63 protein-coding genes and 1 pseudogene are annotated in these 57,671 nt (G+C 35.0%); 31 read left to right on the top strand and 33 right to left on the bottom strand.

Going from position 1 to position 57,671, the window contains the following annotated elements:
• Window positions 1-353 precede the first annotated feature (353 nt).
• Both SB717_RS28310 and SB717_RS28305 read left to right on the top strand, forming a co-directional pair.
• On the top strand, window positions 354-479 hold the full coding sequence (locus SB717_RS28310) for a hypothetical protein (RefSeq protein WP_410905958.1): 126 nt from the start codon (window positions 354-356) through the stop codon (window positions 477-479).
• Window positions 463-846, top strand: a complete 384-nt coding sequence (locus tag SB717_RS28305; protein ID WP_410905956.1) for a CBO0543 family protein — start codon at window positions 463-465, stop codon at window positions 844-846. Before SB717_RS28310 ends, SB717_RS28305 begins: the two co-directional genes overlap by 17 nt.
• A gap of 350 nt (window positions 847-1,196) precedes the next feature.
• Here SB717_RS28305 and SB717_RS28300 read toward each other — a convergent pair whose 3' ends face one another.
• From SB717_RS28300 to SB717_RS28280, 5 genes are all read right to left on the bottom strand, one after another.
• Window positions 1,197-1,469: an AbrB/MazE/SpoVT family DNA-binding domain-containing protein gene (locus SB717_RS28300; RefSeq protein ID WP_074682805.1), complete on the bottom strand. Its 273-nt coding sequence runs from the start codon at window positions 1,467-1,469 to the stop codon at window positions 1,197-1,199.
• 587 nt (window positions 1,470-2,056) lie between these two features.
• Window positions 2,057-2,497, bottom strand: coding sequence for a hypothetical protein (locus SB717_RS28295; protein ID WP_410905954.1), 441 nt, complete (start codon window positions 2,495-2,497; stop codon window positions 2,057-2,059).
• 65 nt (window positions 2,498-2,562) lie between these two features.
• Window positions 2,563-2,850, bottom strand: coding sequence for a hypothetical protein (locus SB717_RS28290; RefSeq protein ID WP_074682807.1), 288 nt, complete (start codon window positions 2,848-2,850; stop codon window positions 2,563-2,565).
• A 297-nt stretch (window positions 2,851-3,147) separates the two neighbouring features.
• Entirely contained in the window at window positions 3,148-3,474 is a 327-nt protein-coding gene (locus SB717_RS28285) for a L,D-transpeptidase (protein ID WP_410905952.1), read from the bottom strand.
• Between the two features lie 3 nt (window positions 3,475-3,477).
• A complete protein-coding gene (locus tag SB717_RS28280; RefSeq protein ID WP_312036205.1) occupies window positions 3,478-3,723 on the bottom strand; it encodes a L,D-transpeptidase in 246 nt (81 codons plus the stop codon).
• A 54-nt stretch (window positions 3,724-3,777) separates the two neighbouring features.
• Here SB717_RS28280 and SB717_RS28275 point away from each other — a divergent pair, with 54 nt between their 5' ends.
• Window positions 3,778-4,218, top strand: coding sequence for a YaiI/YqxD family protein (locus SB717_RS28275; RefSeq protein ID WP_074682808.1), 441 nt, complete (start codon window positions 3,778-3,780; stop codon window positions 4,216-4,218).
• Window positions 4,219-5,147: 929 nt separating this feature from the next.
• On the opposite strand, the gene SB717_RS28270 is transcribed toward SB717_RS28275, so the two are convergent.
• The 17 genes from SB717_RS28270 to SB717_RS28190 all read right to left on the bottom strand — a co-directional run bounded on the left by SB717_RS28270 (window position 5,148) and on the right by SB717_RS28190 (window position 16,901).
• Window positions 5,148-5,483 carry a hypothetical protein gene (locus tag SB717_RS28270; RefSeq protein ID WP_074682809.1) on the bottom strand — a complete coding sequence of 112 codons (336 nt, stop codon included), beginning with the start codon at window positions 5,481-5,483 and terminating at the stop codon, window positions 5,148-5,150.
• A gap of 58 nt (window positions 5,484-5,541) precedes the next feature.
• A complete protein-coding gene (locus SB717_RS28265; protein WP_144647306.1) occupies window positions 5,542-5,757 on the bottom strand; it encodes a hypothetical protein in 216 nt (71 codons plus the stop codon).
• Between the two features lie 109 nt (window positions 5,758-5,866).
• The gene (locus SB717_RS28260) at window positions 5,867-6,427 is read right to left on the bottom strand and encodes a L,D-transpeptidase (RefSeq protein WP_410905950.1); all 561 of its coding nucleotides are present in this window, start codon (window positions 6,425-6,427) and stop codon (window positions 5,867-5,869) included.
• Window positions 6,428-6,878: 451 nt separating this feature from the next.
• Window positions 6,879-7,544 (bottom strand): restriction endonuclease, encoded by a 666-nt coding sequence (locus SB717_RS28255; protein WP_410905948.1) that lies wholly within the window; start codon window positions 7,542-7,544, stop codon window positions 6,879-6,881.
• The gene (locus SB717_RS28250; RefSeq protein ID WP_410905970.1) at window positions 7,537-8,490 is read right to left on the bottom strand and encodes a toprim domain-containing protein; all 954 of its coding nucleotides are present in this window, start codon (window positions 8,488-8,490) and stop codon (window positions 7,537-7,539) included. Before SB717_RS28250 ends, SB717_RS28255 begins: the two co-directional genes overlap by 8 nt.
• A gap of 141 nt (window positions 8,491-8,631) precedes the next feature.
• A complete protein-coding gene (locus SB717_RS28245) occupies window positions 8,632-9,636 on the bottom strand; it encodes a guided entry of tail-anchored proteins factor 1 (protein ID WP_074682812.1) in 1,005 nt (334 codons plus the stop codon).
• 169 nt (window positions 9,637-9,805) lie between these two features.
• The gene (locus tag SB717_RS28240; protein ID WP_410905946.1) at window positions 9,806-10,327 is read right to left on the bottom strand and encodes a DinB family protein; all 522 of its coding nucleotides are present in this window, start codon (window positions 10,325-10,327) and stop codon (window positions 9,806-9,808) included.
• A gap of 243 nt (window positions 10,328-10,570) precedes the next feature.
• Window positions 10,571-10,936, bottom strand: coding sequence for a cupin domain-containing protein (locus SB717_RS28235; protein ID WP_216885176.1), 366 nt, complete (start codon window positions 10,934-10,936; stop codon window positions 10,571-10,573).
• 138 nt (window positions 10,937-11,074) lie between these two features.
• Complete coding sequence (locus SB717_RS28230) at window positions 11,075-11,347, bottom strand: hypothetical protein (protein WP_074682815.1); 273 nt, start codon at window positions 11,345-11,347, stop codon at window positions 11,075-11,077.
• Window positions 11,348-11,397: 50 nt separating this feature from the next.
• Window positions 11,398-11,832 (bottom strand): hypothetical protein, encoded by a 435-nt coding sequence (locus SB717_RS28225; RefSeq protein WP_074682816.1) that lies wholly within the window; start codon window positions 11,830-11,832, stop codon window positions 11,398-11,400.
• The gene (gene mobP2, locus SB717_RS28220; protein ID WP_410905944.1) at window positions 11,832-13,022 is read right to left on the bottom strand and encodes a MobP2 family relaxase; all 1,191 of its coding nucleotides are present in this window, start codon (window positions 13,020-13,022) and stop codon (window positions 11,832-11,834) included. The genes SB717_RS28225 and mobP2 overlap by 1 nt, the downstream gene beginning before the upstream one ends.
• The gene (locus tag SB717_RS28215; RefSeq protein WP_410905942.1) at window positions 13,019-13,276 is read right to left on the bottom strand and encodes a hypothetical protein; all 258 of its coding nucleotides are present in this window, start codon (window positions 13,274-13,276) and stop codon (window positions 13,019-13,021) included. Before SB717_RS28215 ends, mobP2 begins: the two co-directional genes overlap by 4 nt.
• Window positions 13,277-13,534: 258 nt before the next feature.
• Complete coding sequence (locus SB717_RS28210) at window positions 13,535-13,969, bottom strand: hypothetical protein (protein WP_074682819.1); 435 nt, start codon at window positions 13,967-13,969, stop codon at window positions 13,535-13,537.
• Window positions 13,970-14,038: 69 nt separating this feature from the next.
• Window positions 14,039-14,557: a hypothetical protein gene (locus SB717_RS28205; RefSeq protein WP_312036208.1), complete on the bottom strand. Its 519-nt coding sequence runs from the start codon at window positions 14,555-14,557 to the stop codon at window positions 14,039-14,041.
• A gap of 403 nt (window positions 14,558-14,960) precedes the next feature.
• Entirely contained in the window at window positions 14,961-15,983 is a 1,023-nt protein-coding gene (locus tag SB717_RS28200) for a DUF3231 family protein (protein ID WP_410905940.1), read from the bottom strand.
• Window positions 15,984-16,124: 141 nt separating this feature from the next.
• Window positions 16,125-16,415 (bottom strand): DUF5592 family protein, encoded by a 291-nt coding sequence (locus SB717_RS28195; protein ID WP_074682822.1) that lies wholly within the window; start codon window positions 16,413-16,415, stop codon window positions 16,125-16,127.
• A gap of 69 nt (window positions 16,416-16,484) precedes the next feature.
• Window positions 16,485-16,901: a hypothetical protein gene (locus tag SB717_RS28190; RefSeq protein WP_410905938.1), complete on the bottom strand. Its 417-nt coding sequence runs from the start codon at window positions 16,899-16,901 to the stop codon at window positions 16,485-16,487.
• A 765-nt stretch (window positions 16,902-17,666) separates the two neighbouring features.
• On the opposite strand from SB717_RS28190, the gene SB717_RS28185 reads away from it, so the two are divergent.
• The 5 genes from SB717_RS28185 (at window position 17,667) to SB717_RS28165 (ending at window position 22,846) form a co-directional block, all read left to right on the top strand.
• Entirely contained in the window at window positions 17,667-18,233 is a 567-nt protein-coding gene (locus SB717_RS28185) for a hypothetical protein (RefSeq protein ID WP_410905936.1), read from the top strand.
• A gap of 524 nt (window positions 18,234-18,757) precedes the next feature.
• Window positions 18,758-20,059 (top strand): replication protein, encoded by a 1,302-nt coding sequence (locus tag SB717_RS28180; RefSeq protein WP_410905934.1) that lies wholly within the window; start codon window positions 18,758-18,760, stop codon window positions 20,057-20,059.
• 109 nt (window positions 20,060-20,168) lie between these two features.
• Window positions 20,169-20,957 (top strand): ParB N-terminal domain-containing protein, encoded by a 789-nt coding sequence (locus SB717_RS28175; protein WP_410905932.1) that lies wholly within the window; start codon window positions 20,169-20,171, stop codon window positions 20,955-20,957.
• Between the two features lie 206 nt (window positions 20,958-21,163).
• Complete coding sequence (locus tag SB717_RS28170) at window positions 21,164-22,057, top strand: sigma-70 RNA polymerase sigma factor region 4 domain-containing protein (RefSeq protein ID WP_074682826.1); 894 nt, start codon at window positions 21,164-21,166, stop codon at window positions 22,055-22,057.
• Between the two features lie 561 nt (window positions 22,058-22,618).
• Complete coding sequence (locus tag SB717_RS28165) at window positions 22,619-22,846, top strand: helix-turn-helix domain-containing protein (protein WP_043978001.1); 228 nt, start codon at window positions 22,619-22,621, stop codon at window positions 22,844-22,846.
• Between the two features lie 29 nt (window positions 22,847-22,875).
• Here SB717_RS28165 and SB717_RS28160 read toward each other — a convergent pair whose 3' ends face one another.
• A complete protein-coding gene (locus SB717_RS28160; protein WP_410905930.1) occupies window positions 22,876-23,349 on the bottom strand; it encodes a hypothetical protein in 474 nt (157 codons plus the stop codon).
• 423 nt (window positions 23,350-23,772) lie between these two features.
• Here SB717_RS28160 and SB717_RS28155 point away from each other — a divergent pair, with 423 nt between their 5' ends.
• Both SB717_RS28155 and SB717_RS28150 read left to right on the top strand, forming a co-directional pair.
• Window positions 23,773-24,231, top strand: coding sequence for an HTH domain-containing protein (locus tag SB717_RS28155; RefSeq protein WP_074682828.1), 459 nt, complete (start codon window positions 23,773-23,775; stop codon window positions 24,229-24,231).
• A 180-nt stretch (window positions 24,232-24,411) separates the two neighbouring features.
• On the top strand, window positions 24,412-24,885 hold the full coding sequence (locus SB717_RS28150) for a helix-turn-helix transcriptional regulator (protein ID WP_410905928.1): 474 nt from the start codon (window positions 24,412-24,414) through the stop codon (window positions 24,883-24,885).
• 930 nt (window positions 24,886-25,815) lie between these two features.
• Here SB717_RS28150 and SB717_RS28145 read toward each other — a convergent pair.
• The 3 genes from SB717_RS28145 to SB717_RS28135 are packed head-to-tail and all read right to left on the bottom strand — an operon-like array spanning window position 25,816 to window position 27,953.
• Window positions 25,816-26,511 carry a hypothetical protein gene (locus SB717_RS28145; protein ID WP_410905926.1) on the bottom strand — a complete coding sequence of 232 codons (696 nt, stop codon included), beginning with the start codon at window positions 26,509-26,511 and terminating at the stop codon, window positions 25,816-25,818.
• Window positions 26,508-27,641 carry an FtsK/SpoIIIE domain-containing protein gene (locus tag SB717_RS28140; protein WP_074682830.1) on the bottom strand — a complete coding sequence of 378 codons (1,134 nt, stop codon included), beginning with the start codon at window positions 27,639-27,641 and terminating at the stop codon, window positions 26,508-26,510. The genes SB717_RS28145 and SB717_RS28140 overlap by 4 nt, the downstream gene beginning before the upstream one ends.
• Window positions 27,642-27,653: 12 nt before the next feature.
• A complete protein-coding gene (locus tag SB717_RS28135; RefSeq protein ID WP_074682831.1) occupies window positions 27,654-27,953 on the bottom strand; it encodes a hypothetical protein in 300 nt (99 codons plus the stop codon).
• A 695-nt stretch (window positions 27,954-28,648) separates the two neighbouring features.
• Between SB717_RS28135 and SB717_RS28130 the strand changes: the two genes are divergently transcribed.
• From SB717_RS28130 to SB717_RS28095, 8 genes are all read left to right on the top strand, one after another.
• Complete coding sequence (locus SB717_RS28130; RefSeq protein WP_410905924.1) at window positions 28,649-30,463, top strand: sigma-54-dependent Fis family transcriptional regulator; 1,815 nt, start codon at window positions 28,649-28,651, stop codon at window positions 30,461-30,463.
• 149 nt (window positions 30,464-30,612) lie between these two features.
• Window positions 30,613-31,815, top strand: a complete 1,203-nt coding sequence (locus SB717_RS28125) for an iron-containing alcohol dehydrogenase (protein ID WP_410905922.1) — start codon at window positions 30,613-30,615, stop codon at window positions 31,813-31,815.
• A 35-nt stretch (window positions 31,816-31,850) separates the two neighbouring features.
• Window positions 31,851-33,311 carry a CoA-acylating methylmalonate-semialdehyde dehydrogenase gene (locus SB717_RS28120; protein WP_074682834.1) on the top strand — a complete coding sequence of 487 codons (1,461 nt, stop codon included), beginning with the start codon at window positions 31,851-31,853 and terminating at the stop codon, window positions 33,309-33,311.
• Window positions 33,312-33,686: 375 nt separating this feature from the next.
• On the top strand, window positions 33,687-34,694 hold the full coding sequence (locus SB717_RS28115) for a LacI family DNA-binding transcriptional regulator (protein WP_074682835.1): 1,008 nt from the start codon (window positions 33,687-33,689) through the stop codon (window positions 34,692-34,694).
• Between the two features lie 284 nt (window positions 34,695-34,978).
• Complete coding sequence (gene hisD, locus SB717_RS28110) at window positions 34,979-36,265, top strand: histidinol dehydrogenase (protein WP_074682836.1); 1,287 nt, start codon at window positions 34,979-34,981, stop codon at window positions 36,263-36,265.
• Between the two features lie 221 nt (window positions 36,266-36,486).
• A complete protein-coding gene (locus SB717_RS28105) occupies window positions 36,487-37,923 on the top strand; it encodes a GntP family permease (protein WP_410905920.1) in 1,437 nt (478 codons plus the stop codon).
• Between the two features lie 38 nt (window positions 37,924-37,961).
• A complete protein-coding gene (locus tag SB717_RS28100; protein ID WP_410905918.1) occupies window positions 37,962-38,723 on the top strand; it encodes an SDR family NAD(P)-dependent oxidoreductase in 762 nt (253 codons plus the stop codon).
• Window positions 38,720-39,673: a 3-hydroxyacyl-CoA dehydrogenase family protein gene (locus SB717_RS28095; RefSeq protein WP_410905916.1), complete on the top strand. Its 954-nt coding sequence runs from the start codon at window positions 38,720-38,722 to the stop codon at window positions 39,671-39,673. Before SB717_RS28100 ends, SB717_RS28095 begins: the two co-directional genes overlap by 4 nt.
• A gap of 89 nt (window positions 39,674-39,762) precedes the next feature.
• Here the strand turns inward: SB717_RS28095 and SB717_RS28090 are convergent, their stop codons facing one another.
• On the bottom strand, window positions 39,763-40,662 hold the full coding sequence (locus tag SB717_RS28090) for a DMT family transporter (RefSeq protein ID WP_074682840.1): 900 nt from the start codon (window positions 40,660-40,662) through the stop codon (window positions 39,763-39,765).
• A gap of 100 nt (window positions 40,663-40,762) precedes the next feature.
• Here SB717_RS28090 and SB717_RS28085 point away from each other — a divergent pair, with 100 nt between their 5' ends.
• Together SB717_RS28085 and SB717_RS28080 are read left to right on the top strand one after the other, a co-directional pair.
• Complete coding sequence (locus tag SB717_RS28085) at window positions 40,763-41,638, top strand: LysR family transcriptional regulator (protein ID WP_410905968.1); 876 nt, start codon at window positions 40,763-40,765, stop codon at window positions 41,636-41,638.
• 294 nt (window positions 41,639-41,932) lie between these two features.
• Window positions 41,933-42,607 carry an SOS response-associated peptidase gene (locus SB717_RS28080; RefSeq protein ID WP_410905914.1) on the top strand — a complete coding sequence of 225 codons (675 nt, stop codon included), beginning with the start codon at window positions 41,933-41,935 and terminating at the stop codon, window positions 42,605-42,607.
• 101 nt (window positions 42,608-42,708) lie between these two features.
• Here the strand turns inward: SB717_RS28080 and SB717_RS40290 are convergent, their stop codons facing one another.
• On the bottom strand, window positions 42,709-42,783 hold the full coding sequence (locus SB717_RS40290; RefSeq protein WP_479522632.1) for a DUF8096 family protein: 75 nt from the start codon (window positions 42,781-42,783) through the stop codon (window positions 42,709-42,711).
• A gap of 398 nt (window positions 42,784-43,181) precedes the next feature.
• Here SB717_RS40290 and SB717_RS28075 point away from each other — a divergent pair, with 398 nt between their 5' ends.
• Complete coding sequence (locus tag SB717_RS28075) at window positions 43,182-44,372, top strand: styrene monooxygenase/indole monooxygenase family protein (protein ID WP_410905912.1); 1,191 nt, start codon at window positions 43,182-43,184, stop codon at window positions 44,370-44,372.
• Between the two features lie 52 nt (window positions 44,373-44,424).
• On the opposite strand, the gene SB717_RS28070 is transcribed toward SB717_RS28075, so the two are convergent.
• Window positions 44,425-45,291 carry an Rpn family recombination-promoting nuclease/putative transposase gene (locus tag SB717_RS28070; RefSeq protein ID WP_279621024.1) on the bottom strand — a complete coding sequence of 289 codons (867 nt, stop codon included), beginning with the start codon at window positions 45,289-45,291 and terminating at the stop codon, window positions 44,425-44,427.
• Between the two features lie 535 nt (window positions 45,292-45,826).
• A complete protein-coding gene (locus SB717_RS28065; RefSeq protein ID WP_074682844.1) occupies window positions 45,827-46,138 on the bottom strand; it encodes a hypothetical protein in 312 nt (103 codons plus the stop codon).
• A gap of 861 nt (window positions 46,139-46,999) precedes the next feature.
• Here SB717_RS28065 and SB717_RS28060 point away from each other — a divergent pair.
• On the top strand, window positions 47,000-48,001 hold the full coding sequence (locus SB717_RS28060; protein WP_410905910.1) for an inorganic phosphate transporter: 1,002 nt from the start codon (window positions 47,000-47,002) through the stop codon (window positions 47,999-48,001).
• Window positions 48,002-48,143: 142 nt separating this feature from the next.
• On the opposite strand, the gene SB717_RS28055 is transcribed toward SB717_RS28060, so the two are convergent.
• Window positions 48,144-48,782, bottom strand: coding sequence for an inositol monophosphatase family protein (locus tag SB717_RS28055; RefSeq protein WP_410905966.1), 639 nt, complete (start codon window positions 48,780-48,782; stop codon window positions 48,144-48,146).
• 106 nt (window positions 48,783-48,888) lie between these two features.
• Between SB717_RS28055 and SB717_RS28050 the strand changes: the two genes are divergently transcribed.
• Window positions 48,889-49,017, top strand: a complete 129-nt coding sequence (locus SB717_RS28050; protein WP_312036211.1) for a hypothetical protein — start codon at window positions 48,889-48,891, stop codon at window positions 49,015-49,017.
• A 390-nt stretch (window positions 49,018-49,407) separates the two neighbouring features.
• The gene (locus SB717_RS28045; RefSeq protein ID WP_171779054.1) at window positions 49,408-49,578 is read left to right on the top strand and encodes a hypothetical protein; all 171 of its coding nucleotides are present in this window, start codon (window positions 49,408-49,410) and stop codon (window positions 49,576-49,578) included.
• A 162-nt stretch (window positions 49,579-49,740) separates the two neighbouring features.
• Here SB717_RS28045 and ltrA read toward each other — a convergent pair whose 3' ends face one another.
• Window positions 49,741-51,393, bottom strand: coding sequence for a group II intron reverse transcriptase/maturase (gene ltrA, locus SB717_RS28040; protein WP_410905908.1), 1,653 nt, complete (start codon window positions 51,391-51,393; stop codon window positions 49,741-49,743).
• 1,109 nt (window positions 51,394-52,502) lie between these two features.
• On the opposite strand from ltrA, the gene SB717_RS28035 reads away from it, so the two are divergent.
• Window positions 52,503-53,537, top strand: a complete 1,035-nt coding sequence (locus SB717_RS28035) for an STAS domain-containing protein (RefSeq protein ID WP_410905906.1) — start codon at window positions 52,503-52,505, stop codon at window positions 53,535-53,537.
• Window positions 53,538-53,807: 270 nt separating this feature from the next.
• Here the strand turns inward: SB717_RS28035 and SB717_RS28030 are convergent, their stop codons facing one another.
• Window positions 53,808-54,314, bottom strand: coding sequence for an Rrf2 family transcriptional regulator (locus tag SB717_RS28030; protein WP_410905904.1), 507 nt, complete (start codon window positions 54,312-54,314; stop codon window positions 53,808-53,810).
• 208 nt (window positions 54,315-54,522) lie between these two features.
• Here SB717_RS28030 and SB717_RS28025 point away from each other — a divergent pair, with 208 nt between their 5' ends.
• From SB717_RS28025 to SB717_RS28000, 6 genes and pseudogenes are all read left to right on the top strand, one after another.
• A complete protein-coding gene (locus SB717_RS28025; protein ID WP_074682849.1) occupies window positions 54,523-55,164 on the top strand; it encodes an FMN-dependent NADH-azoreductase in 642 nt (213 codons plus the stop codon).
• Between the two features lie 81 nt (window positions 55,165-55,245).
• Window positions 55,246-55,884, top strand: a complete 639-nt coding sequence (locus tag SB717_RS28020; RefSeq protein WP_410905902.1) for an FMN-dependent NADH-azoreductase — start codon at window positions 55,246-55,248, stop codon at window positions 55,882-55,884.
• 71 nt (window positions 55,885-55,955) lie between these two features.
• Window positions 55,956-56,138 carry a hypothetical protein gene (locus SB717_RS28015; RefSeq protein ID WP_410905900.1) on the top strand — a complete coding sequence of 61 codons (183 nt, stop codon included), beginning with the start codon at window positions 55,956-55,958 and terminating at the stop codon, window positions 56,136-56,138.
• Window positions 56,129-56,428, top strand: a pseudogene (locus SB717_RS28010) (GNAT family N-acetyltransferase); the annotation flags it as partial. The gene SB717_RS28015 and the pseudogene SB717_RS28010, both read left to right, overlap by 10 nt.
• Before the next feature lie 197 nt (window positions 56,429-56,625).
• Entirely contained in the window at window positions 56,626-57,306 is a 681-nt protein-coding gene (locus tag SB717_RS28005; protein ID WP_410905898.1) for a helix-turn-helix domain-containing protein, read from the top strand.
• Window positions 57,307-57,338: 32 nt separating this feature from the next.
• Window positions 57,339-57,671, top strand: a 333-nt coding sequence (locus tag SB717_RS28000) for an IS3 family transposase (RefSeq protein ID WP_410905964.1), incomplete at its 3' end; no start/stop codon positions are given.

The following is a 57,671-nucleotide window of genomic DNA, read 5'->3' as shown; positions in this document are numbered from 1 at the left end:
CCAAAAAACAACCTACCCCTAAGCCGGTTCGAAAGGTGGCGAAGTAGTTTGTTAGGTGTAATGGAGTAGAAAGTGTAACGAAGGAACGCTACTCACCTTGAGTAGTTTGCTCAAAAAAATTTTTTTATTCCTAATAGGCAAGTTACCTCAGAGAGAATGGAGACTATAGTGTAGGTAGAATGATTTCACTTCTAGATCGGTATCCTTTATAGTCTTCTTGATTTACATAGGTAGAAGGCCCTTAGAATAAACTATTCTAAGGGCCTTTATGATAATAACTATTATATTCATTGGATTAAAAGTTAATATTATGTCCTTTCATGAAGCATTCTAGTAATGAAAGGAGCTGCTTTATGAAAGGGCATAAATTTGAAAAACAATTCTTGCGTATTTTATTTATTCTAAACGTAGGGCTTTTAGTCCCAATATTATTTAGAAAACCTCCAATAAAAGATTTGGTTATTGGTTTATTTATTTAATGCTTTTACTAACAGTATTATAGATCATTTTCTTACTTCACATAATATAGTAACATATCCAGTTCGTTTTTTAAGAAAAACCACGAAAATTCATGTTCTATTTGATCTCCTATTGTATCCGACCTTTACAGTCCTTTACAATCAAATGACGGAAAAAGATAAACCACTTTCTACCTTTTATAAGCTCGTTTCTCTTGTAATCCCCTTATTTTTTATTGAATTTTGGACAGTGAGAAGAACAGATTTAATTAAATGGAAGAAAGGATGGAATTGGTATCATACGTTAGGTAGTATTATACTTAAATCTTTAGTAACTAGATCGCTGATTGAAATTGTACGAAAAATATCAAAACACCAAGTGCAATGATTAATTAATAATTAGTTCAGAAAATAAGAATTTAGCAGTAAAAAAGCTCTTGCATTAAATAACAAGAGCTTTTTTAACATATCTAGTTCCTGTAACACGTTTTATGGTAACTAAAAAAAAGAAAAATAACATTAGATTATTTGTGTCAGACATCCTAACAAAGTTATAGCTTGCTTATATCAGTTTCCGGTAATATAAAGTTAGTTGATTGAAGATTCAGAAATCCTTTTTTGCATAAAGACAGCACCTAATTATTTAGGTGCTGTCTTTATGCAGATTGGACAGACATTTTAATTAAAAGACAAGGTATAAAAGTCGAAAAGAGTCTGCTCTCATTCTTCATATTTGAGTTATAAATTTACTTCTAACTCTCTAAGCAGTTGCTTTACTCCCTCACGGCTTAGAATTATTTTTCCTTTTGCCAAGATTAGATTATCTTCGGAAACTTCACCTGTTAATTTACAGGCTAAATTAGGTGAATATTTTTTCAACACAATGTTCTCATTATCTACAAAAATTTCAACAGGTTCGTTCTTTTTAATATTTAATGTTCTTCTTAGTTCGATGGGTAAGACTACTCTTCCCAGGTTGTCTAGTTTCCTAACGATGCCAGTAGCTTTCAATTTAAAACCTCCATAAAATAGTACTTACATACCCATTAAGTGTACAATATGCTTTTTATTGTTTTCATTAGTAATATATTACATTTCAGTGAGAGAGGATATTTCAATATGATAAGGTTAGAAATAAAGGTTGCATGGAAGAATTATAATTGTTTTTTCTACAAACTATTCAAATATTAAAGTATTAATAATAAAAGTATTTTATCTTTCACTTCAATTTATAGGTCCTTGATCAACTTTTCTTTTTATCTTTTATATAATTGATTAACCTTCTCCTTGATAAATCTATTCTAATCCCCATGATTTAGCGTTCTGTATTTCTACAATCTGAGAACAAGTTGAAATGTTAGATAAAAAGCAGATTTAGCATGTTATAATCAACTTTCTAAAATGAATCTATAGAAAATACTAGCATTGCCAAAAAACTTTATAGAAAAATGTTAATTCATAAAAAAAACTCTCCAATAAAAATATAGAGAGTTTTTAACATGTATTCTTTTATTGTTAACAAGGTGGCTGGATTTCAACTTACTTGCATGTAAATACACAGCATTTAGTTTCTGTGGTTTTACTTAAGAATAAACGCTCTATTTATCCGTATTCTGCTCCAATGTTTTAATTAAATGGTCAATAGATTTAAGTAAATGATTGTTAGCTGTTATTAATGCTTGTTTGGCTTGCAATACCTGTTCCTTAGCTTTTAACTGTCTTTCAGCGTTCATGATTTCAGCTGTGGTTTCTGTACAAATAAGATGGCCAATTTCATCTTGCCATTTAACCGTACATGCAAACAAATCATATAGATCATGACCAATAGCTAACTTTAGATTGACCTTTATGGGAAGAGGTGAAGTAGTCTGTACAAGTAGCTGTCTAGCTAGGAGCCGATCATCTAGATGAACAAGGTCTAAAAAGTCATTGACCAGTGTGAAAAAATTCATGGCTTCATCCGAATGCCCAATGATCGCTCCACTGGAATTTAGTTTTAAATATGGAACCGGAATCAATTTCATTTCATTTGTTTCCATATATATTCTCTCCTAAATCAAGATATGATAGATCATTTGTCTTGGATGGCATAAAAAAAGCCAGTTTATTGAGCTAACTGTAGCTTATTGTTCTTTATTGGATTAAAACTGTTGAGATAGATCTTTTCTTGAACATACTTGAAATAATACCCAAGTTCATCTTGGTAGATTTTACGAGTAAAGAATCTTTCAAGTGTAGTGTTCTTAGCACAGCCAAAGAGGTATTCTCCTGTATCAGAATAAAAGATGTCAATAGCGTAAATAGAAAATTCATAAACATATGGAAAGTTGTACACAGCAAACTTACTAGTAATACCTTGCTCATATCTCTTGATGTGCTCTGTTTTTTTCACAATATTTCAACTCCCTTGACTAAAGATAATAGTACTCTGGGGAGTACTTCATTGTTTTTATATAAAATAAAAAGAAGGACAACAAATAATGAAATCGTCCCTCCAAAGCAGAAAATGAACAAAACATGCTGCATATACAATGTTTTGTCATTAATCGATAGTATACCATGAGAACGATGTCCTAAAACTTTTGATACCCGTATATATAGAAGCTGAAACATCTTGTAGTACTACCGACACATTATTGATAAAAAAAAGCATCATTCCGTCATAAAAACACGGAATGATGCTTTTTTATTAACTATTTTTCAACTTATAACCTTTAAATTTATAACCATAAACGCTTGTCAAATCTACAAAACTCTTATAGGAATACGTTATCGCAACAGGTGTGCCTACTTGAACTTTATCATAAAGCTTTTCAATATCTACATTATGCATTCTCACACATCCTTGACTCACGTACTTTCCAATGCTGCTTTCATTGTTGTTGCCATGAATGCCGTATGTATCGCCATACGTACCGTTTGCATTTAATCCTAACCAACGTTTTCCTAACGGATTGCGAGGATCACCCCCAGGAATATGTCCTGTATAATAAAGACCGTTTTTAATCTTGTTCACGACTTAAAAAAAGCCAACAGGTGTTTTATCCCATTTTTTCCCCGTTGCTACTGAATCAACGATTCCAATATAACCATTGTGAAAATAAGCTAGTTTATTATAATACTTATTGATAATAATTAAATCTTGATTCTCTAGTTTGCTTGCTGCCTCTGTTTTTCTACAAAAGGAGTAATGGTTAAAATACTTTCCAATATAGAACAACTGTTTTTTAATGATTTTAGGTAAACCACCTTTATCGTTTGACAAAGGCTAAATTTGCCATTATCATCAACTCAAACTTATTTACAGGGAGAGGTTAAGATGAAAATTTATGTTGATGCCGATGCTTGTCCGGTAAAAGATATCATTATCTCTGAAGGTACGAATGCTGAAATTCCTGTTATCCTTGTTACTAGCTTTTCTCATTTTTCTAATGTGGAACAACCATCAGGAGTGGAAACCATTTATGTTGATTCTGGAGCAGATGCTGCGGATTATCGTATTATGAGGTTAGCAGAAAAAGGAGATATAATCGTTACGCAAGATTATGGTCTTGCTTCGCTAGGTTTAGCAAAAGGTTGTGCGGTACTTCACCATAATGGGTCTAGTTATACAAATGAAAACATTGACCAATTATTACAAACACGTTATTTGAGTGCAATGGCTCGAAAAAGCGGAAAGCGTACAAAGGGGCCAAAACCATTTACATCAGAAGATAAGGAGAAGTTTAAGGAACTTTTTAAAAGAGCGATTACACGTTAAAAAAGAATCATCTGTTGTTAAGAAAAACCTAGAAAAATAATTGTCCAAATATTAAACTAACCTGCTCCGTTAGCTTAAGTACATTTCTTAACAATCTTCTCTATTTACTTCAACAAAATATACCTAATTCGCTCATTAAGTGTTATTCCACAAAAGGGCCCTTATCAAAAAGAAAGAGGACAATTCCTGTTAACATAATATCTCCTTCCAGAGATAAGAAAGCAAAAGAACCCTTGGAGCGGTAGGCTTCCACCAAGGATTCTTTACCCGGATCGTGCAACTTTTTATGCATCGTTGATATGACTACGTTCTTTGGATAGTTGAAAGAAACGAGAACGTATAAAAAGTACACCTTTTATACATATACTTATACGGAAAAATATAGTATCTCCAACAAAAATGTGCTATTGTTTATTTGCAGTTATTTCTTTCATATTCACCTATGTGTGAACCCTATTAAAAGCAACCTCGCTTGCCAATGCCTAGGTTGCTTTTTATTTTGTTAACGATAATAATGACTTTCACATCGTATAATAGATTTAAATATTTTGTACGTGAAAGTATATTTTTCATTTAAATAGACGTTTTTCGAATCATTTTTTCATTGCCTAAAAAGGTGTACCTTTTTGAACTATTTATATTAGATAGCTTTAACTTTTGCATATTTTTATAAATGTCAGAAAATTCATAGTGACATGTCTGACAAAAGACCTTATAATAGCAATAAGACATATTTTTTTAAGAACACCTAAACCATCAAAAGAAACCGAAAAAGGCTATCTCATCTTTGAGATAGCCTTTTTCGAGAACTTTTCTTTATGAAATTTGTATCTATATGCCCTATATTAATATAAAACAAGGCTGTGATTTGTCGTACAAATATTAAATAAAAAAGTTACCTAAATATTATCATAGAAATGAGGCAGTATTTACTCCGATTCTTCCTGTGATGTATCATCTGTTTTGTTTTCTTCTTGTTGCATCATTTTCTTATTCTTACGAATAAACGAAGGGATTTTGCTAAAATAGTGTCTCTTCACTTCACCATAAAGTATCCAGATTTCTTTTTCCTCAATAAGGTCATACACTTCATCTGAAATTTGATCTCGTTTCCTGGGGTGTAATTTGATATGAGGGTAGTTGATTGTACTAATATAGCGTTGTCTTAATTCGTTCGTTATCCATTCTTTCTGCTTTTGCTTTAATGCTGAAAATTTTTTATTCGTTTGAATTAACCGTCCATTTTGATAAACATGATTTTTCATATGGCTTCACCCCTTTTCTCTATATTCCCATATAAGGTTGCTGGGCTTCCTTTACCTTTTAGGCTTTTTTCTTAAATTGTTCTTTCACATAGATGCAATTTCGTTTATGCTCACTGGAAAAGAAATGATCTTGCTTATAATACACTTTTACTTCACAAGAAGGACATAGAAAGAAACCTCTTTTTATTTTCTCATTACTCACCTCATGAGCATAAAACTCTCCTGTTGCTTCAAACATCCATACATGTTTAGCCTTTTCAATTTTCGCTCGCATAATCATATCCTCCTTCACCATATTTTTCATCTCTTTCTATGATAAGGGCTATATGGAAAGAAGACAAAGAAAAAACAGCATCCCGTGATGAAGGAATGCTGCTTAATCATTAATTATTTTTTAATTTGTAGCCTTTGAACTTGTAACCATATACTTTCGTAAGATCAACAAAGCTCTTATAGGAATACGTAATGGCAACCGGTGTGCCTACTTGTACTTTATCATAAAGCTTTTCGATTTCTGCATTATGCATTCTCACGCAACCTTGACTCACGTATTTTCCAATGCTGCTTTCATTATTATTGCCGTGAATGCCGTACGTATCGCCATACGTACCGTTTGCATTTAATCCTAACCAACGTTTTCCTAATGGGTTGCGAGGATCGCCCCCTGGAATATGTCCTGTATAATAAGGACGGTTTTTAATTTTGTTTACCACTTTAAAAAAGCCAACAGGTGTTTTATCCCACGTTTTTCCCGTTGCTACTGGATCAACAATTTCAATATATCCATTGTGAAAATAGGCAAGCTTGTTGTAGTACTTGTTAATAATAATCAAATCTTCATTCGCTGGCTTACTTGCTGCTTCTGTTTTTCCCTGATTTACTCCACATAATGTGACCATTAGTAATGTAAGAACGGTCATTGATTTCATAAAAATGTTCTTCATAAAAACTCTCCTCTTTTTTATATGTTTATAAGAAACAAAAAAGCACCTTCCAAATGAAAAGATGCTTATCACAACAATTATTTAAGAAATAAAGAGACCAACTTTTCTTTACAACAAATTGACCTCTTTTTATTTTTATTTTCTTTCCCTTAACAAACGGTTATTCTGAGAAATTATAACACTGCTGAAAACAATGGTTGCAACCATACCCAAAATAGAAAAGAATAGCAGCACCACAAAATTATTATTTGAACGCATAGTAAACCTCCGGTTATTTGTGAATTATCAATATTATTTGAAATCCACCTATTTTTATTCTCTATTAGGCACTATTTCAGCTCTATTCGTTACAGAGAAACGCTCTCTAACGAAATTAACTTGTGTTTTGCGTACAACTGCTCATTAGATGCAAATTTCAGCACCTATTTAGAACAAGAAAAAACAGACCTTACTACACTGAAGGTCTGCTCTTACTTACTTCCTTATTAATTTTCTCTGTATGACGACAAGAAGGGAAAGAGGAACAGCAAAAAAAAAGAGTACCATTCCCATCTCGTACGACTAGATCTTGCCCACACATTGGACATTTACGAGGTTCTGGTGTGATATTTTCAAAGATTTCCCGTGCCTTAAAAACGGGATTTACTTCATTAATAAACTTTTGAAGATCCGCCCGATCCAATAAAGTCACATCACATGCAGCTGCAAGCTCTTTCGCCTGTTTCGTAAAATAACTATTGGTCACAACCCACGCTTGATTCGCTTTATAATACGCTTTTGCCCCATAAACTTCTTGTACAGCCGAAAGACTCACCCGATTTTTAACTCCATACCTTTTGGCTTGAATGACAATCTTATCTTTGCCTTTCATCACCAAGTCAGCTCCAAAATCACCAGACTTTTGCGTGACTTGAGGTTTATAACCTAATTGCTGAAAAAGTGCTTTCAGATAGATTTCGAACTGATAACCATCCATTTTATCAATATAGGGCATGCCTGATTGGGCTAGCTCTTTCATATACTTCCGTTCACGAAAGACACGGTAAGCAAATTGAGAAAGCTTAAATAAAATGATGACAAGAAAAAGATAAAATACACTTTGAAACACGTTATCCATTCATTGAAAGCTCCTGTTCAGTTTGTTTATTCGGGAGACGTGATGCCACAGGTTGAATGCTTTTTCCATTCTTCTTTAATTCTTCGTTCCAGTCTTTCGCTCCCTTTGGAATATCTGCTCTTATTAAATCAGCATTAACGATTTGGTTCATTTTGTCAATAAATTCTTTTCCTCCTTGGTCATTATCGACAGCTAACACCATTTCTTTAATACCTAAGCCTTCTTTTCGAGCTTCGATATAAGACTGTGCAACGGTTTTAGGCTTTAATCCATTCATACTAATGAGTCGTGTGTTTTGTAGGCTATTCTCCTGAATACTCCAATAAGAAAGCAAATCAATTGGACTTTCAAAAAAATGAATCTTATTTGGGCGACCAACATCAATTGAAAAGCCTGTATGTCGGTTATCGTTCGGTAAGACTTGTTTAAAGGAACCACGCTTATTACTTATAGAAGCTGTGCCTTGCCGATCCGCCCCAATTACCTTTCCTTTACCTCCATGTTCACGCCATTTAAACACGACATTGTTTCGTTTGTCCTGGGCGATTAAATCTTTTTGAAGAAGCCAGTCAACTAACCGAGAATCTATTTTACGTTCTTTTATGAGATAACCTTTTATTTTGTTTTGATCCTTTACTTCTAACTCTTTTGGATAGCGAAAAGGCTCTTTTGATGGTGAAACCGACGGTTGTTCATGCGACTGAGAAAGCTCTTTATAATTGCCTTTGTTGATATCTAATACGGCTTGTGGAAATGACATTCCATAATACATTCGAGCGAAACTAATCGCTCCATATCCTGTTTCATTCCGGCTGTTCCAAGCGTACATATTTCCTTTGATGAGTAAGCTATCATGTTCCGTATGACGATAATACTTTCCTTCTTTTACAAAGGTTTCGCCTTTGGCTTCTAGATACGACAACAAATCAACATCCCGTGCTTTCATGATTTCCCCCTCATTGACGTGTTTTCGTTCCCCCACCTAATCCCTCCTTCTCTTTCACCCTATGAAAAAAGAGGGCTTTTCAGCCCTCTCATTTCTTTTCACCTTTTGCTTGTTTTATCGTTCCATTTCTTGTGTCTGGTCCTATTTCTTTGAAAGAAATGCTCCACTGTTCCGTGCAAAAAACTTGGTAAATCCATTTTGCGATTTCTCTTCTTTTTTCTGCTTATCGTGATCCTTTTTCTCTGTGTCCAACGCCTTTTCAAGCTTCGTTAACTTCTCACGTTGAGAATCAGTCAAATTCAGCTCTTTTAATTCCTGCAGCACTTCTTTTTTTAATTTGTACACCTTATCAAAGGAATGCTTTTGTTCAAACTCCTTCATTTTGGCCAAACGCTGCTCTTTCTCTTGAGGTGTTTCTTGCTTCAGCTGCTTTTCGACAGGGGCTTTTTCTGCTTCGGCTTCTTTTTTCGCTTCTTTAGAAGAATCTTTTTCATCTGATATGCCTAATTGGGCTAATAAGTTTTGTTTAAATAGCTGCTTATACTGTGTTTCTTCACTAGGCTGCTGCATAACTTCTAGTACTTCTTGTTTGTAATCTTCTTGATATCGATCCTTTTCTTGTGTCTGTTTACGTGCTTGAAACTGATGAGAAAGCTCATTCTCTATACCTTTCAATTGGTCAGAGGTGAACTGCTTTTCCTTTAAGGCACTTGATTTCAACATGACATAATCGTTTTCTGCATTCACACGGGCTAACATGCTATCAATATCTTGAGGTTTCTCTTTGTCATGAGCCTGTAAAAACGTAATATAGCTCGTTTTGAGCTGCGTTTCTCGATCTTTCTCTAAAACAGGGTTCACATCATGACTCTTTAAAAAATCAAGTGTTGTTTCACTTTTGTAGGCTTGTTTTTGTCCTTTTTCATCCGTAGAAACAAGTAAAACCTGCGGTTTTTCTTCCCCTAGAGCTGATTGTGTTAAGTAAACAGCACCAGAAGGGATGTCTTGCAGCTGTTTCTCACTGATGTTCGCCCAATCTGCCTCGATTTTTTCATTTTGTGGGTGCTTCATAAACTTCTTTAATTCACGTTTATCTGCAATAAGCATGTTAAATTGGTCATTTGAAAGAGATGTCACTTTTTTCATCATTTTTCCCCCAGGTAATTAATATTTAGATAATAAATAAAGTAAAAGTTGCATAAAAAAAGCAGAGGAATGAACAACCTCTGCTTTTTTTCATTTAATTTTATTAAGTTCCATCTAGATGTTGGATAAATCTTGTTAATTTCTAAAGAGGAACCTTTAACTAACTCTCTTATTCCTTACTTGAAGCAACTGATCCAACTTCCTTGTCAGGTAGACCAATTATGTCTGTATGTTTAGGTATATGACCCAATAAACGTAACATGGCTACAATTTGCCCCTTATGGTGAAATTCATGTGTCATTGTATGCATGAGTAATTGTCGCGGAGTCTTTCTTATACTATTAACCTCTGGTCTCCAGGCAAGTTCTCCTTCAATAATGTCATCGAAATTATCACTAAATTGTTCGAATACGGTATCCACATATGCATCTGCTTGTTCAAAATAAAGTTGAATATCACTTATTTGCATATTATTAATTACTTCTTTTGGTAAAAGAGGCGATTTCGTTCGTAGGAGAACAAAAGACCCCAGCCAAGCATGATAGCAACCTGCAATATGAATCAAAGAATCTCTTACACTCTGAGAACCAAATCCTAGTTCTTTTGTAAAATCATCTTCATTCAACTCTTTACATTGCGCTAATAAGATTTGACGTGTTTGTTTTACCCATTCGTACTCTTGTTTTTCCATATTCTCCACTCCTTTATTTGAATATTCCCACTTATATTATTAGATTCATTGTACAGCAAATAAGAAAAGCCAGCATTAATAAAATTTGATGTAGGACTCCCTCCATTTAATGGGTAATCGACCAATAAAAAAGAGAGCTTTATGCTCTCTCACCATTCTAACTTTCGACTTCTTTTCTTTTAGATTAGTAAATAATTGAATAAAGGTTTAGTTATTTTGAACGAAATTTATTTCTACCAAAGTTTAAATCCACACATCATTTTCTGCTGTTTGCTGAGTTGTCTTATCACCCGTATTAACAACACCCTTAGGTTCTACAAGCATAATTTTACACTCTGATTCTGCGTAAGGCTTATGTTCAACGTTTCGCGGAATGACAAACATTTCACCTTGATTTAATTTCACTTCACCATCGCGAAATTCAATTATTAAATGACCTTCAATCACCATAAAGACCTCATCTGTATCTTCATGCTTATGCCAAACAAAGTCCCCCTGTACCTTAACTAGTTTAAACTGATAATCATTCATTTCAGCAATAACTTTTGGAGACCATAACTCTGTGAATTTAGCTAATTTTTCTTGTAAATTAATCGGAGTATATTCCATTCTTTTCTCTTCTCCTTTTTTATCAATCTATTAAATACATAACTAACAGAAAACCATCGTTTGGGTTAATGATAACCAAAAGGAGTAAATTTTTACAAATGTTTTATAAATCTTGTATCTTTTGTAGATATTGAACCCTTACTTCAAAACTTTATTTTCTTGATAAGAGATCTCCTTTAGTTCTTTTAGTTCTTGTTCATACCAAGGTTCTTCTAAATCCACAAAAAGCTTCTGTGTTTTAATATTCATGGGCACTAACATATTTTCTTGATGTACAACATATTGATGAAACTCTTTTGCTTCTTCTGGACTTAAATTCACCTCTACCTCTTTGTCTTGATACTGTACAATGGCATGATCCTCTCCTACAGCTTTAATCGAAGCTAACACTAAATCTTTGTTAAAAAACATGAATAATTCCTCCTTTAATTTTTAAAATCTATATTTATATAAAACCATCATTAAGATGGTTGTTTCCCTTTGGACTCTTCCCAATCAATCCGTTTTTGACGTTGATTTGCAATACGCTTCTCAACAGCTTCCTTTGCAACCTTTGTGCTATCTAACTCTTGTAAATCGGTTGTCATTAACCCATCAAAACCATGATGGAAGAATAGACCGTTCATATATTCAATTAAAATTTGTGTATTTTTATCAGCACTATTTGCCCCAAGACGAATCTTCGTTAATTCATCTTTTAAAACCTGATGTAAGTTATTGCTGACCACTTCCGAAATATATTGTAATGACCATTCCTTTTCCTTGGTTTCTTGATACTTTTGGCAAATATCCATAATCGCTTCCCCTGGAAAACGAAAGTGATGTTCTTCCATATAAGCTTGAATATATTCATCCGTTTTAGTGTCTAATGAAATGGTACGTCGGTGTTTCTCCATCATTCATAACCCCTTTCAGCTTCTCGATTATGTTCAATATCTTTTTGCAATTGCTCATAATGTTTTTGGTTCTTCCAACTGTCATATTCTGATTTAAACGCTCGTTCCATCTTTTTTAATGCAAAATGCATGGAGACATGTTGATTAAAACTTGCAGGACGTTTCGATTGTTTCCTGCTTTCTACCATTCTTTTAACCTGTTGCTGTTGCTTATCATAATCTTTCATTTCTTTTAAGAAGGCATTTCCCATTCGCTTATAAAGATCATCTATTTTTGTTTGCTTATAATCCTTGTATCGCTTCTCATCTCCTTTTCCTTCTCCATACGCTTTCTTTAATTCCTCCACTTCTTTATCTAATTTTCCAAGTAATTGCTGATAATCGTTGCGATGATACTTTTCAATATATTTTTGACTCAGCACATCAATAAATGGCTTCATTGGTTTTAATGTTCGGTAGCTATATTGCCATTGCCTTTTATCTTCTGGAAGATGATTATAGATTTGGATAAATAATGGTTGAATGTGACGGTTCCTCCACCTTAATGAAGAATCCTGTTTCTTTTTCCCGACCATATCATTTCGGATTAACTCATTTATTTTCTGATGCTGCTCACTCCGATTTAAAATTTGATTCACGACTGTTGACTTCATCGCATCCAATGTTTTAGGCTTTCTTTTGCCTCGCTCACGAGTAGGTTGTGGTTCCACTGTTGCAATATGAATATGAATGTTCCCTGTATTATAGTGTATAGCAGCCGACCAAATAGCCGACTCATTTAACCTTTCCCTTTTAAGCATTTCTTTCATGGACTCACGGGTAATCTCCATTAATTTTTTCTCATCTACTGTATGAGTATGAGCATCATATAAACCATTTTCTTGGAGCCAAGGATTATGAAATGTGATGACATCTTGCCACATAATACTGTTATTTTTTTGAGCTGTTTCAAACAACTTTTTTAATTGTTTTTTCTCAACATCATTCAAGTGATTGGATTGTTGAGTAAATAAAGAAGACGTTTTATCAGGGTTATCCATATAATCTTGATAAAGGGTAAACAGTTTCTCATGTACTTCTTGTTCTTTTGTCGCCTCATCACGATCAACATAATCTTGAAAAGCCTTTTTATCAGATGTAACAAATTTTGTTTTCAACACTACGCCTGGAATAACAGTAGGCGCACTCATTCCTCATCTTCTCCCATCATATCTCGAATAAATCCATTGATTGTTTCAATTGCTACTGCACACCTTTCCATCATCTTTATATTTCGATTAATGAGTTGTTCTAACTCTGCTTCACGATCTTTTTGTTCTTGAAAAACGGCTAGTGTTTCAATCTGACCTTTTAAGAATTCTTGCCTAGAAATCTTTTTTTCTTTTGCGATTTTATCAATTTTTTTAAGTGCAACTAGATCAACATATCGAATTTTAATTTCCATTTTATCTAACCTCTCTTTTGTAGTAGTACTCTCCCCCCTAAAAAGAGAGAAGAGCATAAGGGGTTTTTGCTATCACAGGGTGTGATGGGCTAGGCAGAGCCTAGCAAAACCGTGATATCAAAGAAAGTCGCTTAATGTCCCCTTTACGTCCCCTTTTTTGGGTGTACGTCCCTTTTACGTCCCCTTTTAAAATCCCGATGTCCCCTTTATGTCCCCCTGTTTTGGAGCCATGTCCCCTTTGCGTCCCCCTGTGTTTTTTCACTTCATGGCTAAATCTTGTTGCTTTTCATTCAATTTTTGGAGCTTTTCTTGTAAACTTTTTTGTTCATCTTTATAGAGCTGAATGCTTGCATCACTCGACTGAATCGCATCTTTTTTCATCGCAATCTTTGATTCTGTATCAGCTTTTTCCTCCTTCACTTGGTACTTCATATCACGTTGTAACTCGTTCACTTCTTGTTGGGTTTGACGCTTATGTTTGGCTTCTACTGTGATTGCTTTTTCATAGTTTTTCATTTTCTTTTTAACAAATTGTTTTTCTAACTCATTGACCAAAAGCGCATATTCTTGTTTGTTTTTTGTTCCTTTTTCTTCTTCACTTTTCGTTTTTCGTTGGTCAGAATAGAGCGTTGTAATTAACGCATGAGCGTCTACTTCCTCTGTTGAATCTGTGCCACAAAATAGGGATTGCATTCTTTTTTTTGCTTAATCTCTTGGGATGTTTTCTCTTCTTTACGGAAAGGTAAAGTCATCATCGATTTATCATCCTTTCTTATTGTTTATTGCCAAGCTTGGCGTTTTGATTGTAAAGTTTGTAAAGAAGATTAATTTGTTTTCATCCGAAACAGGTAACAGAGGGACAGCCAGTTGAATATCTCGCATAAATTGGTCTTTTCGCTCTTTTACAGCGAGTTCAGTCGGTCCACATAGGAAAAGAAAGTATTCTCGATTGGTTCGCCCCCATTCTAAATATTGAAGTTCTTTTAATTTTTTTCGTAAGAATCGAAGCGATAACGCATTGTTGGGTTCTCGAATCTTCTTCTCAGGATACTGTTGTTGCTTTTGAGTTGAAACGGGTAAGTTTAACGAGATAATTTTAAACGGATCTTTGTCGTCCTGATATGTTTTGGCCAATGTATAAATGTTGCGCCCTGCCTCTTGGTCATGCATGGCATTGATATCTGTACTTTGAAGCTGCCAGATTCCAAAAAAGCCTCCATCATCTTTTAGCTGAAATAACCCACTATCTTTTTGATCTATAACGGGAATAATATCAGCCACACTTTTCTTTACCTCCGGTAGTTTCTCTTTCTTTTTTTCCTTTCTATCCTTTGGAGGTTGTAACAGAGAAAAAGGATTCTTTTTCTTTGCCCGATCGATCTGTTTATCCATCTCTTTTTTATCAAAAAGAAGAGTTTTACTTCTCTATTCTTTTTTTTAAGGTATTTACCGACTTTAATTGATCATTTTTCAATACTCTTTCATCGAATACCACCATCTTACTTATCCTCCTTTTAACTCCTGAATAGGATTTGATTAAATTATGAGTAGTAGCTTGTATCAATAGACAAAAAGAAAGAACGTGTTTCAATAAAAACACGTTCTAACTATAGATTTTTACACTATTTGTTTAGTAAAATGTTTGTTTCTGCAAAAATAAACTAACTAATAAACCATGGTTCCTTTAACTTTCTGTATTCTTACGTATTAATTTATCACGATCAATAAATTGAGGAGGTTTCTCCATCCAAGAACGCTCAATTAACATATTCGCTCCATCCTCAGCATAGGCTCCTGATTTCAAAATAAATTTACTATAAAGAGCTGCTAAGTCATGTCGTATACTTAGGGACATGGCACTTCCATATGTTGCAACTCCAAGGGTACATAATGCATTAACAAAACAAAGCATAATCTGCTCTGAATAAGGAGCGATAGTGGAGTCCGTAACACACGTATCCCAAGTCATAGAAGCTGGAATATCGCTTTCATGTAACGTCTTATGAGTATGATAGAGAATATCTGAAGTAATTTTCGTGCCCCGTATAAAATGTTTTTTTATTTCACTATCCTTCACTACTTGAGAGAAACCTAAAAGGACATCCTTCCCTAGTTCATTATTAAGTGATGTCATATATAAATGAGAGGTTTCCAGTGCAAGTAGAGATCGTTTGTGTCCAAACCATCCGGTCAGAAACCTCTGCTCTGTCACAAACTCTACTTCCTTTGGATAATCCATATAAGGTGGCCGAATAAAGACACCTTTTTCCTTCATGACTTCTCGTGTAGCACCATTAAGGAGAATCGCCTCTTCCACATATTTATGGAATAAATGATGAATATCTTTCCGACAAGCCAATGTAATACCACCTGCATGTGCGGTCATCCCAAATTTACTCATGTGTAGAAGATAGGCCATATAAAAAACATCTGTAAAAAGACGTGGCGCACTTAGTTTAACGTGTTTTTCTACTGGATACCCAACTGGCTTAGGAATTCCCTCTCGTTGAAAAAGCGTTTCTATTTCTACTAGGTGCCCTTGAGCTACGTTAATGGTTTCCTCTAAAAGAAGTTTTACATCAGAGTCTTCCACCGTTTGTAGAAAATGTGTAACGATACAAATATTTAAACTATCATTCATATAGGTATTCCAAAGGTTTGAGATTTCAGCGCTTGTAAGACGCGAAGATTTATTCATTTCTACCATATATTATCCTCCATTCACGTTTATCTTTTACATAAATTGGTAACAATAAACGTGAAGTTTGAGAATGTTAACTTGGACTTTCCATTCAGAACCATCCTATCTACCAGGGATGGTTTTTCCTTATTTTTAATATGGCTCTCTTTATTCTTGTTCCCTATCTACCGCACAATAAGTGCTCTTCTTTCGTACAAGTGTAAGCAATAACGCTTCATACATCCATTTTGGAGGATTCGTGCTTGGTCTAACAATCATCAATAAACCAAATATGCCCATAAAGACGTAAAAAGGAGTTTGAATTATAGGATGAATGAAAAAACCTAACATCATCATGACTATAAGTAAGCAAATAATGAACAACAAATCAAAGAGATAAAGAGATTTATTAATCTTTAATTTCGTTGAGATTTCTTTCGGAATATTATAGTTTCCCATGACTCTTCCCCTTTCCATAAAAAAGAGGAGTAACGCTTGTTACTTCTCTTCTGGTTTATTCCGTTTCTTTCATCCAAGGTTTTGTAAATCTCGCCCTGTATTTCGTCCAATTTGATAAGAGCGTTTTGTTTTATGGACCGTTTGTGAATGATCAATACGTTCTTTTACCTTTCCTATGCTCTCTTTGACGTTCTCCCGTACCACTTGTGCTTGATCCACCCCTGTCGGCATGGAAGCAGAAGGTTCTCTTGTTGGTATAGGGTAACTTATCTCTATAGAAAAGCTACCTTCACTTGTACTCCCACCGTAACTGGAAGTCTCGATTTCCTCATGAACAGGCGTACTCGCACTTCCTACAGAAGAGCTGCCTCCATTTGTACTTCCATTCTGACCAGAGGCTTGCATTTCATCATGTAGAGATGTATTTCTACCTTCTACAGAGGAAGTTGATCCCTGACTATGATTAGAAACACCTACTGCTTGCATTTTATCTTGTAAAGATGTGCCTTGACCTGATCCTTTTCCTTCTGAAGTATTCCCTTTATTTCTAATATATGAGAACTAAATAATCTCTTTTGGTTTACATTAAAATAAATAAAACTGCTTTTTTACCATTTTTTGATTCAAATGATAGTCTATAGTTTCATTTTTTATAAAAAAGAAGTTTTTGTTACTCTAATCAATCCTAAATGTTCCATGAACTCAATAAACATTTTCTACATTTGAGATAGAAATTACCTTAATTCAATTCTTAAAAATAGATAATAAATGATATTGGTTCATTGTTGTATTGTTCTCTCCTATTTTTATAAAACAGAGATTGGTGTTAACAAAAACAACAAGTTGATCTTTAGTCTAACTTAACGATCGCCTTTCTGACTCCCAAAACTTAAGTTAAACTAAAAATCATATAAGTTCACCATACATTCACCACAAAACACACCACCATTCACGTAAGTAGAACTTAAGTTAAACTAATATCTTAATAGTTCATAATATAAACCATATACACAAATTCGAAACAGGAATTGTTGATTTTTTGTCGAAATCATATAAAATTAAATGAATAGATGACTGTGAACTGGGTGAACAACCGCAAGCTCAACAGGTGAATGACTGTGAACCGAGTGAATATAAGTAAACAAGATGAGTAATTAGCCGTGAATCAAATGAATTCTCGTAAAAATCATATGTGAATGACTATGAACTGAGTGAATGCACATAAAATATTATTAAACGGTGGTGGATTGAATGAATATTTCTGAAAGTGCAAATTTTATTGGTGTACCAGAAGCATCTGAGTATACCAATATTCCTCCTGAAACATTAAAAAGATATTTAATTAATCATGAACAGTTTTTGAATTTCAAAAAAGAAGGTAGACGCTATAAAATAAGTATTGAATCACTAGATCTATTAAAAAAAATCCGTGAGCTCTATAGTGAGGGATTACTAAAAGATGATGTAAACGATAATTTGGCAAGTGATGGGCTTCCTATAACTATTACAGTCAAGAATCAAGAAGAGAAAGGCTCTATCTCTATAAACGATGAGCTGAGTGAAATAAAAAAAATGTTACAACAACAAGAACAACAAATGACACAGCAAATGCAATTTAATCAAAAGTTAGTAGAAGAGTTACAGAAAGTTAGCCAAACCAATCAAGAATTAAAGCAAATGATAAACAGAAAAGATACTGAGTTGATTGGTGAGTTAAGAAAAGGATTATCAGAAAGCAAAAGAATGATTGAAGAAGCTTCTGCTAGTGCAGAGTTAGAAAAGAAAAAAACATGGTGGGAAAAATTAATGGGTAAATAATAAAAAGCTTCTACTATCCTAGTAGAAGCTTTTTATTATTATAGTGTTGTAAGCTCATTATAAAAGTTACTGACTATAACATATTTTCAATATATTGAGGAGGGGTATTTTTTTGGCCCTCCTCATTTTTTAAAATGAATTGTATAATAAAACAAATTTATTGTTAGGGAAAAATAGTTAAAAAGAATTCTTTTGAGATATATTACTAATTTTTATTGAATTATGAGATTAATTAACGCTATAATAAAACTAACAAAAATGTCCGGAATAGAAAAAAGACTTCAACTGTTTAAGTAGTGCGACCAACACACTTAAACCGTTCCCCCTAATCACAGTAGGGAAAACACTTGTCGAAGTCTCTTGTTAATAGAGTTAGTTTTTCTATAAGATAAAACTTATGTTTTTATTTTATATGAAATTGACAGCTATTTCAAGGGCTTAGTTCATCAAAATCAAGACATTGTTTTCCTTTTTCCAGGGAAACAGTGTCTTTTTTTATGTTCCTTAAAGGAGAAGATGAACAAATGACAAAGATATTAACTTGCTATTTAAAAGATGTAGATACCTTCAATGGACGGTTCAAATGGTTATGGACTAATAAATCCATACTTCGCAAAAAGAAAGAAGAGTTTTTAGACATTCTTCGTACCCACTTTAAACAACAACAATCTGCTATACATAAAGAATTTCCTAAAAAAAGAATGGAAATGCTCGATCATGTCATCTATAACCTAGTGGCTACGGGCATTCAAGCGATCCGTTCTGAAACACTTATGAAGAAATTTAATGTGTCCAAAAGTACCGTTTCTCGTTTTGTACGCTCGTTAAAAGCGACACCGTTTATCATTGTCGCTCGCTACATTAAAGAAGATACAACAGGTACTCATCCGGACAGTTATGTATTTATCCTTAAAAGCCATAAAAACTTTCATCGCATTTGCGACGAAATCTTTTTTGCCCATGATACAACAGGAATACAAACGCTTCAACAAGAAGAAATGACCACTCCTGTGACACGTCCTGTGACGTCTCCAAAAAGTGCTGAAAACGTTGATACAACAAGCTTAGAGGCCGATAAATCATCTGATGCCTTTATTAACCTTGATTTACCTGTAAATCATATAAATAATCATTTAATATCTGTTTCACAGTCATTCAGCTATATCAAAGGTGTTCCCAAGAAAGTCAATCAAGTCTATGCAGGTAAATATGGACATCAACTACAAGACTTTTATGCTCGTATTCAAAATGCTGCAAAAGCTGTGAAACGAGATACAGAGATTGTGATTAAAAAAGAACAAGTTCATGAAATTGCGTATTCAACCATTGTTGGATTAGACAAATATGTCCATGAAGCTAATCAACAAGGAAACCCTTTATCCCTACGGGATATGTGTCGATTAATCTATCAAATTGCAAAAAATCAATTCTATGAATTAACAAGGCCTAAAAGTCAGGATTATTCATCAGTATACGCAAATCAACAAGAAGTTATACATAACGAAAGTCAAACAACAACATTGGCTACACCAAAACGGATTATCCGTAAAGAAGTAGTTCCAGATTGGTTAAAAGCTGAACAGAAACAAGAAGAGTGTACACAAAAAGCAGAGGTTTATCTGGATCAGCAACTTGAAATGATCCAGTTAAAGCAAGATTTAGGGCAAGAGCTAACACTAGAAGAAGAGAACTTGCTGGAGGAGCACAGCTCCACGTATAGCTTGTTAGAGATAGCTCAGGTAAAACAAGACTTAGGACAAGCTTTAATGCCAGAGGAACAAGAATGTTTGCGTCAACATAACCAGTTAAAAGACACAGCTTCCTAATCAAAAAAAGTAGAAATCTCTTAGAAGCTGATGTTTTAATAGAGTATGTTTATTTAGAACTTTGTTCTAAATAAACAGTAACTAATAATCTACGCAGGAGGAGACTATTATGCCACATAAAATTACGTTAACCGGATCAGCTACAGGACCACTACGAGAGTATGATCGCTACGTTGCCTTTGATATGCGTGAAAAAGGGTCACCATCTGCGCCGAAAGGTCTGAAGAAAAGTACGTTTATTTCGTATACAGTTTTTGTTGCGAAGAAAGCCTTTAATAAAACCGGACTCACGAAGAAAAGTATCATGCATGAAAAAATCTTAATTCAAGGGGAACCAACGTTAGACATTCCCATGGATGAATGCCCTGGTGAAGTAGGGGTCATCTGTTTCCAGATTACCGTTCTCCCGAACAAAAATGATAAAGAGAAGAATCAGTCCGAAGAGAAAAAAGAACCTAAACAAGAGGTTTCTGCGTCTTCTGAGGCCTCGCAGAACACGGAATCTAAAGAACAGGAAGAAGAGCAAGCACCTGTTTCTCAGCCTGTAGCAAAGGAAGAGAAGAAAGAAGTAAAGCCTATTCAGCCAGAAGTACAACAAGCTCCTACGGAAGAGAAAAAAACTGAGGAAGAAAAGACAACATTATCTAACCAACCGAAGGGAACTCAGGACCTATTGAACTTTGATAATATTATCGTTCCTGAAGAGTTCTTAAAGACACGCCCAAACCCTGAAAAAACGCAAAAGGTGATCGATTTTGTGAAGCGTACGGGGCGTTTAGATGAGCCGTTGACGATCGAAAAAGGGTCAAAGATCTTAAAAGATGGATACCGTCGTTATGTGGTGGCCAAAACAGTCAAAATGAATCAAGTTCCTGTTGTATATGAGTATAAAAAGTAAGAACTCAAAGAAAAAGTAACGATTGTTTATCGTTTCACTGACAAATCAGACAAAAATAGACTAAATAAAGTGATAACCTGTGTCCAATGGATAACAAAGTAAATGAAACAGGATTTAATCTCTGTTGAGGAAAGATGAACATCTCCACTACTATTCTCTATACGTAGCTTTCTATACATCTAAGTCGCGAATCGGAGGGAGATATAATGACTAAAAATCAAAAACTGTGGACAGAGGAAGAAGATTTATTTCTAAAAGAACAATATGGGCGGATGACACTCCAAAAAATTGGTGAATGTTTAAATCGTAGTAAAGAATCGGTTAATAAACGGGTCTCACGACTACAACTTCGCAACAACCAGAATGGCATACGCAAAAAATGGTCCCCTGACCAAGATACGTTCTTAAAAGTAAATATTAATAGGATGAACAATCGAGAGATTGGAAAACATTTAGGCAAGAGCCCTTCTTCTGTTGCAAATCGAATTAGACTGTTAAAGTTAGTACGAAATACATCATTACGTAGATGGACAAAGAAAGAAGATGAATACTTGGTAAAATGGTATGGAGTCAAGTCACTTGACCAACTATCTAGACGCTTACAGCGAAGTACACAAGCATTAGAGTCTAGGTTATATCGTTTAGGTATACGTGGCGTAAGAGCTCATCTAGGAAATGTTACAGTATATGAACTAGCAGAGTGCCTGCAAGTTGATGTTCATACCATTTATAACTGGATTCAGAAAAGAGAATTGCCCTATAACATCTTGAGAGCAAACACACGAACATTTTTAGGAATTGACGTAGCAGCCTTTTGGAAATGGGCACAACAGAATAAGGAACTGATTAATTTTTCTAAGGTAGCCCCAAATACTCTTATTCCAGAACCCGACTGGGTAAAGGAACAAAGAAAATATGATTATTTTAATCGGCCTAAATATGAAAATAAAAAGTGGACTGAAGAGGAAGATGCCCGTCTATGGTACATGTTTTACCAAGAAGGTCGTACTCAACAAGAAATTGGCCAACTAATCGGTAGATCAGCCCATGGAATTCAACGGAGATTGCACCGACTGCGGAAAAAGAAGTTACCTCAATAACTCCTACTTTTTATGATTGTTTTTACTGGTCCCACATACTAGTCCTTTCCATTGCACATTCATTTTGTGAAACAGCCTTTTTTATAAGAAAGGTAGCTCTATAGAAGCATAGAAATTCAGGTTATGCTTAAAAATGTTATATTTTACACTTTACTATTATCTATTGCTTTATTCCTTAAAAGAGAGGACTCTATAAAGGGAGACGGGGTTCTCTTTTCTCCTTCACTGAGTAAATTGTGTTTTCTGGCTTGGTAATCTAGGAATTGCTGGTGTTAGAGATTTTCTTGCGTTCTCTGAGGAAGTCTGTTTTTTATTTTCCTTTATACTCAAAATCTATTCATACCTATAACAAAGACCGCCCATTATGTATCAGTATATAAGGCGGTCTTAACTGTATGTATGCTATATGATTATTCCAAAAAAGTCGACAGGATACACGAATTGGCTTATTTTCTTCTATTCTATTCGAAATTTGACTCCTTATGCCTACTTTTTTTCTTTTCTTAGGTTCAAAAAGGTGAAAAATGGACAGGCTAATAGTAAAAGAGGAGTGTGAGATGAATGTCCTGGTGGAAGAATCCCAAAAGAACAAAGTTTGGTAAATTCTTAGATAAAGAAGGTATTACGCAGATGGATTTTGCGGATCGCAGTGGTGTGAGCAGAAATACAGTATGGCGTCTCTGTAATGTAAAGGGATATATTCCAACACCTGTGGTCTTGAGAAAAGTTATGCGTGCCGTCATCAAAATTGATCACCGTAAAGATTTTCATGACTTTTTTGACATATAAACCCCATGGTGTTTAGTTATAACATGGGGTTATGTTTCGGTTGGAAAAGTATACTGTGTACCAATGATGCGATTTAGAATTAATTCAGTATGGAGGATGTTACGAATAGAATCTTTGTCAGATGACAAAGAAATTACACCTTCTTCACCAACCTTTGAAAGAGTACACAAGTTTAGTACATGTTTTTCATACGTTGCAGTTGCTTCATACGCCTCTCCGCGAATTTCAAATTGAAATGAAATAAATCCATTTCTCACCTTTTTAAACCTCTTTAAATTGGTAATATAGTTTTCTTTTAAACTAGGAGCATCCAAAGCCTCCATCCAATTTCCCCCTTTTTCCGAAGGCATACTTAGAATATCAAGAACATCCTGATAAATACGGATCGCAAGTTCAAGTTGTGCGACTGGCTCAGGATCTTCTATATAATTCTTACTTATTGATTTTAATTGAATTTCTAGAGCCTTCTTTTTGGCTTTAATAAGCTTTATTTTATCTTGCATATCAAGAACCCTCCATTAGCTAAATAAACGCGGAAAAACCTATTTTATACGTTGTTTATTGCTTTTGTTAATCTTTTAACTTTTTCTGTAATAATTGAACAATTTCCATTATGAGTTAATCACGTTGAATAAGTGTTGCGTTCAGTTGTTCCTACCAATGCTCTTGTTTCCTTTCTTCTTTTGATATTTCTTGCTGTTTTTCGAATGTTCTCCTCTTGTTCCGCATAAAAAATCCTCCCCATAGTAGACAGAATAGGTTGCTTTCCTTTACTTGTCTACTATAAGGGGATCATACCATACTAATTCGAGGTAGCACCCTTATGACTAAATTTAAATTACAGGAATTCATATACGCAGGATATTTAATTAGAAATCCTGAATATATGAACTTAAAAACATAATGAAAGTAGGTGACTTTTATTTATGTTAGTAGGTGAAATGCTTAATAAAATTATAAATAAAGAAATAACAATTAATGAATTAGCCACAATGTATAGTGTTACTGATCAAACCGTCCAAAGAAAGATTAAAAAATTAGGCTATGAATGGGACAAGAAAAAGTCCACTTACAAATATATAGGAAAATCACCTCAACCTTTAGACACTAATTTTAGTACATTATTTAGGAAAAAACAGGCTAGTAATTATAAGCACAGTCAAGTTAAGAATAAGGACAAGAAGAAAGCTAGTTACAGCAAGGGCACTAGTGACATACTAGATGTCTTATTGGTAAGAACGAAAGCGCCGCCTAAAAGAGTATATCAAGGCTTTTACTTCGATAAAGACGTATTAAGTATTATAAATAGTGTTCCTAAAAATTATAAATCTGAATTAGTGAATGAAGCGTTAAGAAAAGTATTCAAGGAGAAAGGGTTACTCTAATGAAAAAGGAGGCCGGGAATCTATAAATTCTCGGCCTTCTTTTTATTTACTCTAGAAAATCCCAACTAAATAAAATAAAAAAGGCACTTCCTCTACAAAGGAAGCACCCCAGTGCTACGATAATTTATTTACACTTTTATTATAGCATGGGTTGTTTTCAAAAAATAGGAGGGTCTTATCATGGTCAAAGAGAAAAAACTATTAATGGGTATTGAAAGTATCTTACGTGTAGTTTCTGATTTAGCTGATGAAGTTGCTCGACTAAAAAGTGTAGAAGAAGAATGCAAAATCCTGAAAGAGAAAGTCTTCATGAACCAGTTTACTAAAGCAGAACAAGAAGTCTTTTCTCTTGCTATTGATGGTCATTCTATTTCAGAAATACAAGACATTCTCGATAAAGAAGAGTGCACGATTAAAAATCAAAAAAGTATCTTAAAGAAGTTTATTGCATCATCTATGCCAGAAGCTGTTCAACAGTTTCTGAATTTGTATCAAGAGCTTCATAAGAACTCATACGTACTTCTTAACTATAAAATCGCCTTAAGGGCTACAGAAGCAGGCTTAAGCCTGCTTTTTCTTATACAGAGGAAAGAGCATTCCTCTAAATTGAGAAATGCTCTTTCCTCTAAGCATGATTTAGGTTATCAAACGTGAACCCACCGTTAGGCTGACCACTTATATCTTACTATTTATGAGGATCGATGTCATCACTTAATATTTTGAAAATATAAATATTTTTGTAATTTTCGAATAAAAAAGAAAGGACTACCTTATCCCCAAAAGTAATCCTTTCTTTTTTCATGTAGATTCTACACATCTTAATTTTATTACATATTTAGAATACGTAAACTATAATTTTTTATATTTTCTGATATTTGGATTATATTTAACTTGTCTATTACGAATAATACCAAATATGATGAGCAAACTACTCAAGAAGCTATAAAGTTTCCATCCTTTAATCAAATAAACGTAGCAGAAAAAACAACTGAACGGACCCAGTTGTTTTTTCTGTTTTTCGGCTGTATATGATATACAAAATTAATTAACATAAGGTGCCTCTGGAGTCCCACTAAAAAAGAGACCTTTTGACATAAGGGTTTTTAGTGGGCTTTTTTTCTTGATTATGCAGCATTTTATACATCCTTGATATGACTGTATTTATTTGATACCCAAGTGGGAAGAGGATGTATAAAAAGTGCACGTTATATATATGCTGTAACCTATCTGAAATAGTATCGTTATAAAAAGAAACACTACTGCCTCTTTATTGTTATAAAGATATGGTACGATTCATTAGGTCGGTATGGCATGTTTCATCATGCATTTCAGCTCGTAAAAAGATTCTTCTTTCCTTGTCAGGAGGAGGGAGAAATCTTTTTACATTTATCAAATTTACCCACTATCTATCCATACCGATCTACATGCAAACATAACGTAGAGGTTTACTTTCATACATGTTAGAATCTATCTTTTGTTTGCGCATATTTTTATATGTGTCTTTTTCTTTCTCCTATCTGACTTCCTATTCCATTTGCTCAAAATCAGATAGGAGCTTTTTTTGTGGGCTACATTTTTAGCACTCTAGGTTAAGTTGATTCTAATTCCACTGGAAGAGGACTGTGTTATCGGTTTTTCTTCCCTCTGTTGTTTAGTAGAACTCTTATATTTCTCCATGAGTTCATGAATACTTCCGGCCTGTATAATTCGAATATGATCTGATTTAGCAGCATAACGAACAGGTGTAATTAAGATGACGGAAGGGAATATAGCTGCTCGATCTTCAGGCTGCCACTGCAACGTTTTCCACTCATCTGAAAAGAAAAACTCTTCATAGAGATTAATCTTGGCCTGCATTTTCTGTTCTGAATACTGATTTCGTTGAATTTCAACCCAAAACGGAGATCCTTTAAAGATACAAAAGAGATCGGGTTCAATGCCTCCTTTTCGTCCCGTAGGCTTATCTTCGACAATAACCTGTTTAGGCGCACTATACGTACACATTTGTTTATAGATATCTAGAATCGAAAGGAAATGTAGGATTTTTTGAGAGTTCTTTTTGATTTTCGCATCTACAGGCAAATAGACCGTCGGAGAATACTGCTGTGTGCGTTCAATGAGTCCTAATCGATACAAACGCACCATGACACTATTACACGCATTTACAGGCGATTTCAGCTGTTTAAAGAAGAGTTCTACTAATGAGTCGCGATCTACAGCCCGAAACTGATTGATAAACCCAATAATGTCTTTATCACGCTGAGATAGTCGAAAACTCATCGCTGTTCCTCCTTCTCTAATAACCCGAAGATGGGCTGTGATACCACTTCTAGTTGTGGTTCAGGATCTTTCACACGTGTTTTATAAGGTGAAAGTATTTCCTTACAAGCTCCTTCATCTAAGAAAAAGGCTTGAAACTCTTTCACCTCATCAATTTTAATTTTCATACGACCCCTGGCTGCAGCATCGATTTCTTCTGCTCCAGTGACTCCGGCAACCTTCGCATTGGTTGCATCGGCTTGCCTTCCAGAAATCCGTACCCGTAAATTAGCTTTTAACGCAGAGTTTAATAAATCAGCATCCGGACGCTGCATGGCAATAATCGTATGAACACCTAGTGCACGACCTTGGCTGGCAAACTGTTGAATCATCTCTACAAGCTCCGTTTCTCTCTTCACGATGGACATTTCATCAATGACTACCACAATACGAGGTAGCTTAAAAGGTAGCCTGCTGATATGCGTCACACCGTGCTCTAACAATAAATCACCTCTTCGATACATTTCAGCTCGCAATAAAGCAAAAGGCTTTCTCATATCCTTTGCCTCAAAACAAAGCGCATCTACATGCTCAATTCCATGAAACAGTCCTAAATCAGCTCGTTTTAAATCCACTAACACCAAACGCAAGTCTTCAGGAGAGGCATATTTCACCCATGTTGTGAGGATGACACGCATGAGACTGCTTTTTCCTGCTCCAATTTCACCCGATATTAGCAAGGTTTCTAGATCCGCAAAGTTCCACGAAATGAAGTTTCCATAGATTTCTTGACCAATACAGACAGGCAGCTTCATCTTCTCAATGTGAGGATGGATTGTTTCATAATCATATTTAAGCATGGTAGGTAAGTCTTTGTGATGAACGGTAATACTAAAGTTTTTTAAGCTGCCATTCACTTCAATATTGCTGCCTAATACTTGTCGCAAGGCCCACCTTTTTTTATTTAAAAGTTCAGGATCAATACCGTTCAGTAGGGAAAAAGTATACCGAGTGTAGGTATGGTGATGATCGATCCGATGGATCTTCGGAAATTGATAGGAGGTACGATCCCCACGCTTTATGACCCGATAAATCTCTGCCGTACGAAACGCTTTAATTAATTGGCCACGTAATTTGAGCTTCTCAAACATCAGCATTCCTCCTCAAAACATAAATGTCGCAAAAAAGTAAATCAAAGCGCTATAGAAAGTGACAGGCAAAATAAAACGCATCACTCTTGCGAACTGATCCACAAGATCGATCACACCCCATCGTTCTAATATTCGTTCGATAATAGCAATCCCTAAGACGATGCCTCCTATAGTAAGAATGGTGGGGTCAAGCATGGCGAGTGGACTAAACGGAACAAAGGAACAAGCCCTGAAGGGACGAGATCTCGTAAGAGGTGGTTTGTGAGGTGAAGGAAAGATTTTTGGAAAGGTAAATTCTTTTATTTTTCTCATGTTGCTACCTTCTTTCATTCTTTTTATTTTTTGCCTTTCAGGTACTCATTATTTCGGCTCAACGCATCCGGTCGCCCCCTTCGCCTCTTCGGCTCAGCTCCCTTACAGGTTCCACGAAGGGCTTCACTACACGTATACAGCTTGTATTAACGCGGTAGCGATACTGAACTAGATACTGATTAGGCAACGAAGTCGTGATTCTTTAGATACTATGTAACTACTGCAGTAAGCTTGCCTGTCCACTCAAAAAACAACAAAGAACCCTTACCGCAGTAGGTGAGGAGTAGATAATGATGTAAGATGTACTCCGTTGTTTATATGTTGGGTGGACTATTGGCCTTTATTTTTCATGAGATAGTCGAAAAAACCAAAGGATGTCTCATTAACTGAATACATTAAGCTAGAGTCACCATTTAAAGGAATTTATGTATATAAATGGTTATAAATGAATGTTTTGTGAAAACACAAGTAGAATGTGATCCATAACGAAGTAGCCCCCATATTAATTTCATTAAGAGAAATAAATAAGATTAAGGAGAACTCTATAAGAACAAATCCATTAGGAATGTATTTGAACCCGAGTCATTTACCTTGATAAAATCACTAAAAGTGTCCATAATACAGACAATTCCGAAAACCTTGTGTATAATAAATGCTACATTTATATTGATGTTTAAGATTAGGAGGTATTAAAAATGGTACAAGACCTTAATGAGTATACACCCCTTGATTATAACCAAATAAAAAATGACGAACTTGTTCATAGATGGATGAGACCACTTTTTACTAACCTGACAGTAGGTCAAACATTAAAGGAAGCCTTTCATTTACTAGATATGCACGGTATTGAAGGGTTACCTGTTGTTTGTCCACAACAGAAAGTTATAGGGATACTAACAACCTCTGAATTAATAAGATCCTTGACTGAATGCTACTCACTAAATACCAAAGTTGAGGAAGTTATGAAGCCTTCAATAATCAGTGTTAATCCTCATGACTCTATTGACAAAGCTTGGAGAATGCAAGTAGAAATTTTACCTGTTATAGATGAAAAAGAAAAATTGGTCGGGGTATTAACTAAAACGGATATTCTTCATTCGTATGCTTTCTATCTAAAGTATCTACAGGAAAATCTTTATGCTGTTGAAACATTAGATGCTGTGTTAGAAAGCGCTTACGAAGGTATTGTTATTGTCGACACGAATGGATTTATTAAGGAGTTTAATGCGGCCTACTGCCGTTTTTTAGGAAAAAAACGTGAAGAAGCAATCGGAAAACATGTCACAGAAATTATAGAAAATACCCGAGTACATATTGTTAGTGAAACGGGAACAGATGAAAGAGGTTATGTTCAACGTATCCAAGGTCAAGATATGATTGTTCATCGTATTCCAATTAGAAAGGAAGGAGAAATTGTAGGAGCAATTGGAATGCTTATCTTCGAAGGCGTCAGTGAACTTTATAATATCTTAGGTCGTATGCAGGAATTGTCCCGAAAAGTAACAGAAGCTCATTTGCCTAATCAGGAACAAATAGAAAATAACAATCATTTTGATCAAATTATTGGAGAAAGTCCAGCAATACAAACCGTGAAAGATATTGCTAGAAAAGCTGCAAAAACACCTTCTACCGTATTAATTACTGGAGAAAGTGGCACCGGAAAAGAATTATTCGCAAAAGCAATTCACTATTCTAGCCCATTTTCAGAAGGACCCTTTGTTAGTATTAATTGTGCGGCTATTCCAGAACAATTACTTGAAGCAGAGTTATTTGGCTATGAGGAAGGAGCATTTACAGGAGCACGCAAAGGAGGAAAGCCAGGTAAATTTGAACAAGCTCATAAAGGTACCTTATTTTTAGATGAAATTGGAGATATGCCGTTACTTATGCAAGCTAAGATACTCAGAGTATTACAAGACAGAGAAGTGGAACGAGTTGGAGGGGTGAAAAGTCAACATGTAGATGTAAGAATTATTGCTGCTACTAATAAAAGATTAGAAGATCTAGTTAGGAAGGGGGAGTTCCGTGAAGATTTATATTATCGTTTAAATATTATTCGTTTGAGTATCCCACCACTTATAGAGAGAAAAGGGGATATTCAGATATTACTCATACACCACCTTAAAAAATTTTGTGAAAAGTTTGGAATCATTGAAAAACGCTTTTCTTTTGAAGCAATGCGGTATTTACAAGAATATCAATGGCCAGGAAATATACGGGAACTTGTTAATACGCTGGAAATGTTAGTAAGTCTAGTAGAAAACCAAGAGATTACGGAAAAAGACTTACCTACTCATTTTCGAAACAAAGATACAAGCTCTTTTACAACGGAAGAAACTAGTGATACAAACAGACTCTTAAAAAAGGTAAGAGAAGATATTTTATCTGGTGAAAGAGACACTATTTTGAAAGCGCTTGCTGATACGAACGGCAATAAGGCTGCTACCGCCAGAATTCTTGGGATTCAGCGTTCTACTCTTTACATAAAATTAAAAAAATACGGCTTATAGTTAAAGTGTCTTTATAATCGGACACATATCAAACACTTATGTATTTTAAAATGGACAATTTAACTAAAAGAAGCCTTTAGAATTAAGCATTTATACTTGGCACGGTTCTTGCATTAATAAATAGTGAAGTTAATGTAAGGAGGGATTTTATGAAAGGGTATTCAGAATTTTGCATGCCTAACTCAATCTTTTATGGTAAAAATTCTTTAGCTCAGCTTGGAGAGCAAGTGAGAGCTTATGGAAAGAAAGTGCTTTTAATTAGTGATCGTATCATGGAAAAAATAGGACATGTAAGAAGTTGCGAAAAAATACTGGAGGATTTGGATATTCCTTATGCAGAATATTTAGATGTTAATACTGAACCAACAGACTTACATATCGATGAAGCATTGAATCTATGCTTAAGAGAGCAATGTGATGTTATTATCGCAATAGGTGGAGGAAGTTGCATCGATGCTGCTAAGGCTGTAGCAGTAGTAGCAACTAATGGAGGATATATTGGTGATTTTACTGGCGGAAAGTCTCCGATTACAGAAAATCCTATTCCTCTTATCGCAATTCCAACTACAGCTGGAACTGGTTCGGAAGTAACAAACGTTACAGTAATAACGAATACTAAAGAAGATATAAAAATGATGATTAAACATCAAGCATTTCTTCCAAAAGTGGCGATTGTGGATCCAATTTTTACAATTTCTACTCCCCCACAAGTTACAGCAGCAACGGGAATTGATGCACTCTGTCATGCTATTGAAGCTTATATATCACGTTTATCTCAACCGTTAACAGAAACATTGGCCCTTTCATCGATAGAAGCTATTTTGAATCATTTAAGAACAGTTTACCAAAATGGGGAAAATTTAGATGCAAGAGAAAAAATGGCTATTGCTTCTATGGAAGCTGGACTAGCTTTTAGTAATGCTTCTGTGACACTAGTCCATGGAATGTCCCGTCCAATTGGGGCTTTATTTCATGTACCTCATGGTATTTCAAATGCTATGTTACTTCCAGCAGTACTTGAATTTACAAAAGAATCTGCTATTGATTCGTTAGGGAAAATAGGACATCTAATTTATCCGGAATCGAAATCATTAACCAAGGAAGAGCTGGCTGATGCGGCTATTGAGAAAATTAGGCAACTTTGTTGTGACCTAAATATTCCTAATATGAAAGCATGGGGAATAGATGAACAAAAATTCCAACAAGTAGTTGATAAAATGGCAATGGATGCAATAGCAAGTGGCAGTCCAGGCAATAACCCAAAAGTGGCCACTCATCAAGAAATAGTGGATCTGTACTATTACTGCTATAACTACGATTTTTCAGGAAGCAAAAATACCGTTGAATCTTAAAAATCTACTAATTTATCTAAAAAGGGGAATGCAAAATGGAAACTACAACTAATACAAAAGTGATTCAAAACTATATTGCTGGCGAATGGATAGAATCATCTACAAGTCTTAGGGAGAAAGTCTATAACCCTGCAACCGGAGAAGTAATTGCAGAAGTACCTCTTTCAACAAAAGAAGATGTTGATAAAGCTGTCCGAGCTGCAAATGAAGCATTTAAAGGGTGGTCCAAGACAGCAGTTCCAAAACGAGCTCGAATCTTATTTAAGTATCAACAGTTACTAGTAGATAATTGGGATGAATTAGCGAAATTAGTGACTGTTGAAAACGGAAAAAGCTTTAATGAAGCGTATGGTGAAGTACAACGTGGGATTGAGTGCGTGGAATTTGCTGCAGGCGCCCCTACCTTAATGATGGGGAAACAACTTCCTGATATTGCAACGGGAATTGAATCTGGCATGTATCGCTATCCAATTGGTGTCATTGGAGGAATTACACCGTTTAACTTCCCAATGATGGTTCCTTGTTGGATGTTCCCACTTGCCATTGCTTGCGGTAATACATTTGTCTTAAAACCATCTGAACGCACTCCACTTTTAGCTGCAAGGTTAGTAGAATTGTTTGAGGAAGCCGGATTACCAAAAGGTGTATTAAATATTGTCAATGGTGCGCATGATGTTGTAAACGGTCTTCTTGAACATAAACTTGTGAAAGCTATTTCCTTTGTTGGTTCTCAGCCAGTAGCTGAATACGTATACAAAAAAGGGACGGAAAATTTAAAGCGTGTTCAGGCTTTAGCAGGTGCAAAAAATCACTCAATTGTACTAAATGACGCTGATTTAGACGTAGCAACAAAGCAAATTATTGGTGCTGCTTTTGGCTCAGCAGGTGAGCGTTGTATGGCTGCTTCTGTTGTAACGGTACAAGAGGAAATCGCCGATAAGTTAATCAATCGATTAGTAGAAGAAGCAAACAACATTGTAATTGGAAACGGTCTAGAAAAGGATGTCTTTTTAGGACCTGTTATTCGTGAAAATCACAAAGAGCGTACACTTAGCTATATAAAATCAGGCATAGAGGAAGGAGCTCATTTAGTTCGGGATGGTCGTGAAGATAGTGCAGTAAAGGATAAAGGCTATTTTGTAGGGCCAACTATTTTTGATCATGTCACACAAGAAATGAAAATCTGGCAGGATGAGATTTTTGCACCAGTATTATCTATTGTGCGTGTAAAATCACTAGAAGAAGCAATTGAGGTAGCGAATAATTCCCGATTTGCAAATGGTGCTTGTATTTATACAGATAGTGGTGCAAGTGTACGGGAATTTCGTGAAAATATTGAGTCCGGTATGTTAGGGGTTAATGTAGGGGTGCCAGCACCTATGGCGTTCTTCCCATTTTCCGGTTGGAAAGATTCTTTTTATGGGGATCTTCATGCAAACGGCACAGATGGGGTAGAGTTCTATACAAGAAAGAAAATGGTCACAGCTCGTTACTAAAAAGATATTTAGAGACAAAGAGGAAGCTCTAAATACATCTTACTTTAATATTGCTCAAGGATAAATATGCTTAGCATTAGTGCAAGTGAAGCAGAAAACCACAAAGTCGCAAAGTACTTATCTAATAAGGCTTTGCGGCTTTTTTAAGTTTTAAAAGTCTTCATAATAATATTTAAGTAGAAATTGAAAAATCACTAAAATGTTTAAATTCCTCTTAATATTTATTAAACCTCTTTTATATTACCCCTTCTTAAAAAAGTAATAATAATATAATCATTCAATTGTTAAAATGAAGAAATATATATAATATAAACATATCTAGTTATTAACGAGTTTTTTATACTAAGAAAACTTATCATACAAGGAGAGGTAAATGTGAAAAAAAAACAAATTAATGCAATAGAGGTGGCTAAGTTAGCTAATGTTTCACAATCGACCGTTTCTAGGGTATTTACTCCAGGTGCAAAAGTGTCTCCTAGAACACAAAAACGCGTGTTAGATGCTGCTCAAAAAATAGGGTATCGTCCCAATGCTTTAGCAAGAGGATTAATAACTAATAAGACTAATATAATTGGTCTTGTAATGGGTAATATTCAAAATCCTTTTTATCCAGAAATTCTTGATGAATTCACAAAAAGTCTGTACGAAAAGGGGTATCATGTCCTTTTTTTTCATACAAAGAATGATGAAATTACTCAAGATGAAGTATCTCAATTCCTTGAATACAATGTAGAGGGCGTGATAGTGACGGACGTTTTGCTATCTTCAAATGTTGTCTCTAAACTTTCTAGGCATGATATACCTATTATTCTTTTCAATCGATATACCCAGGATTCTTCCTGTCATTCTGTATGTTGTGATAATTACTCTGCGGGCATGAAAATTGGGGAATATTTATTTAAACAAGGTCATAAAAAGTTCACTTATATTACCGGTCGTACAAATACATCAACGAGTCGTGATCGTGAGAAGGGGTTTGTTGAGTTTCTTATACAAAAAGGAATAAAAGCAGTAATAGAAGAAGGAGATTACACCTATGAAGCTGGTTACTCTGTAGCAATGCGTGTACTAAAAAAAGGAAATCGTCCAGATGCTATTTTCTGTGCTAATGATATCGTGGCATTAGGGGTAATAGATGCTGCTAAAATATTAGGTATATCTATTCCAAACGAGTTGTCAATTGTAGGGTTTGATGATATTTCAATGGCCTCCTGGCCCCCTTATTCGTTAACGACTTGGCAGCAACCAGTAAAAGAAATGATTGAAGCAACTATTAATATGCTATTAAATACAGTGGATGGAGAAGCGACCAAGCCTCAATCTCTACTTTTTTCAGGCAAGCTTCTTGAGAGAAAGTCTGTAAAACTTCTCAAGAATAGTTGACAATGAAAGGGCTATCATTTATGATTTAGTAGACACAATAGTGTGAATTGTGTAAATAATAAGGATTCTTTCTAAAAGGGATACATAATATCTCTTTTGCAACTAAAAATGCATACGTATGCAAATAGCTTTTTATTAAAGTTAGGAAGCTTACTATTAATTAAATTAATACTACTATGATTTAAAAACTCTGTTTTAAAATGCATACGTATGCATTTTAGGGATGTTGCTAAACGAAGTATGAATTTAATGCATACGTATGCAAATAAAGGGAGAGATTTGTCATGGCGAAAGTTTTCAAACAGGGGAAAAGTCAGGAAGAAATTAATCAAAATGATATGCAAGTATCAGCAACAGTAAGTCAAACCATTAAAAAAATTGAGGATGAAGGAGACAGTGCAGTTAGAGAACTATCAAGAAAATTTGATAATTGGTCTCCGGAAAATTTCAGATTGAGCAATCAACAAATCATTGAAATTGTGAATAGTGTACCAGAGCAAACAATTGAAGATATTAAATTTGCTCAAAATAATGTACGAAAATTTGCTGAAGAACAGAGAAAATCTATGCTAGACATTGAAGTAGAAACATTACCTGGCGTTATTTTAGGCCATAAAAATATTCCAGTTGGAAGTGTTGGATGTTATATTCCAGGTGGACGTTATCCTATGGTTGCTTCTGCACATATGAGTGTACTGACAGCAAAGGTAGCTGGAGTAAAACGGGTGATTGCTTGCACTCCACCTATTGGAGGAGAAATTCCATCAGCTACAGTAGCAGCCATGCATTTAGCAGGAGCCGATGAAATCTATATTCTTGGGGGAATTCAAGCCATGGCTGCCATGGCTGTTGGTACGGAAACAATTGAACCTGTAGATATGCTGGTAGGACCAGGTAATGCTTATGTGGCAGAAGCAAAACGTCAATTGTATGGTCGTGTTGGAATTGATCTCTTTGCAGGCCCTACAGAAACATTAGTTGTAGCTGATGAAACAGCAGACGCAGAAATGATTGCTACTGACATTTTAGGACAGGGAGAACATGGACCAACTTCACCGGGAGCATTAATTACAACATCTGAAAAGTTAGCCCAAGAAACTGTAGAAGAAATTGCACGTCAGCTTGAAAAACTTCCAACAGCCGATGTAGCACGTGTTTCCTGGGAAGATTACGGTAAAATCATAATTGTGGAAAATGAACAGGAAGCTTTAATAGAAGCAGACAAATTAGCTTTTGAGCATGTTGAAATCTTAACTGAAAATCCAGATTACTTTTTAGAAAACATGAATAATTACGGATGCTTATTTTTAGGTCCTGAGACAAATGTAGCTTATGGCGATAAAGTCATTGGTACAAACCATACACTTCCAACAAAAGGGGCAGCACGCTATACTGGTGGACTGTGGGTAGGTAAGTTTTTAAAAACATGTACTTATCAAAAAGTTACAGAAGAAGCTAGTGCGCATATTGGTGAATATGCAGCTCGCCTTTGTCAACTAGAGAATTTTTCAGGACATGCCGAACAAGCTTTACTTCGCGTACGTCGTTATGGAAAAGTAACAGCAAAGTAACCAATAAAAGGGATACATAAACTTTTTATGTATCCTTTTTCAATAAGTTTTTGCTCTTTTGAGATGAATTTCTGGTCATCTCCTATCCAATATATTGAAAGCGTTTGCTTTTGGAGGATTAGCAATAGAATTACTAAAGTTTAACGTTATAAAAAATCTGAAAATTTAAACTAAAAAAGAAAATATATTAAAATGTGACGAGAAATATAGGGGGAGAAACAATGGATTTAGTCATCATTATACTTGCTTTAGGGCTCTTAATGCTTATTGCTTACCGAGGTTTTTCTGTCATTCTTTTTGCACCTCTATGTGCATTACTTGCAGTTATATTAACGGAACCCAGCTATGCTTTACCTTTCTTTTCTAATATTTTTATGGAAAAGATGGTTGGCTTTATTAAAAATTATTTTCCAGTCTTTTTATTAGGAGCAGTTTTTGGAAAGTTAGTTGAAATGTCTGGAATTGCAGAATCTATCGCTAAAACTATTATAAATTTAGTTGGTCGAAAACGAGCTATTTTAGCTATTGTTCTCATGTGTGCAATATTAACTTACAGTGGAGTCAGTTTGTTTGTAGTAGCGTTTGCTGTTTATCCATTTGCAGCTAACCTTTTTCGAGAAGCTAACATTCCTAAGCGACTTATTCCTGGAACCATTGCTTTAGGAGCTTTATCTTTTACAATGGATGCTATGCCGGGTACACCTCAAATTCAAAACGTAATCCCAACTTCTTTTTTTAAGACAGATATTTATGCGGCTCCTATATTAGGAATAATCGGATCTCTCTTTGTGCTTTGCCTAGGACTTCTTTATTTGGAAAGACGCCGTAAAAAAGCTCAAATTGCAGGTGAAGGTTATTTTGGTTTTGATGGTGCTGGGGAAGAGACAGCTGTTACTGCTGAAACAGTTAATATGTCAGCTGCGCCTTCTACTAATTCTGCTAGTATCGGGCGTCAGGTATTAGCATTTGTTCCCCTAATTTTAGTGGGAGTGGCCAATAAATTTTTCACTATGTCTATTCCAAAGTGGTACCCAGAAGGTTTTGATTTTTCGAAGTTAGGGTTAGAAGCCTTTGGCAAAGTAGACTTAGCAACAGTAACAGGAATTTGGTCGGTAGAGCTAGCTTTAGTGCTAGGTATTCTTACTGCACTCGCCTATGATTGGAAGCGCGTAACTACTGGATTTCAACAAGGTATTAATGCCAGTATTGGCGGAGCTCTACTAGCAGCTATGAATACGGGTTCTGAATATGGTTTTGGTGGAGTTATTGCATCTCTTCCTGGATTTGCAACTGTACGGGATAGTATCTCACATACTTTTACAAATCCACTTATTAATGGAGCTGTTACAACAAACGTTTTAGCTGGAATTACGGGTTCAGCATCTGGGGGAATGGGGATAGCACTGAGTGCTATGGGAGATAAGTACATACAAGCTATTACTCAATATAATATTCCTCCTGAAGTTATGCACCGTGTCGTAGCAATGGCCTCAGGTGGGATGGATTCTTTACCTCATAACGGAGCTGTAATTACACTACTTGCTGTTACTGGATTAACTCATAAACAGGCTTATGGAGATATCTTTGCAGTGACTATTTTTAAAACACTCGCATGCTTCTTTGTGATTCTTGTCTACAGTTTAACTGGTTTAGTTTGATCACAGGAACCCTAAAATTCATAAAAGGGAGAATCATAATGGCTTATTTTGATGAACTAAAAGGTAAAAAAGTGCTGGTTACTGGAGGGAACAAAGGAATTGGTAAGGATATCGCTTTGGCGTTCGCTAGACAAGGGGCAGATGTAGTGATTACAGGGCGTAATGAAGCTGACTTAGTGTCGACTACAAATGAATTAAGGAAGATTCAGCCCAATGCTTTCTACTTAAAGGGAGATATGCAAGATATACAAAGTGTGTATGAAATGGTAGATAACGCGGTTTCTACATTAGGTAATATTGATATACTCATAAACAATGCAGGAATTAATATTCCAAAACCAGCACTAGAAGTAACCGAAAAAGATTGGAATCAAGTAATAGACACCAACCTTAAAGGAACCTTTTTTTGTGCACAAAGAGTAGGGAAACATATGATAGAGCAAGGAAGGGGAAAGATTATTAACATGGTTTCCCAAATGGCTTTTGTAGGATATGTTAAGCGCTCTGTCTATTGTTCTAGTAAAGGTGGCGCAGTTCAATTAACAAAAGCACTTGCTGTTGAATGGGCGCAATATAACGTGAGAGTAAATGCTGTGGCCCCTACTTTTATCGAGACAGATTTTACGAGGGAAATGTTTGAAGATAGGGAATTTTATCAGGATGTTATTGCCCGTATCCCTTTGGGGAAATTGGCTCAGCCATCCGATGTTACAGGGGCAGTTCTTTTTTTAGCTTCCGATTTAGCTCAGTTTATAACAGGAGAAACAATTAAAGTAGATGGAGGGTGGACAGCAATATGAGTGTTTCTAAAGAAGAATTAGCAATTATAGGTTCTGGTACAATGGGGCATTCTATTGCCTTATCTGCATCTATAGCAGGATTCAACGTAAAAATTTGGGGAATAGATGACAGTGATATTCAACATGGGAAGCAAGGTATTGATGAAAAATTGAATTTGTTAACAATGTATGAGGTAGTGGATTCTAATGAAATAGAAAATATAAAAGAGCGTATCTACTTTACAAACTCATTAAGAGAGTGTGTAAATAATGCCAGTTTCGTGATTGAAGGAATTCCAGAGAACTTATACTTAAAACAAAAAATGTTTCAAGAGTTAGATAAATTATGTTCCCCAAATGTAATACTTGCGAGTAACACGTCTGGTTTGAGTCCAACTGATATTGCTGCTCTTACTTCATATCCGGAAAGAACAGTAGTTACACATTTTTGGAATCCAGGACACTTGATTCCTCTTGTAGAAGTAATACGTGGAGAACAGACGTCTAAAGAGACTGTTAATAAATCGCTTGAATTACTTAAACACATGAATAAAAAGCCTATTGTGGTTCAAAAAGATATCCTTGGTTCAATTGGAAATCGACTGCAATATGCTTTATTCCGTGAGGCTCAATATATTCTTGAGCAAGGCGTGGCTTCAATAGAGGATATTGATAAAGCTGTTTGTTACAGCATAGGTAGACGTTTGTCGGTGACAGGACCATTTATGACAGCTGATATGGGAGGGCTAGATGTATTTGATTCTATATCAGCCTATCTATTCCCTGATTTGAGCAATCATAATAGATCGTTTAGCAAGATGAAAAATCTCATAGATGAGGGAAATTACGGACAAAAAACAGGAAAAGGATTTTATGAATGGTCACAGCAACAATCTAAAAAAATGAACAAAGAACGTGAACAGCAACTTATTTATTGGTTGAAAAGAGATTTAGAAGAGGAAAAGGAATAAGAATAATTGTTTGTAATTAATGAATGAGCAAGTAAAACTTGACGGAACGTTATGAAAAAAAGGGTGGTCCTTTGGACCATCCTTTTCTTTTATTTTGATAAAAGGGTAGGCTTTTCGGTTTTCGGTTTTATACTGACAAGCATTATACTGAAAATGACTAAAATGAGACCTACTAATAAATTCACTGTAATTGGTTCCTTTAAAAATAATGAACTTGCTGTAATAGAGATAATAGGGATTAAAAAAGTGTAGGTAGAAACCTTACTTGCTTCTCCTGAACTAACAAGTGTAAAGAAGTCAAGCCACCCTAGAGCAATAACGAACACGGATATAAATAATAATACGGTAATAAAAGCTGGGTTCCATGAAATGGATGACCAGTTTTCTGTAAGTGTACCGGAACCCATTAAAAATAAGCCACCAATGATAATGTGCAAGGTAGTGAGCCAGATTCCATCAACCTTGTTAGAGGTTTTTTTCATAAATACAGTACCCAAAGCCCAGCTTAAAGCAGAACCTAATGCAAGACAAATACCTGTAATAGAAATATGGCCGTTTAAACCGCCAAGACAAATGACAAGAACGCCCACGAATCCTAAAATAAGCCCTAATAGTTTGAAAGGATACATCAACTCACCAAGCCACATCCAAGAAAATAAGCCCATTAAGATTGGTTGAAAAAAAACAATCGCGGTAAAAAGTCCGGCCGGTAAATAATTTAATCCAATTGTTTGAAGTCCATAGAATAAGATGATATTAAATAATGCGGATATAAAATAAATAGGCCACGTCTCTTTAAAACGAAGCATTTTATATCTAGGAATAGCAATTATGAGTAATATAAGGCCTCCGATAAACAGTCGTATACCAGCAAATAAAAGTGGTGGAGAGTAGTGCAGTGCGAACTTTGTTAAAGGCCAGTTTATTCCCCACATAAAAACAAGAAACGCAAGGAAAAATCCAATTCGCGTTTTAGAGTGTTGCTGCATGATAAAACCTCCTTGTTATGATTACATTAAACATGATACGCTAAGTATATAAATAAGAAAAATGAATGTTTTTTATAAGGAGTATAAGTAATTACTTATGATAACAATTACACAACTTCAAGTATTAGTAAAAACTATTGACACAGGAAGTTTTACGAAGGCTAGTCAAGCCCTGAATATGACTCAACCAGCTGTTAGCCATGCAATATCCAATTTAGAAGCTGATTTAGGAGTTAAACTGCTTCTTAGGGATCGTAAAAGAGGTCTAATTTTAACCGATATTGGGGGGCGTATTTTAGTACATATTCGAGCAATATTAAATCATATTGAAAAAGTAGAACAAGAAGTAGCAGCTGAAAAGGGATTTGAAGTAGGGACGATAAGAATAGGCAGTTTTCCAAGTGCATCTACGCAGTTCTTACCAAAAATTATTAAAGTTTTCAAACAAAAATATCCCTCTCTCCAGCTAAATGTTTATGAAGGAACATTAGACGAAATTAAAGGTTGGTTAAAATCTAAAGTTATTGATATAGGGTTTATCGTTCTTCCAAGCAAAGGTATGGATACTGTACCAATTGCTAAAGATGAAATGGTAGTTTTAGTGCCCAAAACTCATGTTTTATCGAAAAAGAATTCTATTAGTATTAATGACTTAGATAATGAGCCATTAATTTTGTGCAGAGGAGGATTTGAATCTCCCATTATAGATATGTTTAATAAAGCTAAAGTGAAATTAAGAGCTGAATTTACGGTTTCTCATATCAATACCCTTTTAAAAATGATTCAAGAAGACCTAGGCTTAGCTATAGCTCCTAAATTTTCATTAACAAGTGTACCCAAAGGAATTGCTATAAAAAAATTAGAACCGGAATTTTGTAGAGAAATTGCTTTGGCAATTCCAAATTTAAAAGAAGCATCTATCGCTGTAAAATTATTCATTAAGGAAGTGAGAAACCTAGACAATGAATTTGAATAAGGAAAGGAAAGCAATTTTTATTTGTGAACCGTCCAAAAGTTGTTTTTTTCAGATAATAAGTGTTCCTTATAGAATTATTTTTTTATAGCTAGGATTGCAATTAAATATGATGGGAAATTATATGACTCTTCTCCAAATCAAAATGCCCATGACTGAAAGAAAGATGCTTATTTGAAATGTAAGAATATAAAGTAATGCGGATCAGTGGTAACAGCATTGTAAATCGGATGCCTCAAGTTTTAAACGGAGGTTTTGTTTTTTTAATGATTGCTAACATGTATATGAGGTGAGAATATGTGTGGAAGATTTTCTTTAGCGACAGATATATCTGTGCTTCAAGAGCAATTTAACTTTGAATTTAACGATGAAGTAACAATTAATCCAAGATTTAATGTAGCTCCCTCTCAACAAATTTTAACAATAGGATCTAATGGAGGAAAAAGAATTGGAATAACGATGAAATGGGGACTAGTACCTTCGTGGTCTAAGGATAGTAAAGTTGGATATAAGATGATAAATGCACGAGCCGAAGGTATTGATCAAAAGCCAAGTTTTAAGACACCTTTTAAACACAAGAGATGTTTAATTGTATGCGATGGATTTTATGAATGGAAAAAAGAAGGGGAAAACAAGCAGCCTTTTCGATTTGTAATGGAAGATGGCAGGCCATTCGCATTTGCTGGACTTTGGGATGAATGGGATAAAAATGGTGAGCCCCTTTATTCGTGCACAATTATAACCACCACCCCAAATGAAATTACACAAGAAGTTCATAATAGAATGCCTGTAATTCTTGAGGAAGATGCATATGATGTATGGATGGACTCTAAAATGAATGATACAGAGTATCTTAAATCACTGCTCATTCCTTTTCCGTCGAAAAAGATGAAATCATATCCTGTATCTACACTTGTTAATTCACCGAAAAATGATGTTGCGGAGTGTTTAGCCCCAATTAATAGTTTATAAAGAGGAGTAAAACACAGTTAAACTAAAAAAGAGAAGGTTTTTAACCTTCTCTTTTTCTATATCTTTTATGCTTAGATATTCTTCATGCCATATTCCCTAGATTAATGTAAGAAAACGCTACCTTTTACCAAACTTTTAAAGTGAACTGAGTTGTAGTTGTCGCATCTACCACTGATCTAGATATTCAGCGTAGTCATACATTTTATCAAGATTTATTTTTTAAAAAAAGACAACTTATCTTATGGGTTTGTCTATTCAAAATCAAAAAGAATTCATCGATCAATTGTTTGGATTATCATCATAAGCTAGTAGTTTAAAGGAAGCTGCCAATTTATATTTCTATAAAGTATTTTTTGCACTAGAACCAGTAAGGACCTTTTAATTCACTTTACAGTCTATAATCCCTATCTCTAAGGAATCATTTACATAAAAATTAGCTTCCAATAAAATAAATAGTAGTTATATTTACAGGAAGATGTTAGCAAAAAAACTTCATAGACCTAGTACATATAAAGTAACTAGGTAGGGCATTTACGTCAGTTCATTAGTGAATGCCGAATTTTCTAACGAGGGAGTGAGATTGTTGAAAAAGAGAATCTGTATTATTGGTAGTGGGGTAGCCGGACTGCACCTAGCCTATGCTCTAAGGAACGATTTTGATATTACGGTCATTGAACGTCAATCACCAGATCAGATTAGAAGAGGCCGAATCATGTCTACCCAGGTACATTTCGGACCCACAAGGAATCGTGAAACACGCTTTAATGTGCCGAAATGGGGAGAACAACCCCTTATTGAAAGTATTCATATTACGATTGGAAATCAGAAACTGTTTGTCGGAAAGTTGAAAGAGCCTGCATCATCTGTTGATCAACGTTTATATTACTCGTATTCTATTAATGACCTTATAGAAAAAGGAGTTTCATTCCGTTTAGAAAAGGTAGATAGAGAGAGTGTGGAAGTACTAATAAATGAGTTTGATTTAGTTATTGATTGTACAGGGAAAAATGGGCCTCTTTTGCCGTTTTCGATCGAAGAGGATCTTTCTCCTTTTAAAACTCCTCAGCGAAAATGTATCGTTGGTTATTTTAAAGGTATAAAAGCAAATAATCCTTTGGGAGTAGGCGTAACGGTTCTTCCTGAGTTGGGTGAAGTGTTTGAAATACCTGCAGTAACAGAACACGGTCCTGCTACTATAATGTTCATTATGGCAATACCAAGCAGTGATTTAGATGTATTTAAAGGAATAAAAAGTGCAGATGAGTTTACTCTTAAAATGAGAAGCACAGCTCAACAGTTTTTTTCTGAAATTCACAATCGAATTGATGAGAAAAATTTTGCTTTATGTGATGAAAAGAGCTTTCTTCAAACCGCCTTAACACCTATTATTCGAAAGCCATATCTCATGGTTAAAAACAAGCTGGTAATGGGCTGTGGCGATAGTGTGTTTTTAAACGATCCTATTACGGGTCAAGGTTGTAATCTCTCTTCTTACTGTGCGGAACAATTGTATGAAACTCTCATGGAATACAAAAATTTTAAGTGGGATGTAGAAACAGGAGAGTCTTATTGGAATCGAACGAAACAGTATGTAAAAGAGGTAACTGAATGGACAAATGCTATGACGAAACCATTACCTGAGCATATCGTTCAATTGCTATTTCAGGGTGCACAGGACCAAATAAAAGCAAATGAAATTGCTGAATGGTTTGCCAATCCCACAAAAGCATATGAAGCGTTTACTTCAACAAAATTCATTGTTTAAAAATTATCTATTAAAAAGAAGCAGTGTACATAAGACACTGCTTCTTTTTAATTTATTGATGACGAAGTATTTCAATTTCTTCTATAGAAAGACCTGTCAATTTACTTATTACGTTGTTAGCTATACCTTCTTGAATCATTCCAATAGCCATCGCTTTTATAGCTTCTTCTTTCCCTTTTTTTTCAGCTCTTTTTAAAGCTGACTTTTCATCTAATAACGCTTTTCTTCGTGCTTCATAAGCTAATAATACTTCCGGATCTTGACTCACACGTTCCCATTCGTCCATCGCTTTCTTTAATACTTGATCTTCTTGCATCGCAATCTCCTCCAATACCTGAGTGATTTCTTCATCTTCGGATGCTTCAAGTAATAATAACCATCGTACGAGTTGATCTTCCCGTGGATCTACCTCTCTGTTACGCCATTTAATTAATAACTTAGGTAGCTCCATAAAATGAATTTCGAGCATATCCGTTAAGAGTAGCTTCTGTTCTCGCTCATATAACTGAAAGGTGGAGTGATACTCATGTATATGAGATAAATAACGGAAGTTCACAATGTTAATAGTAATGGTTTTACAAAGCTCTCCGTAGTCCATGCCTTCTTTCATTTGACTACTATACATTTTGGACCAGTAATAGAGCGTTCGTTTTTCCATGTCATGTTTATTATTAAGCTGAATTTCAATATTGACACGACTTCCATCTTCTAGTTGCGCGTGTACATCCAAAATAGAACGTTTATCTTCTTGGTTTTCTTTATTAAAATGAGGATCTAATAATTGAACCGTTTGAATTTTCTTCTCATCTGGAAAACGGAGTGCTGCGTTTAAAAAGGCAGCTAAAATAGATTCATTTCCATGTGTGCCAAATAGTGATTTAAAAGCAAAGTCGACACGTAAATCTAATCGTTTTGTCATAATATCCTCCATCATCTCCATGTTTATTATTAGTATACCATGGCTGTATGGATTCTTTCTATTTCTCGCTTTATAGCGTAATAAAGTGGCCATCAGGCATCTTTTGTCCTTCATTATTTATAAAGACAAAAAGTTTAAAAATAAAAACTCTACAGTACTTCTGTTAAAAAAACTCATAAAAAATGACGCGAATCTCTTGTAGACAAAGCGATATAATTCATAAAAATAACTACAGGTTTAAGTGAATTGTAGCTTTATGGTTTTACTTACATTAAAAAAGGCACTTGCTATATGCAAGTGCCTTTTGCTACGTTGATATTTCTAGACACCTATTATAAAAATAGATGCTCTTAAAGAGGTGACGAGTTCATGTCGGAAAACAACGTCGCCTCTTATTATAGACCAAATTCCTTTATCCTGGTACTAAAGTACAATAGTAAAAACACTATTTAGATCACCTTAAGTCCAACTATAACAAAATAGATGGTCTTCTAGATAACTCAATGTTAATCATTAAAAGCTTATAGAAAAGATTTTAGGGTTTATTTACCTTGAAAATGTTTTTTCTTTGCTCCTGTTTAACGCGTTTTAAGCGCAACTCTATTTTTTTATCTAACGTTTTATGTACGATTTTGATGATTGTACATATAAACAGTAAGATTACAGGTATAATTACAGATTGTGGTACGTGAAAGCAGAAGCAAAGTACGGATACAAGTAGGGATATAGCACAAATAAAATTGATTATCCATTTTCTACTTCTATGTGATTCAAGGTTTCTTTCAAGCAACTGCTTTTGTCCTTCTTCCCTTTTTATACCTTCTAAATTATTGTGTGTAAGATTCATCGTTGTTTCTCCTCAAGAAAACTAATTTTGTATAATCTACGTATTAGTTTGTTCCCAAGATGACGCCTTCTTAGAACAAATAATACATAGTTTTTCCTCTTCATTATAAATTAAACAGTATTAAGATTTATAACTAATTTTACACAAAATACCCAATTAATGAACCTTCTATTTTTTGAACAAGAGTAATTTTGAATTTCACTCCTCTCTTTCAAGACAATAGCATAGTTGGATAGAACCAAAAGAGAAAGCTTGTTACAGTGATGTATACTTCATTCATGCAGTCACTTTACATGAATTGAACATCGATTAGATAGTATGTAGCTAGTGCAGTAAGTTTGCCTGTCTACGCAAAAACAAAAAAACTTACCACAGTAAGGGGTCAGTAGCTTTTGATGTAAGATGTGCTTGGATTTTATATGCTGGGTGTTGGCCTAGTGTCCTATCTTTTTCATAGAATGGGTGAGTGATCGAAAGGTGTCCCCTAGTTTAAAGGAAACTACTCTAGTAAAAAAGTTAGATAATTAACTCAACGTGAATAGCACCTATTATCTTAGGGGCAATTTTTGTCCATATTTTCGCAAAATTCTTGGTTTGCATCAGGAGCAGATTGAAAATATAAATTGATGTGTATGTTGAGAGAAATTAAATAAGAGTTAAAGCTGATGAATTTTAACATCAAAGAATTAGGGTAAAGATATAAAGAGTTTCTATAAAAGTAATCTATTATCAATATTCAACACTTAGAGAAGAGTATATATCTTATGCTTTAACGTAGTAGCGAGTACTTATTTCAAGTGAAAATGTATCAATAAACTCGACATTATGATCCTGAGAAATAAATAAGGAGGCAGCTAGCCGATGGAGTTTCTATCTTTAATGCTTATTTTAATTGTATTATTGGGTTTAGCTTTTGACTTTATTAATGGATTTCATGACACAGCCAATACAATCGCTACATCAGTTACTACTCATGCTTTGACTCCAAAGCTTGCTATCCTTTTAGCAACTTTAATGAATTTTGTAGGTGCTTTGCTTTTTTCTGGAGTGGCTCAAACCATCACGAAAGATATTGTTGATCCTTTTTCGTTACAAAATGGATCACTGGTTATTTTAAGTGCTTTAATGTCGGCAATTATATGGAATCTTCTTACCTGGTATTTTGGTATTCCAAGTAGTTCATCTCATGCACTTGTAGGGTCTATTTCCGGGGCTGCTATTGTAGCAGGAGGATTTCACGCATTAAACTATAAAGGGTTTCTGAAAATCATTGAAGGACTGATTATTTCACCAATTATTGCTGTGTTATGTGGTTTTATTATTATGAGTCTGTTTCAACTAGCTTTTAAAAATTTTTCTCTTCCTAAAACAAACCGAAGAATGCGTTTATTTCAGGTTTTCACAGCAGCACTTCAATCATTTTCTCATGGAACAAATGATGCTCAAAAGACTATGGGTATTATTACAATGGCATTAATTACGGCTGGATATCAAACCTCAATGGATATTCCGTTTTGGGTTCGAATCAGTGTCGCAATGGCTATGGGAATGGGAACGACGATTGGTGGATGGAAAATCATTAAAACTATTGGAGGGAAAATCACCAAGTTAAACCCAGCAAATGGGGCAGCAGCTGATTTATCCTCGGCTCTAATTATATTTGGATTTACAGCATTAAAGTTGCCTGTAAGCACTACACACGTGGTATCTTCATCTATTATAGGTGTTGGTTCCGCACATCGAATAAAAGATGTGAAATGGGGTGTAGCGAAGCGTATTGTCATTACATGGATTATTACTTTACCTCTTACGGCATTACTATCGGGCACTCTTTTTGAAGTATTTTTTTTATTAACTAAATAAATTAAAAACGAAGAAAAATAAAAAAAGCTCCAAATCCGGAGCTTCTTTGGTGTAAGCATTTTTGTAGAAACTGATGGACTCTGAAGATACATAGAAGTACAGTACCTTATACTCCATAGTAATGGATACCTATCAGGCCCCCCTATAAACAATTGAGAACCGTAGAATGTACCTTTGAATTACTGGCTATGATGTTCTGATCAGACAGACTATAGACATTTCCTGTTGTATTTGTCACTGCACCACCTGCTTCCTTAACTAGTAATACGCCTGCTGTAATATCCCATACATTTAAACCATACTGCCAGAAAGCACCTAGCCTTCCACAAGCAACGTAGGCTAAATGTAATGCTGCTGAACCTAATACACGGATTGATCTAAATTCCTTGCCAATAGAATCCATACTTGCTATATTCACTTCACGAAAGGCTGATGTGAAGACAAAGCCTGTGGCTATCATACAATCAATTGCTTTCTCTGCCTCTGATATCGAAATCTGTTTGCCATTACAAAAAGATCCTTTCCCTTTTTCAGCCCAAAATAATTCATCCCTGCAAGGATCGTAAACAACGCCAAGAATAATTTCCCCTTTGCAGGCTAGTGCGATTGAAATGGTGAACCCTGGAATTCCATGAATGAAATTTGCTGTTCCACCAATAGGGTCCACGATCCATAAAAAGGGAACATCTCGAGCATCTTGAAGAACCTGGCTAAGAGGCTTTTCAGCAGCAAAAGACTCCTCTTCGCCTAATAAAGAATGTTCTGGATGTGCTTCTAAAATGAAATCCCGAATTTAATTTAATAGGGTCGATTGGCGTATGGAGTAACAATTTTTAAAACGATATAATTCTGAATATACAGAAATTTTTAAGTAGGAGAGTGGAAGTATGAGTGGAAAAAATAAAGAAATTGAATTTATAAAAATCATATGTGTCTTAGATGGTTTGGCTGAAGGCTTGAATATCATAAAAGGGCAGGAGTATTACGGATTTGAGACTGTGGATGAGTTAGGTTAAAACGTTTATACGGAGAACGAAAAAGGAAGATTACCTATTTATATTGGATCATATCCAAAGACATATTTTCAATTAATAGATAATGAAATACATGTTGTAACGTTTGAAAAAAACACCTAGAGAGTAAGGTGTTTTTTCTAATTAAAAAGGATTAAAACACAGTTAAACTAAAAAAGAGAAGGTTTTTAACCTTCTCTTTTTCTATATCATCCTGTAATCCTATGTATTTAATAAAAGAAATGACTTTCATTACTGGGGGGCATTTCTTTTATTCCTAAAAGTACTGGAGATTATATCAAATTCCAACAGGTATTCTCACTGAATTCTAGAAATATTACTTATCAAAAATTTATATAAATATTTCCAATTATGATAAAAGAAGGTGATTAAATGGAACGAAAGAAGTTTATTGATCACATTGATAAGTTAATAGAACAATCTGATGCGTGGAGAAAGGATGCGGAGAAAAGAGAAGACTGGAACAGTGCATGTTTTTACCAAGGTGAGGTCAAAGCTTACGAGAGAGTAAAGAGATTGGTTAATCAGCAGTTACATGTATAAATAAAAATTACAACCCTAACTCAGAAATGAGTAGGGTTTACCTTATTTCTTTTTCTAGTTTAGTCGGGTAGGCAGGCACTCTCACGAGCGCCCGCCCCCCTAAGAACCGTACGTGACAGATTTCCCGTCATACGGCTCAAGCCTTCTTTTTGTCCGAACAACTTATTTAATACACGGTACATGTACTAATTTAGCAAATTTACCTGTAGAAACCTCGAGGTTTCGCACTGTAACTTTTTCATCATTTTGTAGAGCCTGCTTACACAATGCACAACGATATCCTTGTTTTCTTGCTAGTTTCACCCTATCTAATGTATTTTCACTATTAAAGACCTTACGGTCTCGCTTTTCCCAATACTCTCTTAGACTAGGATCATCCGGGCTGTTTTTATAGGTTACCATGACATGTCGTTCTATCTTAATCCAGGACATCTTTAACAGTTGAATGTTAGTAAGTGGACATGTGAGAGTCCATTTATCATTCCCTCCGTGGTGGGGTTTCTTAAAATAACGTTTGGTAATCCATTTCCACGGCTTCTTTGGATGTAGGCGTTTAAGGTGTTTTGTTATTTTTAAGAAAACGTAATTATCCATATATCCAAACGTCTTTTTTGAAACGACATGTTTCCAATACTGTCCGTAACCACGAATAATTGGGTTCAAAACACGTATCAGTTCTTTCACTGGTCGTCCTCTCATCACTGCGAACGTATCTTTTATCTTACCCTTTGCTTTTTTGATGCTGTCTCTGCTAGGTTTGATTAGTAACTTATTACCTTGTTCCGTCCTGTATTGACGCAGAGAGAAGCCGAGAAAGTCGAACCCATTCTCAATATGTGTAACTCTAGTTTTCTCTACACTGAGTGTGATCCCTCGCTTTTGTAAGTAGGGAGTAAGTTTCCAATACATGCTTTCAGCTTTCTCTTTCGTTTCCGTTACGATGACGAAGTCATCTGCATAGAGAACACGCCCTATCTTACATTTTGGGTCGGTTCCGTATCCTCCTCCATTTGGTTTATATGTCTTTCTGTACACAATACCAATCTCTTCTTCCATACCGCATAAGGCGATATTAGCTAGAAGGGGAGACAAGATACTTCCTTGAGGGGTTCCTTCTGTTGTCGTACGAAGCATACCTTGCTCCATGTGTCCCATTTTAAGCCATCTTTTGATGAGAGTGTTTCCTGGAAATATAGATGTTTGTTCTACTATCCACTTATGATTAAGATGGTCAAAGCACCCTAAAAAATCTCCCTCAAATACCCATTTTTTCTTACTATTCGTGTTAAGCTTATTAAAAAGATTACTTATAGCGTCGTGTGTGCTTCGTTTAGGACGAAAACCGTAAGAAGTTGGTTCGAACTTGACCTCCCATTGTGGTTCGAGTGCGTTTTTTACTACGCTTTGATAAACTCGATCTCGTATCGTCGGGATACCGAGAGGTCTCAGTTTTCCATTTTTCTTCCGGATAAACGTTCGTTTTGTTGGCTTCGGACGATGTCGAAAGACGTTGTATTTAACTAGTTGTTTATAAAGTTTGATACGTTCGCTTGGTTTTGAGGCCGTAAAGCCATCTACGCCAGATGTTCGCTTACCGGTATTTTGTTGCGTTACTCTGCGAATGCAGAGTAATAAATTGGCTTTACTCCGGAGGAGTAAACGTTGAAGTTTCCTTACCCTTCTTCGTTGATTTTGTTGTTCGGCACGATAAATTCTTTGTCGTAACTTCGTTACATATTGTTGTATAGTATTCCAATCAATAGAGTACCAACCTTTATGCGAGACGTGCGCCGACGCTCGTAGAGAGGTATTCATAACAGCACGCTCCTTTTCGTTAGAAGATAGCCACAAATTTATTTTCGTGTTGAAGACCCATGAGAAGTAGGCGCTCTTTCGAGCCTGTCAATGTCTATAAAGACGACAGTATCCGTCCAGTTATACAATATTTCTGCTTTCCTGTCCCTTTTCAGGGTAACGGCTTTCGCTTTTTCTCATATCCCATACCCTCTGCCACATCGTTTGACTTTGCAGTCATCCTACTGCTTACGCAGATGACATAGGGCTTACCAAGTTCCACTTTCTACAGATGCAATAGGGGAAGGCAGGTTCTTTACTCCGGGCAAGATGCGGGACGCATCAGAGCAGCATTATGATTCTACTTTTCCTCTTGCCAAGACTCAAGCAAAGCTGTGCATTATCTTGAGCTAACCCTTACGAAGCTTACAAACCTTCACTTTCGTTTACCATACCTATTTTCTCCTAGCAGTATTCTGGACCATGCATTTGTCCTCTGTTTCCGCATTTCCTCATGCAACCGACAGACTCGTTACCAAGCATGCCGTTTCGGATGGAGATCATCTCTGCGTCTAGATGAGTAGCGTTAGCTACACTGTAAGAAAGCGACTTCTTGTCGCACCATAACTATGATTATAGGAAGTAGACTTTTCAACCTATTACCTTGTTAAAAACGTTTGTAAAACTACGTGTATTTTAAAGGACGTTCGTAAAATGTTTTCAAATCTAAACGAACGTTGAGAATGATAAATTTTTTATACAAACTCATAGTCCGTAAACGTATACTTTTACGGTTGAGATATTTAAATCTATTATAAGATGTTAAAATTATAGTTAACAAAAAAGAAAGCTACCTCATCGTTGCAGGGGGGATAGCTTTTAGGGAATTTATAAGCTTCAATTCATAAAAAAGTCTGCATAATTTATAATAGGTACCCCTTTGAAAGCCATTGAGACGCACAAGGGCTTTTTTTTCTGCTTGGTTCCTTTAAAGTACATGAAGGTGTAAACTTAGATAAAATAGGCTAAAAACATATATATATACATATTCAATAAAAATTGTGTAAAATAAATATCATTTTCTGCTTAAAAGTTGTACCATGCAGTATCCTTAGAAGGGGTTATATATTATGAAAAATCCAAAAGTAAGTGTAAAAGTAGATACAAATGAATTTATATGGGATAAAAATGAAGGTTTATTTACCTTCGATGGGGCTCCTGCCTTATTATTTTGGGACTCAGCGATTGAACTCTTTTTTAAAACTATTGAAGAGGTTTCAGGAAGCGACGTGTCTATAACTGTTTTTGAAGCTACAGGATTTCGTATGGGTCACTTAGTGAGTAATTACTATCAAGATCGCTTTGATATTCTAGAAGTAATTGAACAATACAAAGACATCTATAGAAATGCAGGCTGGGGAAATGTCGAGATTATCTACTTTTCTCTAGAAGAGAAAAAGGTGATTATTCGATTAAAAAATAGTTGGGAACATCGAATATTCCAACTGATGGATAGAGAGCAATCTGGAGTATTACTACCAAGCCATTGGGCTGGGGTATTTAGTGGGCTTTTAAAAGAAAACATGTGGTATAAAACCAAAAAAATTCAAGTAATGGGTCATGACTATGATGAGATTGAAATTACAGTTTCCTCTACTACTCCCTCTTCAAATATACATAAGTTAGCGAGAGAAAAAGAACAACAACGTATATGCGAACTTGAAAACAAAGTCGAAGAACGGACTAAACAATTAACTTCACTCGTGAAAGACCTATCATCCCCTGTGATTCCTGTACTAGATGGTATCCTTGTTATTCCGTTGATAGGTCGGTTTACAGAAGAACGCTCCGAGGAATTAATTGAAAAAGCGCTACATGAATTTTCTAGAAGACAGGCTAGCCATTTATTAATTGATTTAACAGGAATGAATCAATTTGATGAATTTACTATTCATGGATTAGAACGATTGATACAAGCGATTGGTTTACTCGGGGGGGAATGTACTCTTGTAGGAGTATCACCATCCCTTAGTATTCAAATTACTAAATCAGAAATAAATCTGAATACCTTAACCTCATTTTCTACATTGCAACAGGGAGTCCAATATGCACTTGAACAAAGTGGCTTAGAAATCGTTAAAAAGAAAAAAAGAAATACCCTTTGATTATTTTTATAGGTCCAAGCATATGTATAAACGGAGCGCTTTTTATACATTCTTTCTTCAACCACACACCTGAAGATCATCGTCATATCAACGGTGTATAAAAAGCTGCATACTCAAGCAAAAGAATCCTTAGCCGAACCCTACTGCCGCAAGGGTTCTTTTGCTTGCTTGGTTCCGGAAAGAGACTTTATGTTAACTAAACCTATATAGCGTAACAGTTAATTTGTAATCGAAATAATAAAAAAGCACTAACTAATTCGTCAAGGCGATTTAGTTAGTGCTTTTTTTTGCGAAGTATTCTCGAGTATCTGTTCTTTGCTTCTCAGGTAAAACATGGTTGAGTTCCTTATCTAACCATGCAAGAGTTTTATAACGAAGAAATTCACGCATCTGTTCTTCTGCCTCAAGCATGACCAAATTAATTGTACAAGTAGAATTGCTGGATTCACAGGAATTACAGTCCTTGTCTCGATATAATATACCATTTTGCACAATATTTTTACATTGGAAAATCGGTTTGGGTCCTTCGACAGCTTCTATTACATCCCAAAAGGAAATCTCTTCTGGAGACTTAGCTAATCTATATCCTCCCTTTACACCAGGAACGGAACTTACAATACCAGCCTTAGATAATTTACCGAAAACTTTCGAAAGAAATGTTTCCGAAAGTCCTTGGAATTCTGCTAAATCTTTTATTCCCACACTTTCTTTTGAAGGCGTATCAATTAAATAAACAAGACAATGTAATGCATATTCAACCCCGACGCTATACTGCATATAAACTCACCTGCTTTTGGTTTTAAGGGTTATCAAATTGTATCTTAGGAGTATTTTGAGTGTTTGTCAAATAGAAGAAATCTGTTTCAGTATATTATTTTTTTATTTGACAAACATAATGATAGGGTTTATATTAAAGACCGAATTAATCGGCGATTAAATTAGTCTTTATATTGAAATTAAAATGTAGATTAAAGGAGAAATACAAATGAATAAAACACTTATCATTAATGCACATCCAAAAGTAGATGATACTTCTTCATATAGCTTGAAGGTTTTTCATCACTTTTTAACAGCTTATAAAGAATTAATTTCTGATAGTGAGACAATTGAACAAATTAATCTATACAGTGATGTAGTACCAATGATAGATAAAACAGTATTAAGTGCATGGGAAAAACAACGAAATGAACAAGAGCTAACGAGCCAAGAAAAAGAAGTAACGGATCGTATGTCTGAGGTTTTACACCAATTTAAAAGTGCAGATACGTATGTCATCGTTTTACCTTTGCATAATTTTAATATTCCATCGAAGTTAAAAGATTATATAGATAATATTATGATCGCACGTGAGACGTTTAAATATACGGAAACTGGATCAGTGGGTTTACTTAAAGACGGACGAAGAATGCTTGTTATCCAAGCAAGTGGATCAATCTATACAAATAATGATTGGTATACCGAAGTTGAATACTCTCACAAATACCTGAAATCAATGTTTAATTTCCTTGGGATTGAAGATTATCAAATCATTCGCGCACAGGGAACTGCTTTATTAGAGCCAAATGAGGTAGTAGAAAAAGCATATAAAGAAGTGGAAGAAGCTGCTTCAAGATTGGCTAAAAAATAAAAAAACTTCATTAAAGGAAATGTCAAATGAATAATTCATTTGATATTTCCTTAGTTTAACAAAGGGAGAGTTTGGCTTAACATGGTGAAAGTTCTATACATTACTGCGAATCCAAAATCAATTGAAAACTCAGTTAGTCATCGAGTAGGTCAAGCTTTTCTGCAAGCTTATCGCCATTCTCATACAAATGACGAGATCAGAGAAATAAATTTATACGAAGAAGACTTTCCGACAATAGATAATGATGTCCTTAACGGTTGGGGAAAAATGCGTAAAGACGGAATTTCCTTCTTAGAATTAAATGAAGTAGAACAACAAAAAATAAATGTTTTAAATACATTTACAGACATGATAGCGAGTGCTGACAAATATGTATTTGTATCTCCTATGTGGAACTGGGGAACTCCACCACGATTAAAAGCATTTATCGATTCCTTTGTAGTAGTAGGAAAAACATTTCATTACACAGAAAATGGCCCTGTTGGACATTTACAAGGTAAAAAAGCTATTCACATCCAAGTAAGTGGAGGAATTTACTCACAAGAACCTTTTGCGCAAATGGATCATAGTCACCCCTATTTAAAACAAGTACTTAACATTATAGGTATAGATGATGTGGAAGTGTTGTATGTGGAAGGACATGAATTTGAGCCTGAGAGAGCAGATGATATTATTCGTAAAGGTATAGATGATGCAGAAAAACATGCGTTGGCTTTTTAACTTTACTCTATCTTAGTTAGAAGTGATGTGGAAAGTCAAAACAATTTTTTCATTATGGGAGAGAAGTTATAATGACTACCGTTAGAAAAGCTGAACCGAAAGATATTAATCAATTAACTGAACTAATGTATGAGTATATCGTTGACTTTTATGAAAGACCAGAACCACCTATGGAAAAAGTTCATCAACTTTTTATACACTCCTTAACCAAAAGAAAGGAACTCAATTTGTTGTCGAAAGCAATGAAGAATTAATTGGTTTTGCTACATTATACTTTACATTCGATACCCTATTTGCACACAAAGTAGCGATATTAAATGATTTATATGTAACAGAAGAAGCAAGGGGTACAAATATTGCTCATGAGCTTTTCCAAGCATGTCATCATTTTGCTGAAGCAAATAATTATGCTTATATGTCATGGTTGACTGCAAATGATAATAAGCGTGCTCAACGTTTTTATGAAAAGATGGGTAGTGTTTCTGAAGGTTGGGTACATTATTCAATACAAACGAATAAAATGACCTCTTCGCTTGTTAAATAAAGAAGTAGTTTTGAGTGATTAGTAATAAAAAGCCCTTAAACATAGGGCTTTTTTGCTTCTAATAACAATGATGACGTAAACTTACTTATAATAAATGGGATTTAACAAAAAAAGAATCCTTTGCTGATATTGATATGCTCCCCGTTAGGTAGACAGATAAAAAATAAAAATCTGTTTATCTAAGGGGAGTTTTTACTATGGCTCGAATAAAATATTCTAAAAACGAAAAATTGGCTATTTTAGCTCTTTATGAAGATGGGCATCATTCAATAGCCGACATTATGGAAAAGTTTTCTGTTGATCCTGGTACGATTAGAGACTGGAAGAGAAGGTATGAAATGGACGGTGAAGACGGCTTAACAGACGCAACTTCTTGGAAATCTTATTCTAAAGATCTAAAATTAGCAGCCGTCAATGATTATCTATCAGGACATTATTCGTTAAGCCAAGTTATTCAAAAATATAATATATCCCGTACTGCGGTTTTGAGAAAATGGATTAAAAAGTATAATAGTCATAGAGAATTAAAAGATACCGGTAAAGGACTGACAAACTCTATGACAAATAGAAGAAAAACAACATTAGAAGAACGCATTCAAATTGTGAATTACTGTCTACAACATCGGAAAAACTATCAGCTCGCAGCCGAAAGCTATGAGGTTTCTTATCAACAGGTATATCAATGGGTGAAGAAGTTTGAAGCGCACGGTGAAGAAGCCTTAAAAGATAAACGTGGTCGAAATAAACAGGAAGACGAATTGACAGAGGAAGAAAAGCTCAAGATGGAAATGAAACGTTTAGAGCGAGAAAATAAACGTTTACACGCAGAAAATGCTTTTTTAAAAAAGTTGGAAGAACTCGAAAGGAGGCGTCGTTAACAAGCGTTCGTCTACATAATAAATACAGGGCAATTCAAGATTTACATACGAATGAAAATCTCCCCATAATCCTTTTATGTGAAATATCTGGTGTATCTCGTGCTGCTTATTATAAATGGCGACAGCGTACGCCCACAGCAAGAGAATTAGAAAATGAAGCAATCCTTCAAGATATTCGAACTATTTATGCACGAGTCGGAGGTATCTATGGGTATCGAAGAATGAAATTAAATATTAATAGACTATATGGTAAAACGTTTAATCACAAACGTATTTATCGTTTAATGCATATCGCTGGATTACAATCTGTGATTCGTAGGAAAAGAAAGCGTTATGTCCCTTCCTCTGCCCAATATGTCGCAGAA

Origin of the sequence: Priestia sp. SIMBA_032, from assembly GCF_046535215.1 — a bacterium.
GTDB lineage: Bacteria > Bacillota > Bacilli > Bacillales > Bacillaceae_H > Priestia > Priestia aryabhattai.
The sequence above is the reverse complement of the archived record's forward strand: the minus strand, read 5'-3'. Positions and strand labels throughout refer to the sequence as shown.

What these genes read in the sequence shown, in the direction of transcription:
- SB717_RS28080 (WP_410905914.1), top strand. Translation starts at nt 41,933, where the DNA reads ATGTGTGGAAGATTTTCTTTAGCGACAGATATATCTGTGCTTCAAGAG.
- SB717_RS28020 (WP_410905902.1), top strand. Translation starts at nt 55,246, where the DNA reads ATGGTGAAAGTTCTATACATTACTGCGAATCCAAAATCAATTGAAAAC.
- SB717_RS28210 (WP_074682819.1), bottom strand. Translation starts at nt 13,969, where the DNA reads ATGCAATCCCTATTTTGTGGCACAGATTCAACAGAGGAAGTAGACGCT.
- SB717_RS28105 (WP_410905920.1), top strand. Translation starts at nt 36,487, where the DNA reads ATGGATTTAGTCATCATTATACTTGCTTTAGGGCTCTTAATGCTTATT.
- SB717_RS28005 (WP_410905898.1), top strand. Translation starts at nt 56,626, where the DNA reads ATGGCTCGAATAAAATATTCTAAAAACGAAAAATTGGCTATTTTAGCT.
- mobP2 (WP_410905944.1), bottom strand. Translation starts at nt 13,022, where the DNA reads ATGAGTGCGCCTACTGTTATTCCAGGCGTAGTGTTGAAAACAAAATTT.
- SB717_RS28090 (WP_074682840.1), bottom strand. Translation starts at nt 40,662, where the DNA reads ATGCAGCAACACTCTAAAACGCGAATTGGATTTTTCCTTGCGTTTCTT.
- SB717_RS28255 (WP_410905948.1), bottom strand. Translation starts at nt 7,544, where the DNA reads ATGGATAACGTGTTTCAAAGTGTATTTTATCTTTTTCTTGTCATCATT.
- SB717_RS28230 (WP_074682815.1), bottom strand. Translation starts at nt 11,347, where the DNA reads ATGTTTTTTAACAAAGATTTAGTGTTAGCTTCGATTAAAGCTGTAGGA.
- SB717_RS28160 (WP_410905930.1), bottom strand. Translation starts at nt 23,349, where the DNA reads ATGCAAGATAAAATAAAGCTTATTAAAGCCAAAAAGAAGGCTCTAGAA.
- SB717_RS28190 (WP_410905938.1), bottom strand. Translation starts at nt 16,901, where the DNA reads ATGCAAGCAGTAGGTGTTTCTAATCATAGTCAGGGATCAACTTCCTCT.
- SB717_RS28225 (WP_074682816.1), bottom strand. Translation starts at nt 11,832, where the DNA reads ATGGAGAAACACCGACGTACCATTTCATTAGACACTAAAACGGATGAA.
- SB717_RS28260 (WP_410905950.1), bottom strand. Translation starts at nt 6,427, where the DNA reads ATGAAGAACATTTTTATGAAATCAATGACCGTTCTTACATTACTAATG.
- SB717_RS28130 (WP_410905924.1), top strand. Translation starts at nt 28,649, where the DNA reads ATGGTACAAGACCTTAATGAGTATACACCCCTTGATTATAACCAAATA.
- SB717_RS28165 (WP_043978001.1), top strand. Translation starts at nt 22,619, where the DNA reads ATGTCCTGGTGGAAGAATCCCAAAAGAACAAAGTTTGGTAAATTCTTA.
- SB717_RS28015 (WP_410905900.1), top strand. Translation starts at nt 55,956, where the DNA reads ATGACTACCGTTAGAAAAGCTGAACCGAAAGATATTAATCAATTAACT.
- SB717_RS28030 (WP_410905904.1), bottom strand. Translation starts at nt 54,314, where the DNA reads ATGCAGTATAGCGTCGGGGTTGAATATGCATTACATTGTCTTGTTTAT.
- SB717_RS28145 (WP_410905926.1), bottom strand. Translation starts at nt 26,511, where the DNA reads ATGAGTTTTCGACTATCTCAGCGTGATAAAGACATTATTGGGTTTATC.
- SB717_RS28135 (WP_074682831.1), bottom strand. Translation starts at nt 27,953, where the DNA reads ATGAGAAAAATAAAAGAATTTACCTTTCCAAAAATCTTTCCTTCACCT.
- SB717_RS28270 (WP_074682809.1), bottom strand. Translation starts at nt 5,483, where the DNA reads ATGAAAAATCATGTTTATCAAAATGGACGGTTAATTCAAACGAATAAA.
- SB717_RS28035 (WP_410905906.1), top strand. Translation starts at nt 52,503, where the DNA reads ATGAAAAATCCAAAAGTAAGTGTAAAAGTAGATACAAATGAATTTATA.
- SB717_RS28125 (WP_410905922.1), top strand. Translation starts at nt 30,613, where the DNA reads ATGAAAGGGTATTCAGAATTTTGCATGCCTAACTCAATCTTTTATGGT.
- ltrA (WP_410905908.1), bottom strand. Translation starts at nt 51,393, where the DNA reads ATGAATACCTCTCTACGAGCGTCGGCGCACGTCTCGCATAAAGGTTGG.
- SB717_RS28170 (WP_074682826.1), top strand. Translation starts at nt 21,164, where the DNA reads ATGACTAAAAATCAAAAACTGTGGACAGAGGAAGAAGATTTATTTCTA.
- SB717_RS28175 (WP_410905932.1), top strand. Translation starts at nt 20,169, where the DNA reads ATGCCACATAAAATTACGTTAACCGGATCAGCTACAGGACCACTACGA.
- SB717_RS28245 (WP_074682812.1), bottom strand. Translation starts at nt 9,636, where the DNA reads ATGAAAAAAGTGACATCTCTTTCAAATGACCAATTTAACATGCTTATT.
- SB717_RS28180 (WP_410905934.1), top strand. Translation starts at nt 18,758, where the DNA reads ATGACAAAGATATTAACTTGCTATTTAAAAGATGTAGATACCTTCAAT.
- SB717_RS28100 (WP_410905918.1), top strand. Translation starts at nt 37,962, where the DNA reads ATGGCTTATTTTGATGAACTAAAAGGTAAAAAAGTGCTGGTTACTGGA.
- SB717_RS28060 (WP_410905910.1), top strand. Translation starts at nt 47,000, where the DNA reads ATGGAGTTTCTATCTTTAATGCTTATTTTAATTGTATTATTGGGTTTA.
- SB717_RS28185 (WP_410905936.1), top strand. Translation starts at nt 17,667, where the DNA reads ATGAATATTTCTGAAAGTGCAAATTTTATTGGTGTACCAGAAGCATCT.
- SB717_RS28045 (WP_171779054.1), top strand. Translation starts at nt 49,408, where the DNA reads ATGGAACGAAAGAAGTTTATTGATCACATTGATAAGTTAATAGAACAA.
- SB717_RS28310 (WP_410905958.1), top strand. Translation starts at nt 354, where the DNA reads ATGAAAGGGCATAAATTTGAAAAACAATTCTTGCGTATTTTATTTATT.
- SB717_RS28235 (WP_216885176.1), bottom strand. Translation starts at nt 10,936, where the DNA reads ATGGAATATACTCCGATTAATTTACAAGAAAAATTAGCTAAATTCACA.
- SB717_RS28025 (WP_074682849.1), top strand. Translation starts at nt 54,523, where the DNA reads ATGAATAAAACACTTATCATTAATGCACATCCAAAAGTAGATGATACT.
- SB717_RS28250 (WP_410905970.1), bottom strand. Translation starts at nt 8,490, where the DNA reads ATGAAAGCACGGGATGTTGATTTGTTGTCGTATCTAGAAGCCAAAGGC.
- SB717_RS28265 (WP_144647306.1), bottom strand. Translation starts at nt 5,757, where the DNA reads ATGCGAGCGAAAATTGAAAAGGCTAAACATGTATGGATGTTTGAAGCA.
- SB717_RS28200 (WP_410905940.1), bottom strand. Translation starts at nt 15,983, where the DNA reads ATGGTAGAAATGAATAAATCTTCGCGTCTTACAAGCGCTGAAATCTCA.
- SB717_RS28240 (WP_410905946.1), bottom strand. Translation starts at nt 10,327, where the DNA reads ATGGAAAAACAAGAGTACGAATGGGTAAAACAAACACGTCAAATCTTA.
- SB717_RS28140 (WP_074682830.1), bottom strand. Translation starts at nt 27,641, where the DNA reads ATGTTTGAGAAGCTCAAATTACGTGGCCAATTAATTAAAGCGTTTCGT.
- SB717_RS28150 (WP_410905928.1), top strand. Translation starts at nt 24,412, where the DNA reads ATGGTCAAAGAGAAAAAACTATTAATGGGTATTGAAAGTATCTTACGT.
- SB717_RS28120 (WP_074682834.1), top strand. Translation starts at nt 31,851, where the DNA reads ATGGAAACTACAACTAATACAAAAGTGATTCAAAACTATATTGCTGGC.
- hisD (WP_074682836.1), top strand. Translation starts at nt 34,979, where the DNA reads ATGGCGAAAGTTTTCAAACAGGGGAAAAGTCAGGAAGAAATTAATCAA.
- SB717_RS28275 (WP_074682808.1), top strand. Translation starts at nt 3,778, where the DNA reads ATGAAAATTTATGTTGATGCCGATGCTTGTCCGGTAAAAGATATCATT.
- SB717_RS28155 (WP_074682828.1), top strand. Translation starts at nt 23,773, where the DNA reads ATGTTAGTAGGTGAAATGCTTAATAAAATTATAAATAAAGAAATAACA.
- SB717_RS28295 (WP_410905954.1), bottom strand. Translation starts at nt 2,497, where the DNA reads ATGGAAACAAATGAAATGAAATTGATTCCGGTTCCATATTTAAAACTA.
- SB717_RS28050 (WP_312036211.1), top strand. Translation starts at nt 48,889, where the DNA reads ATGAGTGGAAAAAATAAAGAAATTGAATTTATAAAAATCATATGTGTC.
- SB717_RS28095 (WP_410905916.1), top strand. Translation starts at nt 38,720, where the DNA reads ATGAGTGTTTCTAAAGAAGAATTAGCAATTATAGGTTCTGGTACAATG.
- SB717_RS28065 (WP_074682844.1), bottom strand. Translation starts at nt 46,138, where the DNA reads ATGAATCTTACACACAATAATTTAGAAGGTATAAAAAGGGAAGAAGGA.
- SB717_RS28070 (WP_279621024.1), bottom strand. Translation starts at nt 45,291, where the DNA reads ATGACAAAACGATTAGATTTACGTGTCGACTTTGCTTTTAAATCACTA.
- SB717_RS28195 (WP_074682822.1), bottom strand. Translation starts at nt 16,415, where the DNA reads ATGGGAAACTATAATATTCCGAAAGAAATCTCAACGAAATTAAAGATT.
- SB717_RS28215 (WP_410905942.1), bottom strand. Translation starts at nt 13,276, where the DNA reads ATGGAAATTAAAATTCGATATGTTGATCTAGTTGCACTTAAAAAAATT.